Here is a 57,201-nt window from a genome sequence, read left to right on the forward strand (position 1 = left end):
AATCCATTGCATGGGGCCTAGCCCTATGATTCCTATGATCCCCAATGGCACCTATGATCCTTATTAATTCCTTACACCTCCAGCAGCATAGCACCATAGGAGTACCCCCCGCCAAAGACCGTGACCACAATGCGTTGGCCTTTCTGGAACGAATCCCAGCGTTCGGAGAGGGCAATGGCGCAGCCGGCACAACCCGTATTGCCCAGGTACTGAATGTTGGAAATCAGCTTTTCTTCCGGAAGGCCCAGCGTTTGCATCACGTTGCGGCTAATGCGCAGGTTGGCCTGGTGCGGCAGCACATAATCAACGTCAGCCACGGTGAGATTATGCCGTTCCAGAATCTGGAGGCTGGCTTTGGGCATGTAGATACAGGCATTCTGAAACACGTCGCGGCCATAGGGCATGATCACGCCCCGCACAAGCGGCTGCAATACCACCGCTTCGACAGCCTTGCCCGCATGGGCGGCTCCGCCCGTAAGCAGACCCGTAATGGTCATGTCGTTGTCTGACTGGCGTTCTTTCGTGATCAAAAGAGCCGCCGCCCCGTCGCCCCAGAGGTGACCCGATACGGTGTCATCTTCATTGTAGTAGGCCGTGTTGTGTTCGGTAACGACCACCAGTGCCCGAGAGGCTTTGTTTAGGGCAAAATAGCCTTCTACGATCTCAATAGCGTTGAGCAGCGACGAGCAGGCCGACGACACCGATACGGTGGGAATATCGGCAATGGCCAGGTGATGCTGCACCACGTGAGCCAGGGTAACAATGGTATCGTGGGGTGTATAAGTGGCTCCAACAATTAAGTCGACCGTCGATAAGTCGGCTTTGGCCATCAAACGGTTCACCACGGCTACAGACATGGTGCTGGTATTCTCGTCCGGGGCGGCCTTTCGGCGCTCACTAATTCCGGTCCGGGTGGTGATCCATTCGTCGGAAAGTCCGTTGAGTTGGGTAAAATGATCATTGCCAACTACTTGCTCAGGCAAATAGTGGCTAACTGCGTGAATAAACATGTGCCGGTTAACTTGGCGTCGAAGACAACAACTGAAATTAGGGGCGAAAGTTAAAACCTTCCAAGACGGTGTGGTACATTAACTAAGTATAATGCAACAACGAATAGGAATTATTTAACTGAGGATTAGGAAACTGCTCATCCATAACGATTCTGAGCAGGGGGGTGTTTATCGAATCAGCTTGGCATCGTCTTCGCCCCGGCCCACTTTCTCTTCTTCCTTGCCTATTTTACTCACTCGTCTGGGCAGCTGATCAGCCAGTTGTTGCAGGTTTTTAATGGGCGGGCGCGGTTTTTCGGCTTCACCCAATAAGAAACCATAGGGTTTCAGCGCGCTTACCGAATCAAAAATGACTTTGATAATGGCTGTCAGTGGCAGGGCCAGAATAAGGCCGGGCAGGCCCCAAAGGCTATCCCACAACAGCAGCGACACAATGGCGGCCAAGGGATTGATACTCACCTTCGACCCCACGATGTAGGGCGTGATAAAGTTGCCTTCCAGCGCTTGTACAAACAAAAACACCCCGATTACACCCAACGCTTTCAGCGGATTATCCTGTGTTACGAGCGTATAGGCGGCGGGCAGCAATGACCCCAGCGAGATGCCGAAGTAAGGAATCAGCACCAGACAGGCGCCAAAGAACCCGAAAAACACAGCATAGTCTACGCCCAGAATCATCAGGCCGACGGTCATGAGCGTACCAATCACCAAAATAACCAGCACCAGCCCTACCAGATAATCTTTCACCACGGAGTAGATCCGTTGCATCACGCCGTCTACTTTGGTGCGGTGTTGCTGACCAAAAACCTTGTAGAAAAATGACCGGAAAAAGTCGCGATAGAGCAGAAAGAAAAAGATAAACAGCAATACCAGCAGCACATCGGTCAGGGTACTGGTTGTGGCTAACAAGGTGGTTGTCAGCACCGTGCCGCCCGATTCCAAGATGGTGCTGACATACTTTTTAGCCTCGGTGACCTGCCGTTTACGGTCTATATTGAAATGGTCGTCGGCGTAGGTCTGGAGTTTAGACAATAGGTCATTGCCTTTCTTGATCACCTGCGGCAACACCTCGGCAAAGCTGCTGATCTGGGTAGTGAAGGCATATAATACGCCCACGATGACTGCAAGTGCCAGCACAAGGCAGACCAGAATAGCTAGTATTCGGGGAAAGCGCCACATCTCCAGCCGACGGCAGAGTGGGAAAAGCAACACCGAAAACAGAATGGCAAATACCAACGGAATCAGGAGCGACTGTAGCTCATAGAGGCCATAGACGATAATGACAATAGAAATTAAAACGGCCGCAAACCGCATATACAGCGGCTGTTGGACTTCGGTAGCGCGATTAATCATAAAAGCGGTAAGTCAGGAAAGTCGTAGGGTCAAGTCCTGTAAGTCCGGAATGCATTTAAAAAGACTTTCCCGACCTACAGGACTTAACCCTACGACTTTCCAGACTATTTTTAAGTATGTTTCCCTGGATCATCAACGTTTTAATTGGCATAAAGGTCGGATTTTGTTCGTGTGCGCCTGAAGTTCATCGGCTGGGTGTGGCGCGGGTGCGGTCGCAATACCGTGTGCAGCAGGTAGGTATGTTGCCGCCGGTCGTTAATGAAAGTTCTGGTCTTGCTCGCCGCAACGGTTTGCCAGGCAGTCCGGCCACATTCTGGACTATCAATGACGGCGGCGGACGGCCCACACTATACGGCATTAGCCTTACCGGTACGCTGATCGACTCGCTGCCAATACCCGGCGCACGAAACGTAGACTGGGAAGACCTGGCCCAGCAAGACAGCACCCGCCTTTTCATCGCCGACGTGGGTAACAACGCCAACACACGCCGGGATCTGGGGGTGTACTCACTGCCACCGTCTGCGGCTACCACCTTCTCCTTCTCCGACCAGACAGCTTTTCCGCCACAACAACGTAATTTCGATTGCGAGGCCGTTTTTTACGCGCGGGACAGCCTGTTTCTGCTGTCGAAAAACCGGTCGGGACACCTAGTGCGGCTGTATGGCATGCCCGCCCAACCCGGCAAGCAGGTGATAGCACCCCTGGATTCGGTCTACATAAAGTCGATGGTGACGGGGGCAGCCATCAGTCCTAATGGCCAAACGCTGGCGGTGTTGACCTACGGCAAAATCCTGTTTTTCGATCTTAGCGGCTCTGGTCCTATCCGGCTACGACGACCCACGGGTTGCCTGCGGGTGCCTCGCGCCCAGACCGAAGCCCTTGTCTACATCAACGACACAGACCTGCTGATGACCAACGAGTATGGCCGGATTTACAGGCTAAAAAGAAAGAAATAAGTCTCCATTTCGCCAGCCGTAATGGTGCCAAAACGACCACATACTGTTCGTTATCTTTGTGTTAAGAATGAAACAGTCGGGCTAACTTGCCCGCAACGCCGTCTACCTTTAGCGTTCAAGACATCTGTCGATAAGCCCCATGAGTACGGCAAAAGCCTCACCACAAGCCCACCGTGTATTGGTGGTCGATGACGATCCCGACATCCTCGAACTGCTCGAATACAATCTTCAGAAAGAAGGATACGATGTCAGAACAGCCCCCGATGGCCGGAAAGCACTGGAAATAGGCCGCGTTTTTCTGCCCGAGCTGGTTCTGCTCGACATTATGATGCCGCATGTGGATGGCATCGAAGCCGGGCGGCAACTCCGGGCCATGCCCGAACTCCGGCAGACGTACATTCTCTACCTCACGGCGCGCTCAGAAGAATACTCTGAAGTGGCTGCTTTCGAAGTGGGTGCCGACGATTACATCACCAAGCCCATTAAACCCAGGGCACTGATGAGCCGCATCAACGCCCTGTTTCGCCGCGAAGCCCAGAAAGCTGATACCGGCGACGTGATTCAGATTGCCGACCTCAGTATCAGCCGCCAGAATTATTCGGTCAACCAGGGCGATCAGACCATAATTTTGCCTAAAAAAGAGTTCGAACTCCTCTTCCATCTAGCCCAAACGCCCAATAAGGTGTTTAGCCGCGACGAGTTGCTTCAGAAGATATGGGGTGCCGATATTTATGTCCTCGAACGCACTGTCGACGTGCATATCCGCAAGCTCCGCGAAAAGATCGGCGAAGGCTATATTCGTACGCTTAAAGGCGTTGGGTATATGTTTGAGGTTAATTAGCGTATTTAATGAGTGAATGAGCGACGGTCCGACGTATCGGTGAGTGATTGAGTGAATAGTTTGGAGCGCTTCGCGCAGGTACTTTATATGCGCGAAGCGCTCCAAACTATTCACTCAATCACTCATTCGCTCATTCACTCATTCAAAAAAATGTCCCTCTCCCCCCGGTTCATTGCGCTGTTGCTGGCTTCGCTTATTGCTGGCCTTACCATGGTGTTTCTGGCGTTTGTGCCGGGCACTACGGGCAGCATGCTCTTTGTGGTGGGAGTGTCCTCATTTTTGCTGTCGTTCTTCCTGGTCCTCTACACCATCGACATTCTGGTGTATCGGGAAATCACGAAGCTCTACGAGGCCATCCGGAAGCTGAAAGTCCGCGACTTTTCTATCTCCCGAAAGTCGATTTTAAAGACGGGTAATCCCTTCAAAAAGCTGAACGACGAAATTTTCGTCTACGTAGCCCGGAAGCAGAAGGAGATCGACGAGCTAAAAAAAATGGAGCAGTTCCGCCGTGAGTTTCTCGCCGACGTATCGCACGAACTGAAAACACCCATTTTCGCGGCGCAGGGGTTTATCCACACCCTTATCGACGGAGCTGTAGATGACGAGTACGTCCGCGATAAGTTTCTGGCCAAAGCCGCCCGTAGTCTCGACGGCCTCGACGCACTTGTGCAGGACCTGGTGGCACTCTCGCAGCTGGAAACCGGCGAGTTACGCATGCACTTCGACCGGGTAGACATCCGGCATATTACCGACGAGATTTTCGAGCAACTGGAAAGCGTGGCGCAGGCCCGCAAAACCACGTTCCGGCTGAAAACACCGTTGACTGGACCGGTATGGGTACGTGCTGACAAGCAGCGTATTACGCAGGTAATGACCAACCTGATTCAGAACGCCGTGAAGTACGGTAATGACGGCGGCAAGGTGGTGGTAACGCTGGAAGATGAGGGCAAAAAACACCTGTTGGTAACCGTGAAAGACGACGGCCCCGGTATCCCACCCGAACACCTCAGCCGCATTTTCGAGCGGTTTTATCGGGTCGAAAAGAGCCGGTCTAAAGAGCAGGGGGGCACGGGCCTCGGCCTTGCCATTGTGAAGCACATCCTGAACGCTCACAAGTCAAAAATTACCGTACTGAGCCGCCTCGACAAAGGCACCGAATTTCGTTTCAAGCTAGACAAAGAATAGGGGATAGCTGGGTTGTAGGGGTAGTTGATTACCCTCGTTGTCTATTACATACAGCTTACCGCAACGGCCTACTGCCCACGTTTAGCCTTACCTTTGCGGTATGAAACTGAATTTTGCCGACCTCATCGTTTATGAGGACGATGACTATATACTCATCAATAAGCCCCCTTATGTGGCCTCGCTCGATGAGCGCACGCCCGACAAATCGGGGGTAAGCATCCTGCGGATGGCTAAGGCCTACAGCGATGATGCCCAACTGGCCCACCGGCTGGACAAAGAAACGTCGGGAATTCTGGCCATTGCCAAACACCCGGAGGCCTATCGGCATCTGGCCATGCAGTTTGAGCACCGCGAAGTGGTTAAACGTTACCACGCCATTACTAATGGGGTACATAATTTCGAAGGCATCTCGGTCTACCTGCCCATTGCGCCTGTGCGCGACGGCACGTCGGTGAAAATTGACCGGGAGAAGGGTAAAGTGGCTGAAACTATTTTCGACACCCTGCGCGCCTACCGCATCAACACGCTTGTGGAATGTAAGCCCATTACGGGCCGGATGCACCAGATTCGGGTGCATTTGCAGTGCCTGAAAGCCCCCATTGTCTCTGACCCAACCTACGGTGGCAAGCCCGTTTACCTGTCGCAGATTAAGCGCGATTTCAACCTGAAAAGCGACACCGAAGAACAGCCGCTCATTCAGCGCGTGGCCCTGCATGCTCATTCACTCACCTTTGCCAAACTCAACGGTGACGAAATGACCACCGAAGCCCCTTATCCCAAGGACTTCAGTGCCCTGGTGAAGCAGTTAGAAAAGAATCTTTAGCATCTGAATCCTCACTCTATGTTCCTCCACTCTGTCTATTTCTGGCTAAGCAACCCTGAGTCGACCGATGACCGGGCTGCGTTGCAAGCCGGTCTGGAATCATTGCGCGGCATTTCGGCTATCCAGACAGCCTATATCGGTACTCCCGCCGAAACGCGCCGCCCTGTTATCGACCACAGTTACGACCTGAGCCTGGTGTTGGCTTTTGCTGACAAAGCCGCCCACGATGTGTACCAGGACCACCCCGTACACCTGGAGTTTGTGGCCGAATGCAAGCACCTCTGGAGTCAGGTGAAAATTTATGATGTAGACGCAAAATAAGCATGACCCCATACGACATTGCCTTAACGTATTACAACGCCTTCAACCAGAAAGACTGGGCCACCATGCTGTCGCTGCTGAGCGACGACGTGCGCCATGACAGCAATCAGGGAGCCACACACGTTGGGAAGGATCACTTCACGCAGTTTCTTCAGCATATGGACGACTGCTACGACGAAACCCTGACCGATTTGGTAATCCTGACTGAACCCACAGGCACCCGGAACTCGCCTGAGCGGGTGGCCTGTGAGTTTGTGGTGAACGGGATCTATAAAAAAACCGATGGCGACCTGCCCGCCGCCCACGGTCAGACCTACGTGCTGCCGGCTGGATCGTTTCTCGACATCACCAACGGCCAAATCACGCGGGTGACGACCTACTATAACCTGCCGTTATGGGAGTCGTTGGTGAAGCAGTAAACCTATAAGGTTTCCAAAACCTTATAGGTTTAGTAACATCTTAACAGTCAGTGGGTAACCTCTCCTTCAAAACGTACCTCGGCCCTGATATTGCCACCGTTTTTGAACCGCTGGCCCATTTGCGCATTGCCGTTTTTCGCGACTTTCCGTACCTGTACGAAGGTTCAATAGCTTACGAGAAAACGTATCTGGAAACCTACGCAAAGGCATCAAAGGCGCTGCTGTTGGCTGTTTTTGATGGTGAAACTATGGTTGGTGGAACCACTTGCCTACCCCTTTGCGATGAAACCGACGAGGTGCAGGCCCCCTTTCGGCGGGCGGGCTACAACCTGGATGCTGTCTTCTATTTCGGCGAAAGTTTGTTGCTGCCCGCTTATCGGGGCATGGGCATTGGCCACCGCTTTTTCGATGTGCGCGAAGCCCATGCCCGGTCATTTGGCACCTACCGGCTTGCGTGTTTCTGCGCTGTTCAACGCCCCGCCAACCACCCCATGCGCCCCGCCCATTACCGTCCGCTCGATGCGTTCTGGCAGCAACGCGGCTACCAGCCCAATCCCGCTTTGCAGACTACCTTCTCCTGGCCCGACATTGGCGAAACGGTTGATACAGCCAAGCCCATGCAGTTTTGGGTGAAAGCGTTGTAAGTAGCCTACCTCCGCCGGAACATCACATAGCCGTTTTCTTCACGGTCCAGCACCAGGTTGGGGTTGGTGCGGTATTGGTCGGCCTCAGTGATTTTGGTGATAAAAAACGTGGGCCGGTCGACGGGGCCGTTCATCAGGAAGCCAGGCTGACGGGTACGTGGGTCTACAGGGGGCTGTTTGCGGAGGTAGAAAAGCTGGGCGTAGCTTTTGTAGCCAATAGGTTCGGCGTAGACGTGCTGACCCTGTTTTGTCTCATAAAAGCGTACTGCCGCCCCCTGCACGTATTCTTCAATGTTGGGCACGATCAGACTCAGATACAGCCACAGACAAACCGCCGTTGATCCAAAAAGTGCCCAAACTGGGCCGGGAAGCTCTGTTTCGTTCCATTGGTTTTTCTGCCGAACATGGCGGGCCAGCCGGGCAATGGCCGTGAGCAGCACCATCAGATAAACCGCGCCGATGATCCACTCCCAACCGCCCCACTGCACCGGAGCCTGGAGATTGGCCACTGCAAACCGGTCGTTAATGTAGGGAATCAGGGCCATTTTGTATTGCCCCACCACGGGCAGGGCCGTCAGCAGGACTCCCAGCAAGCCACCCACGAAAATCAGCCCTGCCGTAAGCCATCGGCTCCACTGCGCCCGGCCCGTAAGCAGGTCATGCAAATGTCGCGCAGCCAGGTATGATACCGGGAACCACGCCATGCTGGAGTAGTGCACAATCTTGGTTTTCACGATAGAAAACAGGATCATAACCACCCAAAACAGGGCCACCATCCAGAGTCGGAAATCGCGCGGGTCGGGTTGGGTGTAGAGGTAGCGGATGGCGAAAATGGATAAGGGAAAACAACCCAGCAGTACCACCACGAAATGGTAGTAGAACGGCTGCCCGTGGCCCGCGTCGGGGGTGCTGAACAGGCGGATCTGGTAGGTGATGAATTCCTTTAAAAACCAGGGTCCATTTTGGATTACTTCCAACCCAAACCAGGCCGAGGCCACGGCCAGCACTACCACAATAGCCAGGAGCGCATGGCCCAGCGTGAGCAAGGGCCGGAACCGCCGCACCAGTCGTGCCAAAACCCAGACTACCACAAACGTAAGCCCCGCCAGCAGGGCGCCCACCGGGCCTTTGGTGAGCACGGCCAATCCCACAAATAAGCCCGACAACGCGGCGTAGCGGGCCGCGCCAGCCTGCCCATAGCGCAGTACGGCCTCGTAGACGTAGCAGACGCCGAGGAAAATGAACAGGTTGAAGGTGGGGTCGATGATGCCGGTCTTAAAATACAGGTGCGGCGTGAGTGCACCCAGATACCCAATGGCCCACAAGAGGCCGAACTGAGGGCCGTGGAGGCGTTTTCCCACGAAAAAGAATGTCAGCAGCGTGGCAATGCCTATGAGCGCGTTGGGCAGTCGGGCGGCGTATTCACCTACGCCCAGCACCCGCATGGCCGTGACCTGAAGCCAGAAAAACAAAGGTGGCTTCTCCCAAAAAGGCTCGAAATTAATCTGCACACGGGCATAATTCCCCGTCACCAGCATCTCCCGCGCCGACTCGGCAAAGTTGATTTCGTCCCAGTCAAACAGGTGTACGCGACCCAGAAACGGCAGATAAAATACCGCGCCGAGCAGTAAAAGCAGGAGGGGATAATAGCGGGCAGATTGGGGCATCACGACTCTTTCAGCACATAAATATCTTTCGTGTTCCGGCCTAATCCGTTGTAATCCAGGCCATAGCCGACTACGAATTTGTTTTCGATGGAAAAACCGATGTACTCCAGGTGCATGGGTGTCTGGAGGGCGGCGGGCTTGAATAGTAGCGTGGCAATGGCGACCGAGGCCGGTTTTTGGGCCATCAGAAGGCGGTATACTTCTACGATGGTCAGGCCCGTGTCTACGATGTCTTCCACCACAATCAGGTCACGACCTTCCACCGCTTCGGTCAGGCCCAGAATCTGCTTCACCTGACCCGTAGAGGCCGTTTGTTCATACGAAGCCACCCGGATGAAGGTGATTTCGCAGTCGATGGTGAGGTTTTTGAGCAGGTCGGCGGTGAAGAGAACGGCTCCGTTCAGCACACCCACAATGAGCGGGCGGCGACCGGCATAATCGCGGTTAATCTGGTGGGCCAGTTCGGCGATTCGGTTTTGGAGCGTCTCATGGTCAATGAAGGGCACAAACGTTTTGTCGAGTACAGTCAGCATAGGATCAAAGGTAGGGCCTTTCTGATTTTTACGGGCTAAACAAACGGATACCCTGGCCGCAACGTTACTATGAAGACTTACTCACTATCCATTGTTCAGATGAAATCGTTGTTATTAGCCGTTTTGTGTACCTGTACCCTGCTGATGGCCCTGCCGGTGCAGGCGCAGCTTTATTCATCGGCAGATTTCGACAAGAAGTATGATGGCCTGCTGAAACACCCCGGCGTGCAGATCGAGTCGGCGGAGGCGATCAATTACATGTACAATTACAAGTTCGCGCTGGCCGACAAGGAGTTTCGCTGGTTGCGGCTACGGTACCCCAGCCACCCGATGCCCTACTTCCTGATGGGGATGGCCGAGTGGTGGAAAATGGTGCCCAACACCGACAATCCAGACTACGACGACCGTTGTCTGGCCCTGATGGACACCACGATCACGCTGGCTGAGAAACTGTATGACACGAGTGAAAATAAGCTGGAACCGGCTTTTTTCCTGGCGGGCGCTTATTCATACAAAGCGCGGATTTATTCGGAACGGAAGAAGTGGACAAAGGCCACCTTTGCCGGAAAAAACGCGCTTAAATATTTCGAGAAGTGCAAAGGCAACGGCGACCTGAACCCCGAGCTGATGTTTGGCGACGGACTGTATAACTATTACGCCAAGTGGATTCCCGAAAACTACCCCTTGCTGAAGCCCATTCTGATGTTTTTCCCAAAAGGCGACAAAGTATCAGGGATCAAGCAGCTGGAGAAAACGGCTAACAACGCGTTCTACACGCGGGTGGAGGCCCGGTATTTCCTGCTGCAGATTTACAGTATGGAAAACCAGTATGACAAGGCCTATGACATGGCCAAGTTCATGACCGAGCAGTATCCCGACAACCCGTTTTTCGAGCGTTATTATGCCCGGTCGGCGTTTGTGCGGGGGCGGCTAACGGAGGCCGAAACGCTGTCGAAAGATATACTGACGAAGATTGCCGCGGGGAAAGATGGCTACGAAGGCGTGAGCGGTCGTACGGCGGCTTACATTCTGGCCTATATCAACCAGAACTTCTATCACAACAACGCCGAGGCGAAGAAGTACTACCAGCAGTCGGTGGATTTTGCGTTGCAGACCAACGCCAAGAATGCGGGCTATTACTGGTCGTCGCTGCTGGGGCTTGGCCGCATTGCCGATGCCGAGAAAAACTACGATCAGGCCCGTGCCTACTACACCGAAGTAATGGACAACGCCGAACATAAATCGGCCCAGTACCAGGAGGCTAAGAAAGCCGTGAAAGAAGGCAAAGCAAGCCGACGGGAAGAGCGGAGGAAGCGAAAAGATTAATGTACAGTGCATAATGTACAATGAACAATGGGCTGACGCAAGCGCATTCGTGCGTCAGCCCATTGTTCATTGTACATTATGCACTGTACATTCCCTTCAAGGTATCGGCATCACTTTGCTTTCCTTGAACGTAGACAGAATCACCATGGTCTGGGTGCTGGCTACTTCTTCGATCTCGTTGATCGTTTCGAGCATCAGTTTCTGGTAGGCTGCAATGTCGTGCGAGATCACTTTCAGCAGAAAATCGCCGGAGCCGGTGATGTGGTGGCACTCAATAATTTCGGGAATTTCTTCCACGCGGGCTACGAACAGGTCGGTCACCATTTTTTTATGGCCTACCAGGTTAACCATGACAAAGGTGGTTACGCCGAGGCCTACTTTCTCACGGTCAAGCTGAGCGTGGTAGCTCTGAATAATACCCGACGTCTCTAGTTTTTTTACCCGTTCGAGGGTAGGGGCGGGCGAAAGTCCAATTTCTTTCGACAATTGAGCGTTGGTGATCTTGGCGTTGGATTGGAGTATATCTAAAACTTTACGGTCAATCTGGTCTAGTTTCATTCCGCATAGGGGGTTGTCTGTGGTGTTGCTCAGTACGACACGGCAAATTTACAGACTGGCGGCGTATTTGTTCTTAAAAAACGTTGTTTTAATGGGTTATTGTAAAATAATAATCTGGTATAAGCCTGTTTAGCCGCATAATATTGGGAGTAGAAATAGCCAAATTTTTCTACGAATTATCGCTTCGACAGCTTATTGCCCGTTATCGTCCGCTGACTTTTCGAGCGAAAGCGGGGTTCATCGCCTTCGGCCAGGATAGGTGATTTGGCCGCGTGTTTCGTTTTGCGCCCCTGTACCCGCTCCCGCCACATCCGGAACGACGAGGGCTTCATGTTCAGGCGCATAAGGGTAATTACCTGTTGCTCGGCCAGGCCGAATTGGGTTTCTATGGCTTCAAACGGCGTGCGGTCTTCCCAGGCCATTTCAATAATTCGATCCGTATCGGCAGCGGTCAATTGGGGTAAGTCGTTGGCTTTCATCTTGTGCGTATCTGGTTTACTATGTTCAGGCGGCTATGTTCAGACGGCTTCTCTGATTACCTCAATGGCCGTGTCTATCTCGCCTTCGGTGTTGTAGTAATGGGGCGACAGGCGCAAGGCCCAGGCCACACCTTTGCGCTCCCAGTCAATGAGGGCATAGTTGGTGAAACTCATCGAAAAGTTGATCTGGTACTGTTTCAAGGCCGTTTGCATCTTGTCTGGCTGCTGACCCGGACGTGTGAACAAAAGCAAACTGGCCAGGTGATTACCCTGGTCCAGCAAGCGCAGACCGGGTATACTGCTCAAACCCGTTTGCAGTCGGTTTCGGAGCATGGCGTTGCGTTCGGCAACGGCGGTCAGGTCAAGCGCATTGGCATAGCGGAGTGCTTCGGTCAGGCCCAGTTGCAGCGCCGGGGCCACTTCCCATTGCTCAAAACGCCGGGCGGTAGCTTGTGGCTCGTAGGCATCATCGGCAGTCCAGTCGGCACCGCGCATGTCGATAAACAGGGGTTCGAGACCCGCCTCAAGGGCACGGTCGCTGATGTAGAGCAGACCCGTACCACGTGGCCCCCGCAGAAATTTACGGCCCGTAGCACTTAGGAAATCGGCCCCGATGGCGGGGGCATCTACTGGCATCTGGCCAATGCTCTGGCAGGCGTCGACAATATACCAGGCTCCCACTTCCCGCGCCACGTTCCCAAACGCCTCCACCGGCTGAATTCGCCCCGAGTTGGTCGGTACATGGGTGATGGCAATCAATACGGGTCGCAGTTGCCGGGCCAATTCAATCAAGTGATCCACAATAACGCCGCCTTCAGGATGGTCGTTGGCCCGCACCACACGAATGCCAACCCGTTTTTGCAAGGACAAAAACGCGAACTGGTTCGAGATATAGTCGTCGTTGGTGGTCAGGATGACGTCGCCCGCCCGGAACGGAATGGCCGACAGTGCCCGCGCGTAGGCATCTGTCGCGTTGTAGGTAAAGGCAATATTGCGCGGCTGGGTGTGCAACAGCGTAGCGGCCTCTGTATAGAACCGGGCCAGCGGTTCGGCATAGCGGGCACCCGTTTCGTAGCCGCCGTGCCGGGCTTCTTCGGCGATATAATGTTGAATAGCTTCGCTCACCACCGTGGGCATTAGACCCGCACCAGCGTTGTTGAGGTGAATCAGTTGCGCCGTAGTGGGTGTGTCACGGCGGAGGTTGTCAATATCCATGCAGGCAGTTTGTCCAGAAAGAGACAGTAAGTCAACCCCCTTTTTCAACCATATGTTCGTACGCATCGCAGGCTACATCGCTTCGGCCTGCTCATCGCCAATCAGGGCCTATCTTTTGTAGAAAAGGACCATTTAGTCAAAGAACGCCTTCCAGTAAATACCTGAACGGCCTTTTTCAGGGTAAACAGTTTATAGAGTCAGTTCGGTACCTAACCCAGTTCTGGCTATGCGCTATAAACTACTACTCACCATGTCTCTCATCAGTACGGCAACGGTCGGCTGGAGCCAGGGCAACACAACGATACTTACGCAGCTTGGCAACTCCATGACAGCCAATGCCAGTCAGACAGGTACGGGGCTTACGGCCATCATCAGCCAGACGGCTTCCTCCCCCACGTTCAATACTGGTTTGGGGGCAACTATAACGCAAAATGGCACGGACCACAACGCTATTATCCGGCAGGATGACAACTCGGAAGGCAACGTAGCCAGGATCGTGCAGATGGGCAATGCACCCGGTAGCAACATGGCCACGATCAGCCAGAGCAGCAGGAGTGGTGGTACGGGAGCACGAGGCACAGACCCCGCCCGCCTGGGCGATAATCTGGGTAACTATGCCATCAGTAACCAGACGGGTGCGGGCAACCAGGTGAGCATTTCGCAGGATGGCACCAACACCATTCAGAACTACGCGTTTACCGAGCAGTTTGGCACAGGCAACGGTATGGGTAGTACCGGCCCCGTGCGCATCAACCAAAATTCCAGCAACGACAACCGAGCCGAAATTCGGCAGGGTACCGCTGCGGTTAATGTGTCGGGCAACGGGGCCGTTATCAATCAGCAGGGAACAAGCCATAGCGATAACCTGACCAACGACGCATTCATAACGCAGTTGAGCAACAACAACCAGGCAACCATCCTCCAAACTAACACGCTCATTGGCAGTGGCACGAACGTGCTGCGAAACAACGTGGCTTCTATTCAGCAGGAAGGGGCTGGTAATCACGTGGCTACCATTACCCAAAGTGCACGCTTTGCCGGTGATGCCATCTGGCCTTTCGCGGTAAGTCCCAACGCATTTGGCATGTCGAGCAGCACATCTACTGTTTCACAGACAGGCTTCGGCAACACAACCGACGTTATGCAGGCGGCTGATGCGTATGGGGTAACGGCTACAGTCACCCAGTCGGGCAGTGGGCAGGTGGCGCTGGCTAACCAGGTATATGGTTCCAGAAACAATGCCATCACCATCACGCAGGCGGGCAGCAACAACCATGCGCTGATCAACCAATACGGGTCCGACACCTACTTCAGCGATGGCAACAAAGCGACCATTGCGCAATATGGGGACACTCACCGCGCCCGTATCGACCAACTTTCGACCAACATCTACGCAACAGGCTACGGTGAAGCGACCATACGGCAAGGCACGGCAGGTACCACAAGCACTCAAAACTCAGCTACCATTACCCAGTTGCAGACCTGGAACGGCACGGCAACGGTTGGCCAGAACCTGCTGGTTAGCGGGGGAAACAACCTCGCCGTGGGTAATCAGACCTACTCGACAACCAATAAGCTGATAATCAGACAGGAAGGGTCATATAACGTGGCCATATTGACCCAACAGGGTGGCACGTTAAGCAGTGGCAACACAGGTACTGTAACGCAAACTGGCACTGGCAATGTGCTGCAAAACGGTGCGGGGGCTGCCGTTGATGGTTCCTTCGCTCAGCAAAACGGCACAGGCAATGTGCTGACCGTTACGCAGACTGGTAGCCCGTTATCAGGAATGGGTACTGTTAGCAACGTGGCCAATGTAAATCAGGTTGGTATTAACCAGACTGCCATCATTACGCAGTCAGCTAATTAGCCTGACTGTGTGGTAACGAAGTCAGTGCCGACAGAGTGAGCGCCTCCATTCACTACTCGCCAGGGCTTGGTTATGAAGCCTAAAGCTTAGTCGGTCATGAAACCGTAGGATTGTTCAATTCCTGAGCTAACGGTACAAAAACTTTAGTTATCCACACTTTTGGCCAAAACGACTGTGGATAACCTAAGTTATTGTGGATTACTTTTGTTGACCCCTCTAAACTAAAGCATTGCTTTAGGCAATTATGGGTAGTAGTCCAACCTTATCTCTTTCGTATGTCAAACGAAGCGGCCTTCTCCTTAGCCAATGCGCTGGTATTGCCACAGTGGTTACTCATGATGTTTGCCCCAAGCTGGCAGGTTACACAATGGCTAACGAAACTGCTGTTTATTCCGGCGTTGCTAGCCATCCTATACCTGTATTATCTGCTCACCAGCAGCGGCTCCGGCGGACTAGATTTCATGAGCTTCGCCACGTTAAAAGGAGTAATGACCCTTTTCGAAAAAGGTGGCGAACGCGTGATGTTGGCGGGCTGGATTCATTACCTTGCCTTCGACCTCGTAGCCGGTAGCTGGATTCTCCGCGACGGACAGCAGCGCGGCATTGCTCACGGCTGGCTCGTGCCCTGCCTGCTCTTCTGCTTCATGCTCGGCCCCACAGGCCTGTTGTTCTACGTAATTGTACGGGCGGTGCGGGGGTAACGTACCACGGACTTCAGTCCGTTATTGACCATAAGTACGGACTGAAATCCGTGGTACGCAAAAGGCCGCTTTCTCGTGAGAAAGCGGCCTTTACAAGAATATCAATTCGCTAAACTGCTACCCGGTCACCGGCATAGAGCAGTTCACGAACGGCTTCTGCAATGCCGTCGGGATCGAAGCCACACTCGCGGTGCAACTCGATCTGTTCGCCGTGTTCAATTACCGCGTCAGGGATGCCCAGGCGCTTAACACGAGCCAGATAGCCGTGGTCGGCCATGAATTCCAGCACCGCCGAGCCAAAACCACCCATGATGCAGCCATCTTCCACAGTCAGAATCCGGTCGAAACGGCGGAACACCTGGTGGAGCATGGCCTCATCGAGAGGTTTGGCAAACCGCATGTCAACATGGGCAGGGCGAATGCCTTCTTTTGCCAGAGCAGCCGAGGCCGTAACGGCGTAATTGCCAATGGCTCCGAGCGTTAGGATGGCTACGCCTTCGCCGTCCTGCACCATCCGGGCTTTGCCAACGGTCATTTCTTCCAGCGGTGTTTTCCAGTTAGGCATCACACCTTCGCCCCGTGGGTACCGAATCGTGAACGCCTGTTTGCCTTTCTGAATCGTTTCGGAAGCGGCCGTAAACATCATGTTGCGGAGTTCCTGCTCGTTCATGGGCGCGGCCACAATCATGTTCGGAATGCACCGCATGTAGGCAATATCATAGGCCCCGTGGTGCGTTGGCCCGTCGGCACCGGCAAAACCGGCCCGGTCGAGGCAGAAGATCACGGGCAGTTCCTGAATGCACACGTCGTGGATGACCTGGTCATAAGCCCGCTGCATGAAGGTGGAATAGATGTTGCAAAACACCACCTCACCCCGCGTAGCCATGCCCGCCGAAAACGTCACGGCATGTTGCTCGGCAATACCCACGTCGAACGCGCGCGTAGGCATGGCTTTCATCATGATGTTCATCGACGACCCCGACGGCATAGCGGGCGTAACCCCCACAATGCGCGGATTTTGCTCGGCCAGTTCAACCAGCGTATGACCAAAAACGTCCTGATACTTAGGTGGTTGGGGTGTGGTGAAGGTTTTCTTCTGAATCACGCCGGTGAGTTTGTCGAACAGACCGGGCGCGTGCCACTTTGTTTGATCTTTCTCAGCGGGGGCATAACCCTTGCCTTTCACCGTCAGCACATGCAGGATTTTGGGACCTGGAATCGTCTTTAAATCGGCCAGTACTTCCACCAGCCGGTCAACGTCGTGCCCGTCGATAGGACCGAAGTAGCGCAGATTCAGCGACTCGAAGAGGTTGCTCTGCGACAGCACCGATGATTTCACGGCCGTCTCCACTTTCGAAACAATCTCCTGCGCCGACTTGCCAAACGTGCTAAACTTACCCAGCAGGTTCCAGACCTCATCTTTTACCTTGTTATAGGTCGGCGAGGTAGTGATGTCGGTCAAGTATTCGCGGAGGGCACCTACGTTGGCGTCGATGCTCATGCAATTGTCGTTGAGCACGATCAGCATATTGGCATCGGTGGCCCCGGCATGATTCATGCCCTCAAACGCCAACCCGGCGGTCATGGCTCCATCGCCAATGACAGCGATGTGGTTACGGGTTGGATTTCCCTGCAACTGCGAGGCCACGGCCATTCCCAACGCTGCCGAAATCGAGGTCGACGAGTGGCCTACGCCAAAGGAATCGTAGATGCTTTCTTTCCGCTTCGGAAAGCCCGACAGGCCGCCGTAGAAGCGGTTTGTGTAGAATTTCTCGCGTCGTCCCGTCAGGATTTTATGGCCGTAAGCCTGATGGCCTACGTCCCAGATCAACTGATCGTCGGGAGTATTGAATACGTAATGAAGGGCAGTGGTTAGTTCAACTACGCCCAACCCGGCACCAAAATGGCCACCGTAGACCGATACCACGTCGATGATATACTGACGCAATTCGTCGCAAAGTTGGGGGAGGCTCTCCTTGGGCAGTTTACGCAGGTCGTCGGGGGTATTGACGGTTGCAAGGAGGTTGCCGGGGGTAATGAGCATGGTGACGGCGGTGATGTCTGCGTGAAGTGTTGACTATGGGAAGTTAACAAGCGGCAAAACAGAATGTTTGTACCTGACTTTGACACTATTGGACAGCCAACAGGAAAAGCCGACAAAGCTACGGCGCATTTAGGATAAATCGAATAAATAACGCTGTAACAGCCCGGTTTCATTGCACTCACTTACCCGTTGAAACCCATTTGCTGCTATGTACAGGTTGACATGGTACGGCGTAGTCGAAGGGCCCGATGCGTAGCCATACGCGTCAGCAACTTAGCAGACTATAATGTCAATAATTACATTGGTATAAACTAAACGAAAAAGGCCCGCCAGATTATCCAGCGGGCCTTTTTGCGTAAAAGCGTCTTACTGTTTCACCACTTTAAACACGCCCTGCATAAGGGCTGAGTGGCCGGGGAAAGTGCAGACAAACTGATAATCGCCGGGTTCGGTGGGGGCGGTGAAATAGATGCTCTCCGCCGATTCGGGCTGCATGATGTTGGTGTGAAACAACACGTCGGTTGAGGCAGGGATGTAATTCATTTTGGCGCCGTTCAGGTTCAGCTTCATGGCCGCGTTGCCAACGGAGTTGGCCGTGCCGGGCTTCACAATCACGCAGTTATGCAACATGTCGTCGTTGTTGTTGAACACGAATTTGATGCGGCTGCCCGCTTTCACCTCTACTTTCTCAGTATCGAATTTCAGGCCTGGTTTGGTGCCAATGCTAATCGTCTGGTCTGGGCCGTTGGTCCAGGTTGCGGGCATGTCCGTCACGCGCTTGGCACTGATGGAAGCCGCCGCTTTTTTACCCGGCACAATCGCTTTACCCTTTCCACTCTTCATCGCTACTTCCTTTCCGCCACTTGTCGCCATCATCGCACTGTGGTCATGGGCCATGCCCGTGCTGGCCGAGGCCATCTGGCGAGCCGGCAGGTTAGCTTTCTCGCCTGTTGCAATCGCGTTGAGGGTGTAATAGCCGGTGTTGTGCAGGAGCGATAAATTGCCCGCCGCTGATTTTACGCCCTCAGCTTTTACTTCATGGATGTACCCTTCGCGCAAACTTGTATCAGCCACGATGCGGGCACTGAGGCCATCGGAACTCAAAATAATACCCCGGATGGGCACCGTGCGGGCGTCTTCGATGGGGCTGCCATAGGTGCTATGATACTTATACGTGAAGCTGTTGAGGCTGTAACTGGCGGGGTCTTCACCTGTTTTCTTGTCTACAGGCATGGTAAACGTGACCAGAAAACCATCGGGTTTCGAGGTAATGGTCTTCATCTCGAACGGCATTTTACCCGTCCAGACCAGTCGTTGCAGCCCGTAGGGCGATTTTCCTGTTGAGGCCCAACCCCGGCTCGTCATGCCCACAAACATGGACCCATCCTGCCCCCAAAGCATCCGGATAATACCCGACTGGAACCCTTCACGGAACGGATAACAGGCCCCCTGCCACTTACCGGCCACTTTTTCGAGGCTCATGCGCATGACTTTGCTATGGCCCTGATCGCCCACAAACAGTTGCCCCGCAAACGGCCCGAACGCGCCGGCGGTGGTGTCTTCGCGAATGTCGGACGTGGAAATGCCCATGAGCGTGTGGGGAAACCAAACGGCGGGTACTTTCAGGTTCTTGACCGTTTTGGCTACCTCAAACATGGGTTTACCGGTGCTGGGTACGTCTTCTGGCTTCAGTGTCAGCGGCGATCCTTCTTCACCCGACCAGCGGAGACCTGCCGGGTTACCCGCGAAATCGCCTTTTTCGAGGTGCGTCACCCGGCCCGACCCAACCCAGTCGCCCTGATTTTCGCCGTAGAAAATACTACCGTCGCGCAGTACGCCGAAGCCCGCCGGTGAGCGCAGGCCCGTGGCCCAGGGGGTCATCTCACCCTTGTCGTTCAGCTTCAGCATCCACCCCCGCCACTTCGATTGGCTGGCACCCTTGCCGATCCAGTCGAGGTTGAGCGTGATCACCATATCGCCGTCGGGCAGGGTTACGGGGCCGTAGCTGTACTGGTGGTAGTTGCCAGACAGGGGCCACTTATAAAATGACCGATACTCATCAGCCACGTCGTCGCCGTCGGTGTCGATCAGGCGGGTTACTTCGCCGCGCTGGGTGGCAAAAATCTCGCCTTTGTAGGGTCCGGCGGTGCGGTAAAGCAACCCCAGTGGCTCGTGGAGGCCCGTGGCGAATCGCTTGAACGTGGGCTGGCGGCTCCCCTGCATGTATGCGTTGCTAACAAGCCAAACGTCGCCCCGGCGCGTACTCACGGCCAGCCGCCCGTCGGGTAGCGAGGTCATGCCCCCCACCTCCAGCATCACGTTTTCGGGAATGGGCACCGTCACCATCCGGTAATAATCTTCTTCACTGGCGGGCCGCTGCGCCATAGCGAAAGACGTAAAGAGTGAAAGAGCGAATGCGGCCGCTATGAATACTAATCGGTTGTTTTTCATTGTTTTATGTTGTTATCTACCCAATCCGTAACCCGTTGTCGGCGGGGCGGTTGGGGGTTAAAAGCGTAACGGTTCCGGCGGCATCGACACTGCCCAGTACAAGGCATTCGCTCATAAACGGGCCGATCTGCTTTGGCGGAAAATTAACCACGGCCACCACCTGCTGACCTACCAGCGTTTCGGGGGTGTATAAGGTAGTAACCTGCGCCGAGGTCCGTTTCGTACCAAGCTCAGGGCCAAAGTCGATGGTGAGTTTGTAGGCGGGTTTGCGGGCCTGCGGAAAAGGCTCAGCAGCCAGTACCGTCCCCACGCGCATGTCGACTTTCAGGAAATCGGGCCAGCTCAATGGTTCTGCGTCCATCTCAAAATTCAATCGAATACTGTACCGTGGCCTTGCCGCCGTTCATAGAAACGGGCATAATCAACTCCTGTTTGCCGCCGCTTTGCCGCACCGAAACCGACGCTTTAGAGTCAAACCGGACAAAATAGCTGCGGTCATCAACGGCATACAATCCTTTGCTTACTTCTTCCAATGACTTACCCGCCGCCAGTCGGCAATAGAGCTGGCCCGTTGGGGCTGCTCCGCCCAGCGTCAACGTCCGCGACAGGGCCGTGTCCGTTGGCCGTATCTGATCGCGGATGGTGGTGCCGTTCATGCTGTAGTCAATGGATGGTGAGCCGTCTTTGTCGAGACTGATGCCTTTGTACTGTAACACATTGTCACCCACGCTGTCGGGCCAGGCGGCGGTGGCGTTCGGCAAAACGGCCAGCGCAGTACGCGGAGCCGGATAGATGGTAGTGCCGTTTGGTTTCAGTAGTTGTGGTTCGCCCCGCTCATACCACAGCTCAGTGGCATCGGCAAAATCACCCTTCCAGGCCATCAGAAGGGCCATCTGATCTAAATCGACTGAATAATGCATGCCTGTCCGGCTTCCCACCGACAGGGCATGTGTGCGCTTGGTGATCTCGCCGGGCATGTGAATAAACGACCGGATCAACGTGGGTTTGGCGTCGGGTTCGATCAGCACCTGACCTACGGGCGCAAATTCTGGTAATGACCCGTCGGCCTGTAGAGCCTGTGGCCGGGTACCAGCCTGACTTACATATAAGCCCAGACCGGGCCGGGGCCATGACCGCGAAAACATCACCTGCACATCGTGCGTGCCGGCGGTTAGGGGTATCGTGCTCGTTTCGGGCGTACCCAGGTAGCGGCGGTCCATGGCTACCAGTTGTTTGCCGTCAATCCATAGGCCCCCAAAACCACCCATGTGCATGTCGAACTGGTAATCACCGGTGGTAGGTACGTTCAGTTTCCCGTCGAAGGTCAGGGTGAAATTGCCTGATTGCCCATAGGCCACATCATAGCTCAGGCGACTCACCGTATCTGTCTTGATGGGTGTCTTGCTGGCCAGGCCTTCGCGGGTTTCAATGGCCTCTTTATACAGCTTGTAGGTCAGCGGCCCCGCCCAACTCGCTACGTTCCGGTTTGCCAGCGCACGCACACCCACGTTTCTAATGGCTACGGAGCCATTTTTGGCCATCAGTTGCACGGCCTGCCCTGTTCCTGAGGGCATTGGCAGCGTTTGGCCTTCGTTGATGGTAATGCCGTTCAGTACGTACTTTACCAGTGAGGCTGGTTTTTTCTGCGCACCAGCCTGATAGGTTAATGCCGCTGTTTGCCAGAGACCGGCCGCTTTCGCCGCGTGGTTTTTGGTCAGATCGATGGCGTAGCCGTTGGGAAGCGTAAGCATGACCGTGCCGCCCGCCGTGGTCAGCCAGTCGAACTGAAGCATGAAATCGCCGGGTTGCGACGTAAGGGTCAGCGGACTATTGCCCGAAATGAGCACGCCCGTTCCTGATTTAGACTTGATCGTGGCCTTGTCGACACTGGCAATCCCGCCTGACTGCTGCCAGTTAGAGGCGGTCAGTGTGGCCAAATCAATACGCGGAAGGTCGTTTTGGGCCAGCAGCGGGGAGGTAAAGGCCATCAGCGCAGCAGCCAGTGCCAATGACCGGTATTTATGAAAATGCATAGGTTCTGTTTTAGTCAGCAAGCTATTGAGCTAAAAGCAGTAACCTGTGTTTTTCTCTGTGCTAACGTGGAAAATAGTGGTAACTACTTCGCCTCGTTTCGCTCGTCAATGTCTTTAGCCACTTCCCCGACTTCGTCTAAATCCAACCCTACTGTTTCGGGTTCAGAAGCAGTTTCGGTACCGTCGGGGCCTGCGCCGGTGCTGGTGGTGCCGCCCAGCGTATTGCTGTCGATGTCGGCAGATTTTTCGGGATTGGTTTGTGGGGTCATAATGTTGCTGGTTTTTCTGGACAGGATTGGCAAGATTTCAGGCGCAATTCCCTTTGACTTTTGTGTGTACGGGTTAACTTCCTGGTTCAACGAATGGTTATTGCTCTGTTAACAAGCCAACATTCTTCTGATGAAAACTGCTCTTCTGCTCCTTTCGCTGGCAGCCCTGAATCTGACCGCCGGGGCTGCCCCCGCCCCCGGTAAGCCAGGTAAAAAGGCCCCCACCTCCCGCCCGGTCATCGTACCTGACCCCAACAATGGTGGCCTGAAACTAACGCCCGGCTTTTCGGCGCTTGTCTTCGCCGATAACCTTGGAAAAGCCCGCCACGCGGCTGTAGACCCCGTTACGGGTACCGTCTTTGTCCGCCTGGAAAAGCTCAAAGACGGCAACGGTACCGTTGAACTGATGGATACCAACGGCGATGGCCGCGCCGACCAGACCGTCATGTTCGGTAACTACGCAGGCACTGGTGCTGCCGTCGTGAACGGTTATCTCTACGCCTCATCCGACACGTCGGTGTATCGTTACAAGCTCACCAACGGCAAGGTTTTGGCCGAGACCACGCCCGAACCTATTGTGGTGGGCCTGACCCTGCAACGCCAGCACGCCAGCAAATCATTGACCGTCTCGCCCGACGGGCGGCTGTTTGTAAACTTTGGTGCGCCCTCGAATGCGTGTCAGGAAAAAGACCGCCAGCCCGGCTCGAAGGGACAAACACCCTGTCCGCTATTGGAAAACTACGCCGGTATCTGGGTGTTCGACGCCAATAAGCCAAACCAGCGCCAAAGTGATGGCAAGCGCTACGCCACGGGTATCCGCAACGCCGTGGCCCTCGACTGGAACACGGCTTCCAACACGCTCTATGCCCTGCAACATGGCCGCGACAACCTCAACAACTGGGGTGGTGCTTTCACCGACGAGGTCAGCGCCGAACTGCCGTCTGAAGAGTTTTTGATGGTGAAGGAAGGGGCTGATTTTGGCTGGCCCTACTGCTACAATGACCATTACCAGAAAAAGAAACTGCTGGCCCCCGAATATGGCGGTGATGGTAAAAAAGAAGATCAGTGCGCCGGTAAAGAGAAGCCCATTATGGCGTTTCCGGGCCACTGGGCACCCAACGATTTGCTTTTCTATACTGGTAACCAATTCCCGGCCCGCTACAAAAACGGTGCGTTTGTGTGTTTCCACGGCTCCTGGAACCGCGCTCCGCTGAAACAGGGTGGCTATTTTGTGGCCTTCATTCCGTTTGGAAAAGACGGTCGTCCGTCGGGTAATTATGAGGTCTTTGCCGAGAACTTTGCGGGAGTACCAGAGCAGGGTAAGCCCGGCCAAAACAGCAATGCCGGTAAGCTAGACCTGGCTAGCCCCGGCGACGCCCTGCACCGCCCAATGGGTCTGGCGCAAGGCCCCGATGGTTCGCTCTACATCACCGATTCGGTGAAAGGTACCGTGTGGCGCGTGATGGCTTCGACGAAGAAGTAAGGTTTAAGAGATAAAATAGATTAGCTGATGAGCAACCATCTTTTATCTTGTCTCTTGCTTCTTACCTCTCGCCTCTATTCCAACGAAAAAGCCCCGGCCAAATCTGGTCGGGGCTTTTTTTGCGATTGATATAGGATAAACGACCCTGCCTGTGTTTTAGTTTGCTGTCTGAAAAATAGTGGCGTAGTTTTTCAAAATACCTTCGCATTCACGCCAAAGTGCCATTTCTAGTCCCAATCGTGGCAAAAAGGGGATCCGACCAGCGCGGGTTAGGGCTGCGATCTTCGGTGTGGATATCCGTAAACAGTCCTGTTTCGCGGTAGTACGTTTCCACCAGTTTTGCGTGGCCGGCATCATCCAGTGACTGCCAGACCGCTACGGCTTTAGTAGGAAACATTCGGTTAGAAAAGACCGTAATAAACGGCGCCCCTGGTTTGAGCACCCGCGCTACCTCTCGGAAAACGACCACAGGATTGGTTAGATATTGCACCGAAACGGTGATTATACAGCCGTCAAATTCGGCATCGGCGTAGGGCAAAGTGGGATTCTGGTTGAGGTTCTGCACCACGTAGTCGGTAAGCTGCGGGTTCTGCTGCAACTCGACCTCATTCATGCCCAGACCTGCTACCCGGCTATACATTACGTCGGTTGCGGTCCCGCCTTTGGGCAGGTGCGACCGCCAGCTACTCATCAAATCCAGAATAGCGCCGTTTTGGGGCAGTTTTTCACGAAAAAGGGCCGTAGTCGCCGCAATGGCGGGTTCATCAATATGCACCACCAGCCGGGGCGACTGGTAAAAATCGCCGTCATCGGTCTCGTCATACCGACGGAAGTAAGTTGGGGAGAGCATCATGCCCCGATAACTGCCTGTTTAGCGATTGTGTTGAGCTGTGGTAGCTGCCCATCATAACAAAACAGAATACTAACACAGCGCCATCTCCTTCGTAGCTTTGCTCACTGCAACGTAGCGCTTATGATTACCGAAACCACTTCCCATTACGACCATCTGGAGCAGATGTCGGTCCACGACCTGCTGGTGAACATCAATAAAGAAGACAAAACCGTGCCGCTGGCCGTAGAAAGGGCTATTCCGCAGTTGGAGGCCCTTGCCACGCAGGTAACGGCCCGGATGCGCGAGGGCGGTCGGTTATTTTACATTGGCGCGGGTACCAGTGGTCGGCTTGGCGTGGTCGATGCCTCGGAGTGCCCGCCCACGTATGGCGTGCCACATGACCTGGTGGTGGGCATCATTGCCGGGGGTGACGGGGCCATTCGGAAGGCCGTGGAATTTGCCGAAGATGACCCCAATCAGGCCTGGAAAGACCTTGGTGCCTACAAGATAGAACCCATTGACACCGTGGTGGGTATTGCCGCGTCGGGCCGGACTCCCTACGTCATTGGCGGGCTGCAACAGGCGCGGGCGGCGGGTTGCCTCACGGGCTGTATTGTCTGCAACCCTGGCTCAGCGGTAGCAGCAGCGGCCCAATTTCCGGTGGAAGTGGTGACAGGACCGGAGTTCGTAACGGGTAGCACGCGCATGAAGGCGGGTACGGCGCAGAAGCTGGCCCTCAATATGTTATCGACCACGGTGATGATTCAGCTGGGCCGGGTGCGGGGCAACAAAATGGTCGATATGCAACTCTCGAACATCAAACTGCAACAGCGCGCGGCCCGCATGGTTATGGACGAAACGGGCGTGTCGGAAACCGAAGCACAGGACCTGCTAGCCCGCTTTGGCAACGTCCGGGGGGCAATTGATAATTATAAAAAATAGGTTTTTACCTGTCCGAGGGCTATGCCCCCGGCAGGTGCTGCTACTACTCTTTGAGTAACCGAGGGCTATGCCCCCGGCAAGTGATGCCACCCCGTTGGGGTTAGTAGGCACGTAGTTGTTTGTCTGCGAAAGCATCACCCCAACGGGGTGACATCACCTGCCGGGGGCATAGCCCTCGGCTACTCAAAGAGTAGTAGCAGCACCTGCCGAGAGTTATGCTCCCAGATACAAACAATTTTTTCCATGAAAGCCCTTCAACTCACTGCCCTGCACCAGCCGTTAGCGCTGGTTGATGTACCAGATCTGACACCCAGCGCGGGTGAGGTGGTCGTTGCCATTAAAGCGGCGGCGCTCAACCACCGCGACGTGTTTGTTCAGCAGGGGCTATACCCCGGCATTGCCTTGCCCGTCATTCCCGGCTCAGACGGGGCTGGGGTTGTATCGGCGGTGGGTGAGGGTGTCGATCCGGCCTGGATCGGGCGCGAAGTAGTCATCAACCCGGCCCTGAACTGGGGACCAAATCCAGCCTACTATACCCCACAGTTCAAGATTCTGGGTATGCCCGACAACGGTACGTTTGCCGAAAAAGTGGTTATTCCAGTCACGAATGTTTACCCAAAGCCTGCGCACCTGTCGTTTGAACAGGCTGCCGCTGTGCCCCTGGCTGGCCTAACGGCCTGGCGGGCGTTGATAACGCGGGCAGCCTTGTCGACTACATCCCAAACGCCTGATCGTGTGTTGATTACAGGGGTAGGAGGCGGCGTAGCCTTGTTCGCCTTGCAGTTTGCGGTGGCGGCCGGGGCCGAGGTTTGGGTCACGTCGGGGTCACCCGAAAAGCTGGACAAAGCAATGGCACTCGGTGCCAAAGGAGGCGTCAGCTACAAAGAACCCGACTGGCACAAGACGCTGCTTTCAAAAGCCACGCAGGGTAACGCGGCCCTGGCCAAAGCGGGCTATTTCGATGTCATCATTGACAGTGCCGCCGGGCCTGATTTTGCCCGGCTGACGCAGGTGGCTGCGCCGGGTGGTCGGATTGCGTTTTTCGGCGGCACCACTGGCAAGATTACCGACGTGCAACCGTCGGTGGTTTTCTTCAAGCACCTGTCCATTTTCGGTAGCACCATGGGTAGCGATGCCGAGTTCGCGGCCATGCTTCAGTTCGTGTCAACTCATCAACTGGTGCCGGTCATTGATTCGGTCCGGCCACTGGCCGAGGGGCAAGCCGCTTATGACCGTATGAACGCGGGTCAGCAACTGGGCAAGCTGGTGCTGACGGTGGAATAGGGCATGATTGGGCTGTCTCCAAACCTGACTTTCCCGACAAGTTGCCCCGCTTGCAGGGCCAACAACTTGTCGGGTGAAATCCGGTTTGGGGGTACGGTTACGCTGGTCGAAACCACTTGTGCGGCGTGTGATACGGCCTATTGTCAAACGCTACCAACGGGTCAGTTTAACCGATTTCCAGTTGCCATATCAGCTGATAAACAGCATGTTACTGTGGCTGAACGCGGTCGGTGGCTGGTGGATCTGGTAAAGCGAAACATGATCAGGGCTGATGCTGGCAGCGTCAACGGCTATGCACTGCCTTCTCGGTCTGGTGCGCTGGCTAACCCCTTGGCTGTTAACCCTGGTCCCGTTCTACTCCTGTGCCTTGACCCCTGCTACGGTCATGCGCTGATGATGCTCTTCAATGCCCAGCGGCATCATGAACAGCATCCCGACCTGCCTATTATTGTGGTTGTGCCCCGGGCAATTGCCTGGCTTGTGCCCGATTACGTAGCCGAAACGTGGGTGATCGATTTACCCCTTTCCGCGCTGGAAACGCCGGTTGCAGGCTTCGATGCCTTCGTGAAAACGCAGCTACTTGCCCGGTTTTCAACTGTTTGGCTGAGTCAGGCCCGCATTCACTTCGATCACCGCACCACCCGTTTTGCCGACTTCACACGCACTCAAAAATTCGACCTGCGCCAGTTCGACACGTCGTTAACCGAGTCGATCCCAAAGCTGACGTTTGTGTTGCGCGAAGACCGGCTGTGGCTGCGGCACGGCTGGGAACGGCTGCTGCACAAGAGCCTGATCAGGCTCGGTTTGGGCGAAAAAACGCGTCGATTCTGGGCGCGCTGGCAGGCGGTACGATACCGGAAATTGGCCCACTATATTCATCAGCAACTGCCCTTCGTCAGCCTGGTGGCGGTGGGCATTACAGGTAGTGATCAGTACCCTATCGACCTGGGTTATGCCGTTGAGGATCACCGCAAAACGACCCCGATTTCGCCCGAACAAGAACGCGCTTGGTGTGCACAATATGCTCGTAGTCAACTAGTTATTGGTGTACACGGTTCAGGTATGTTGCTGCCCACGGCCCTGGCAGCTGGCTTCATAAACCTGCTCCCCCCCGACAAGCTGGCTCATTATGCCGAAGACATTCTGCTGGCCCACGACAACCCCATTCACCAGACCCTGCTGGGTCGTTTTCTGCCTACCAGTGCGTCGCCTCGGCAGGTGGCTGATCTGGTCGTTTCCATGCTCACCGAGTTCCCCGTCTGGCTGGCCGAAGAACGGGAGCGCAACGATGGGCTGTAGAGACGAGGCACTGACTGTTACTTACCGCCAAACGTGTAGCCGACGGCAATGTTGACAATCAGGGGGGTGTTGGCAATGCCAATGTTGGGTACGTCTAGCTGTTCGGTCCTGCCCGTTGCTTTATTCGTATAGCTGAATGTGTCGTTAGCCTGGCTACTGCTCACATTCTGCCACCACCGGATACTGCTGCTGGTAGTGATCCCCTGCAAAACCGGCGATGTGCTGTTTTTGAAAGGCATATACCGGTAGTAGGCACCAATACCCAGTGTGATTGTTCGGAAGGCCGCGACCCGGTTGGCCAGTGACTGCTCGGCGTTGTCGGCGTAGACTTCCCAACTATGCAGTTTTGGTTCGAAGCGAACGTCGAAAAAGGAGGTGAACCGGTAGCCTATGCCAAAGCCGGTGGTATAGGGCAGATGCAGCGCCAGCCGGTTGTCTTTGAAGGCCCCCGCCACCGGCAAATCGAGCGAAAAGCCGTGCGAATAATCGAAGCTCATGCGCTTCGTGAAATAGTTGACTTCCACATTACCGCCCCCCAGTACAAGCGGCTGCTGAAGGCCAAATAGCAGGCTAAACCGGTTGCTGTAGAGCAGGTCAGGTTGCATCGAAGGCTGGGCAATGGCAGTAGTTACAGCGGCCAGAGTGCAGATCGTGAGTGTAATCAGCTTGGTTTTCATGGTGCTGGCTGGTAGTTAGAATTGGAAACCTACAATCAGACTAGCCTGCGGAAACGTGTCGGATTCGCCGCCCCGTGGTCCAATATTCGACGAGATGCTGCTGATAACGCCAGCCTGCGGCAGCAGATACAAGCCTGAGCGGCCCTTGCCCGCCAGCGAGAACAGGTAGCCCGCGTTGGCTTCCCAAAACCAGGAAAGGTGGTTGTAGTCCTTACCGTCGAAGCGGTTTTTGGTACCTTCCGAAAACCCGATATTGGTTTTTCCTTCCAGGTGCAGCCCCCGCCACACAAACTGACGATACCCCACCATGAGCATGTACTCATTTATTTTTTCGACAATATCATGCCTCACATTAGGGCGGATGTAAACCCCAACCAGAAGGTCGCCCCGGTTGGTGCCGGTGAGGCTGGTAATGGTGCGTGTAGCCTGTAACCGAATAATGCCAACGTTGGGCAGAAAGGGTTGAACCAGTTCGGTTTCGATACCCCATTTGGGCGACATGGTCTGCGCAAAGCCTGGCAGCATGCTAAACATGAACCAGCAGGTGGCAACAATTAAGATGGTCTTTTTCACGACTTTATGCTGTTTAGTGATAGCACAAAGGTGAGCTTCGCCGCTGCCCCGAATGATTGATTTCGGTTAAGAAATCACCGGGTTGCCATGCGCTTTCGTATTCGGCTCAGGCTTTCTGGTTTTATGCCTAGGAACGAGGCGATATGGTACTGAGGTACCCGCTGAAACAGGTCAGGGCGGGCCCGAATCAATTGCTGGTAGCGGACCTCCGGCGATTGATTCGTCAGCAGTGTATTGCGGGCGCTCAGGCTAAGAAAGGCCCTTTCGGCTGAAATACGGCCTATTCGTTCAAAAACCGGATGCTGCTGGTAGAGTTGCTCCAGGTCGGTTCGGCTGAATTGAACAAGCGCGCAGTCTTCCAGTGCCTGCACGTTCTCCAGGGTGGGCTGGCCCGTCAAAAAGCTTAGGTAGTCGGTGTACAGGGCGTTCTCGAAGAAAAACTGGATCGTTTTTTCTTCACCATCGACGGTATGAAACAGGCGTAACGAACCTGAGTAAATGAACGTGACCATGCGGCAAATGTCTCCCTGCCGCATCAGCCATTCTTTTTTTCGAAGTCGCCTGGTTGTGGTAATGGCAACAAACGCCTGCTCTTCGGTTTCGGTGAGCGAAGCGATGGTGTTGAGTTGCTGAAGTAAACGGTCGGTCATACCCGTAAGATAAGGGTTCGTTCTTGATTAAGTTTACCCCATGGATGCACAAAACGACCACACCGACGACCTGGCGCGGATTGCTCTTCAGGAAGACCGGCTACAATTCGATACGTTTACCCCCGAAACCGCCTGGCAACTGGGCATGCGGCTGAAAGAAGCCGTCGAAGCAAGCGGAAAGGCTGCGGCCATCGATATTCAGCTAACGGGGCAACCCTTGTTTTTCTTCGCCATGCCCGGCACCACCCCCGACAATGTCGACTGGATACGGCGGAAGCGCAACGTAGTGCATCGGTATCACCGCAGTTCCTACGCCATTGGGCTGGAGCTAAAACAAACCCAAACTACGCTACACGACCGGCCGTGGCTCAACGTGCAGGACCATGCGGCGGCGGGGGGCTGTTTTCCCATCCGGCTGCGGGGCACGGGCTTCATTGGCACCATCACCATATCGGGCTTACCCCAGCGCGAAGATCACAGCATTGTGGTGGCCGTTCTGGCCGATTGGTTTGGGTTGCCCCTCGACAATTTGGCTTTAAACAAGTAATGATAGATATACCAGTGCCGCCAATGACTGATAAGCAATTCACTCTCTACGCCATTCCAAATTGTGATACCGTGAAAAAAGCCCGCCTGTGGCTGGCCAATCATGGCGTTGATTATCAATTCAATGACTATAAAAAGCAGGGCATTAGCCGGGAAAAGATCGAGCAATGGCTGTCGCAAAAGCCGTGGGAAGAGCTAGTCAACCGAGCCGGAACAACCTGGAAAAAACTACCCGACGCCGATAAGCCCACTAACGCTGAAGAAGCCATCGCGCTGATGCTCGAAAAACCCTCTGTGATTCGCAGACCCCTAATTGAAGCCAATGGAGAAATTGTGCTGTTGGGATTTAATGCCGAGCAATACGAGGCTGCGTTTTAGGTTGTTTTCTGCTTCGCGCGGGACGCCTAGTCGAAGGGCGACCCGCGCGAAGCAGAAAACAACATGATCGCTCACTTCGACCGAATGGCATCGACAGGGTTCATGCGGGCGGCGAGGGCAGCGGGTATGATGCCGAAGATAGTGCCGATAATGACCGACACCAGCGTGCCCAGCAGGATATTGCCCGGCGTAAGCACGATGTCGAGGCTACCTAACTGCATGAATGACAGCAGGTAGACGAGCAGAATACCCACCAACCCACCCACCACAGCCAGCAAAACAGCCTCGAACAGAAACTGGAGCAGGATTACGTAGTTTTTAGCCCCCAGCGATTTCTGAATGCCAATGATGTTGGTTCGCTCTTTCACCGACACAAACATAATATTGGCAATGCCAAAGCCGCCCACCAGCATGGAAAAGCCACCGATGATCCAGCCGGCAAAGGTGAGCACACTGAAAATACCACTGATAAACCCCACCACGGCTTCGGGGCGGTTGATGGCAAAACTGTCTTCCTGCGTGGGGCGCAGGCTCCGGCGGGCACGGAGCAATCCTTTGATCTCACCCTCCAGATTGGTTAAACCAGGGTCTGATTCATAACCTTTTACGCAGATCGTCAGGTTGGGGCGGCTCGATGAAAACAACTTGGCGAAGCTGTTGTAAGGAATAATGCAGCGCAGGTCGGGGTTGCCGCCAATTTCCAGAAAACCGGCTCCCTTTTTCTCCCCTACGCCAATGACCGAAAACTTCAGCCCGGCAATCTGAATCGTTTGCCCAATAGGCGACTGGTTAGGAAACAGCTTGTCGGCTACTTCCCAGCCAATCAGGGTCACGTTGCGGGCGGCTTCCATTTCCTGCGGCGTAAAATACCGCCCCTGCGCAATGGGCACGTCCGACACTTCTTTGTAATCATACGACACCCCCGACAGCCGCGCACTGACGCTATTGTTGCCGTTTTTCATCGTCACGCCCCCACGCCCGCTCATGGCTACTACGGCTTTGGCGTTTTCGAGACGCTCAGACAGCAGTCGGTATTCGTTATACTTAGGTTCGGGCCGCTGAAAATATTTCCACCAGGGGTAATCGTCGGTAAATGAAAACGGCCATTTCTGAATGTAGACCACGTTGGTACCCAGCGACCCCAACGATTCCTTGATGCTCCGCTGCATGGAATCGACAATGGTGAACACAGCGATGATGGCGAAAATACCAATCGTAACGCCCAGCAACGACAGCGTGGTGCGCAACAGATTGGAGCGCAAAGCCTGCCAGGCAAAGCGGAAACTCTCCAGAACTTGGCGGAAGATTATGAGCACAGGATCAGACGATATAGCCTTAAAACTAACGCCCGTGAAACACCGGACCAATGGGTTTCGGAAGAAACAAACAATAGGCCCGATGCCCGGTCTGATTCTGGGGTTAGACGGTAACGGGCAACGAGCTAAACACCTCTTACCGATTGACTGTCTCCACTACTGGCGCCACTACCTGAGCGGTGACAGAGGCCTGGCCCCGGTTATCGGGCAGGGGCTGGCCCTCCACGATCTGGTCGCGGATAAGAAACAGCGGGCGGCCTTTGGCCTGGAAAAACGTGCGCAACACATATTCACCAATGATGCCCAGCGCAATGAGCTGCACCCCGCTGAAGAGCGTCAGCAACAGAATCATGGCCGTAAAGCCCTGCGGCACATCGTTGTAGAAAAACTTGCGGTAGAGGTTATAGAGCAGGTAGATAAAGGCCAGCCCCAACGTACCCACGCCCAGCCGGGTGATGAATTTGATGGGATATTCGCTGAAGTTGAAAATACCGTTGTAGGCCAGGTTAAGCAGCATCTTGAACGAATACTTGGCCTCGCCTGCCATCCGTTCGTCGCGCTCGTAGGGCAGGCCTATTTGACGGAAGCCGATCCAGCTACGCATGCCGCGCAGGTAGCGGCTTTCTTCGGGCATCCGGTTCATCACATCAACCACGCGGCGACTCAGCAGGGCAAAATCACCACTGTCGAGGGGGATCTGGATGGACGAAATAGAGGCCAGAAACCGGTAGAACAGGTAGTATGCCGACCGTTTCAAGACGCCTTCTTTGCGCTTCTGCCGAATGGCATACACCACATCGAAGCCTTCTTTCAGCTTGGCGTAAAATTGGGTGAGCAACTCGGGTGGATCCTGCAAATCACCGTCGATAACCATAATCGCTTCGGTGCCCCGCGCCACGGCCAACCCTGCCGTGAGGGCCGTTTGGTGGCCGTAGTTGCGCGATAGAAACAAGGCATGATACCGTGAATCGGCGAGGGCTAGGTCGCTCATGAACCGGGGCGTTTGGTCGCGGCTGCCGTCGTCAATCAGCACCACTTCAATGCGCTCCGGTGAACGATCCATCAGGTCGTTAAGCCGCTTCACCAGGTGCGGAAACGTGGCCTGTTCATTATAAAGAGGTACGACAAAGGAAATCTGAGGCAGCATTGGGGGTTACGTTTCGCTATCGGTCAGGTAACCCCTTCGAGAGGGCGATGCAGCAGCGACAGCTTTTTCATTAAATCAGTCGCAAAAATAGCCACTCCACCACGGACCACCACTATTTTTAGCCTTACCGGCCTGACACACTACTGTATGGACTTATGCAAAAGCAGTAGTTTAGGGGAAAAACCGGCTCATTTGCTCTATGCGTATTGCCCAAATTCCTGCTTATCTCACGCTGTTTGGTTTGCCCGTTGTAGTGGGGATGGCGTGTAAATCTACCCAACCCACCACGTCGTCTACCGCCGCTACGCCTGCCATTCAAGCTGGGCAGGGCGTGTATCAGTACCGCGAAGAAGACCCTACAGTCAAACCTTTCTTCTCCGATAGACAAGGAGTTACGGGGCGCAACGGTATGGTGGCATCGGCGCATCCGGAGGCCTCTGCCGTGGGGCTGAACGTCCTGAAAGCGGGTGGCAACGCCGTCGACGCTGCCGTGGCTACTCAGTTTGCGTTGGCGGTAGTCTATCCCGGCGCGGGTAACATTGGGGGTGGAGGCTATTTTGTATACCGCGACAAAAATGGGCAGGCCCACACGCTCGATTACCGCGAAAAAGCACCCGCCGGGGCCTCAGCCGATATGTATCTGGATTCGGCCAAGAACGTGCGAAAAGGGGGGCTGAGCATCAGCGGGCATCTGGCCAGTGGTGTGCCCGGTGCTGTCGATGGCATGGTGCAGGCTCACCAGAAATACGGCAAGCTGACCTGGGCGCAGGTGGTGCAACCCGCTATCGATCTGGCTGAGCGGGGCTTTTCGCTCACCGAACGCGACGCCACGGGCCTGAACCGCATCAAAACCGACCTGCAAACCTACAATCCGGGCAAAACGTACTTTATGCGGGCCGATGGGCGGGCGTGGCAAAAAGGCGATACGCTCACGCAGGCTGATCTGGGTAAAACCCTCCGTCGTATTCAGTCGCAGGGCCGGGCGGGCTTTTACGAAGGCGAAACCGCCAAACTGCTCGCTGCCGAAATGCAGCGCGGAAACCCCACCACTGGCCCGGGCCTCATCACCGAAGCTGACCTGGCCGCCTACCATGCCGTATGGCGCGACCCCGTCCGGGCGGCCTACAAAAACTACACCATCCTGACCATGCCGCCCACCTCAAGCGGGGGCGTAGTGCTGGTGCAACTCATGCGGCTGGTGGAACAGTATCCCCTGCGCCGCTGGGGATGGAACCGCGACAGCACCGTGCAGGTAATGGTAGAAGCCGAACGCCGTGTTTATGCCGACCGGGCCAAATTCCTCGGCGACCCCGATTTTGTGAAAGTGCCCACTACCCAACTCATGGACCCTGGTTACCTGCGTCAGCGCTGGAGCAGCTTCAGTTTTGCCAAAGCAACCTCCAGCAGTGCCGTCAGCGGTGGGGCCATTCCGGGTTATGAAAGCCTGGAAACGACCCACTTTTCGGTGGTCGACAAAGACGGTAACGCCGTGAGTATCACCACGACCCTCAACGGTGGCTACGGTAGCCGCGTGGTGGTTGGTGGGGCCGGGTTTCTCATGAACAACGAGATGGACGACTTCAGCATCAAGCCCGGCACGCCCAATATGTACGGGCTGGTAGGCAATCAGGCCAACGCCATCGCCCCCGGCAAACGGATGTTGTCGAGCATGACGCCCACCATCCTGGAGCGCGACGGTAAGCTGTTTATGGTGGTGGGCACACCGGGCGGCTCAACCATTATGACGTCGGTTTTCCAGACAATTTTGAACGTAGTGGAACACGGCATGACCATGCAGCAGGCTGTGAACGCCTTGAAGTTTCACCATCAGTGGCTACCCGACAAAGTCATTTTCGAGAACGGTGCTTTCTCTGATGCCACCCAGCAGACCCTAAGCCAGAAGGGATACAACCTCGAACGCCTCACTAACACCCTTGGCCGCATGGACTGCGTGCTCGTCCGCCCCGACGGCAGCTACGAAGGTGCCTCCGACCCAAGGGCTGACAACACGGCACGGGGATATTGAGGTTTAGCGTTCAAGGTTCAATGTTTAACGTCTAAAGTTGGCTGACGCAGGCGTATTGCTCTTGCGTCAGCCAACTTTAGACGTTAAACATTTAACCTTGAACGCTAAACCTCAATATCCCCCGTTTATGGGACGCGTCTGCGTTGATCGAGAAAGACCTTTGGTGCTCACTTAACTGGCACACCGCCACTATCTGCACCATGAAATTGCCTTCTTTCTCTCAATCGGCTACCGGTTTGTTGCTGGTTTCGCTGCTCGTGCTTGCCTCGTCGTGCAAGAATTCATCGGCTGTCGATCCTACCAAGGGCTTTTCGGCCAAAATCCAGTCTATCATTTCTCAGGCGGATATCGACGCCCTGCGGGCTAAGGGTATGGTGATCAACGAAGGCACACAGCCGCCCAATATCGAGGGCATTTTTGCCTCGTCGCCACACCGGCTGGTGGCTCCTTATGGTCCACAGGATACTTACGCAGTTGGTTATGACTTTGCCGACTTGGTTATGCGGTTTTCGGGGCAAAGCTCAACGGATCAAACGGCACTGGTCGAAATCAAAAATGCCGGCTCGACGGGAAGCGGACAGGGTGGTTTTTTGGCTGGTAACGGGCAAAAATTCACGTTTTTCGCGGAGGTGAACCTCGTATCAGGTACCGCCACAGCTAAGCAGGTTCGCATTTTTACGGGCGAAATCACTGCCGACGGCATCAAAGATTTTTACACTACACTGCTGGTAAAAAGCAAAGTAGACCCTAACGACGAACTCATTCCGGTAGGTAGTGCCCGCATCTTGAAAGACGGCGACGGTATGGCCAGTAAGCGTAGTTCGTTCCGCCGCAGCGCCGAGGCATTGGCAGCGGCCGAGGAAGGGAGGAGGTGAGTTTAAGGTTTAATGTCCAACGTCTAAAGTTGGCTGGCACGAGCGTACTTCTGCGCCAGCCAACTTTAGACGTTGGACATTAAACCTTGAACATTAAACTCTATTTTTGCGGCCAAATAAAAGTTAGGATACGCATCAATGACGACGAACCGCACGTTCACCATGATTAAGCCCGACGCTGTTGCCGAGGGGCATACCGGAGCCATTACCAAGATGATAGAAGAAGCGGGTTTCCGCATCGTGGCTATCAAAAAGACCCTGCTGACGCCCGAACGCGCCGGCGAATTCTACGCCGTTCACAGCGAACGCCCGTTCTACAATGACCTCCGCAACTACATGTCGTCGGGAGCCATTGTCCCCATGATTCTGGAGAAAGAGAATGCCGTAGCTGATTTCCGTACGCTGATCGGGGCGACAAACCCCGCCCAGGCTGCTGATGGCACAATCCGTAAGCTGTTTGCCAAATCCATCGAAGCCAACGCCATCCACGGCTCGGACTCTGACGAAAACGCTCAGATCGAAGGCAGCTTCTTCTTCGCCGGAACGGAGCAGTTTTAATGTACAATGAATAATGTATAATGTATAATGGGCTGACGCGCAATACGCTCGCGTCAGCCCATTATACATTATACATTATTCATTGTACATTGTACATTATACATTAACTTTTCGTAATACTTACACCCCTCGCGCAGGGCACACTCGGGGCATTTTGGGGCGCGGGCGGTGCAGACATAGCGGCCATGCAGGATAAGCCAATGGTGCGCTTTTGGCACGTATTGTTTCGGGATATGGGCCATCAAGGCCCGTTCCACCGCCAGTGGTGTAGTGGCCGTAAGGGGAGCCAGCCCCAGCCGGTGCGACACCCGGAATACGTGAGTATCGACGGCCATCGTAGGCTGATTGAAAATAATCGACAAAATAACGTGGGCCGTTTTGCGCCCCACGCCCGGCAGTCGCTGCAACTCCTCGACCGTGCCAGGCACTTCACCCCCAAAATCGCTCATCAGGAGCCGCGCCATGCCCGCCAGGTGCTTTGCCTTGTTGTTGGGGTACGACACTGACCGGATATACGTAAAAATCTCGTCGGGTGAGGCCGCGGCGAGGGATTCTGGTTCGGGAAAACGGGCAAAGAGCGCGGGCGTTATCTGATTGATGCGCTTGTCGGTACACTGCGCCGACAGGATGACGGCCACTAGTAACTCGTATGGATTACCAAAGTGTAGCTCGGTTACGGGATCGGGGAAATTGGTCGTGAAGTAATCGATAAATCGACGAAATCGTTCTTTTTTCAACATTGCCACAAACTACTTGGGTATTTAATAGGGGGATATTCCTAAACAAATTATGAATCGCATGGCTTTACAACGGTAATCAGCTAAGTAGGTTCGGATAGTATCGTCGTGATCACCATGAAACCAGTAGGAAACCAGGCCGCATACGTGCTCGTAGATGACGATGAAGATGACCGGTATCTGATGCGGTTGGCCATTCAGCGGTTGGGTCGTGAATTGCCCTTGCATGAGTTTGTCAATGGCAAGGAACTCCTCGACTACATGACCGAAGATACGAACGAAAAGGGGGCGCACGGCGTGTATTGGCTCATTGTGCTCGATATCAACATGCCCATTCTCGATGGCCGTGAAACGCTCATCCGGTTGCGCGAAAACCCCCGCTGGCGCGACGTACCCGTACTGATGTTATCGACGTCCGACGATCCCCGGCAAATTGCCGAGCTGTTGCAGGCAGGAGCCAACGCCTACTATACCAAGCCGAGTACGTTTGATGAGTACGAAAAACTCTTCAGGACCACGTTTGATTCGTGGCTGTTTCCAAAGGCAATGGACTAATAGACAGCCGGAAAACGGTTTGGTTCGGCCTCATTCATGAGCGCGTAAACCGCATCAAATACATCGTCGGGGCTGGGTTTCGAGAAATAATCGCCGTCGGAGCCGTACGGTGGGCGGTGGGCTTTAGCCGTCAGCGTGCGCGGTGCCGAGTCGAGATAGGCGTAGCCGTTTTGTTCTTCCAGCACTTGCTGCATCATATAGGCCGTGGCCCCACCCGGAAAATCTTCGTCGGCAAACACCACCCGGTTTGTCTTCCTGATGGAGTCAACAATGCGGCCGGTAATATCAAACGGGAGCAGGGTTTGCACATCAATCACTTCCACGCTGACACCTACTTCGGCCAGTAATGAGGCTCCTTCCAGCACAATGCGGCACATAGAGCCATAGGTGACCACCGTAACGTCGGTGCCTTCCTGCAACACCTCAGGTATACCCAGTGGCAGGCAAAAATCGGCGAGGTTGTCGGGCAGGCGTTCTTTCAGACGATAGCCGTTCAGGCATTCAACCAGCAGAGCCGGATCGTCGGATTTGATAAGCGTATTGTAGAAACCGGCTGCCTGCACCATGTTGCGCGGCACCAGCACATGAATGCCCCGCAGGCTGTTGAGCATAGCGCCCATGGGCGAACCTGAGTGCCAGATACCCTCGAGTCGGTGCCCGCGGGTACGCACAATAACCGGCGCTTTTTGGCCGCCTTTGGTGCGGTAGTGCAGCGTAGCCAGGTCGTCGGTGAGGGTGGCGAGGGCGTAGAAGATGTAATCGAAGTACTGAATCTCCACAATAGGCCGCAGACCACGCATGGCCAGGCCGATGCCCTGTCCAATGATGGTGGTTTCGCGGATGCCCGTGTCGGTGATGCGCAGATGACCATATTTCTCCTGCAAGCCGGCAAAACCCTGGTTCACATCACCAATATGGCCCACGTCTTCGCCAATGGCCACTACCAGCGGATTACGGCCAAAAAGCCCGTCGAAATAACGCTGCATCACCAGGTATCCGTCCAGCATCGGGCTTTCGTCAGAGTAAACGGCTTCGACCGGCTCCACGCGCATTGGCGACTCGTCAGACTGGCTGTAGAGGTGTGAGCTAAACCGGTCGGCGTTTTCGATGTTGTTCCGTTCGAGCCAGCTAATCAGGGCTTGCCGTTGTTCAATGGGCTGAGTGCGAAGCAGGCGTAGCGCTTTGCGCACAGCCGTAACGGCATCGCGACGTAGGGGTGACGTCTCTTTTTGCAGGTCGGCACCAAGGGTCAGCAAAGCACTGGCCGTAGTTGCATTAGTAGTTGCGAGGCCGTTGGCTGCTTGTTCCAGCAGACGAACAGCCTCCTGATGATCGGGCAAGATTGAGCCTATGAAGGCCTTCCAGGCGGTGTTGCGAGCATCGCGGGCTACGTCTTTGGCCTCCTTTTCAATAACGGCTAACTCCGCCTCGGATGCGTAGCTGTTGGCCAAAATCCAGTTGCGGAACTGCACATTGCAGTCGTGGGCGCGTTCCCAGTCCAGTCGTTCGGTGGGTTTATACCGTTCATGCGAACCAGAGCTAGAGTGGCCCTGCGGCTGCGTTAATTCCTGCACATGTACCAGCACAGGCACGTGTTCAGTACGGCAGATATGGGCGGCTTTTTCGTAGGTCTCAAGCAGTTTGGCGTAATCCCAGCCGTTGACGGTAAAAATGGCAAAACCTTTGTCAGCATGCCCGTCGGTGCCGCCGTCGCGCTGAAAACCGGCCATCACTTTCGAGATGTTGCCTTTGGTAGTCTGCAATTCCACGGGCACCGAAATGCCGTAGCCATCATCCCAGACCGACACCAGCAACGGTACCTGAAGCACGCCGGCGGCGTTCATGGTTTCCCAGAACATACCCTGCGAGGTCGACGCGTCGCCAATGGTGGCGAAGGTCACTTCATTGCCTCCATGCGAGAACTGGGTTATTCCGGCCAGACCGGGGTTGTCGCGGTATAGTTTCGAGGCGTAGGCCAAACCCACCGAGCGCGGCATCTGGCCAGCGGTAGGGGCAATGTCGCAAACAGAATTATAAAAGTCGGTTTGTGCTTTCCAGTGACCCTGCTCGTCGAGCCATCGGGTGGCAAAGTGCCCGTTCATCGACCGGCCTGCCGTGTTTGGGTCATAGGCAAGGTCAGTGTGGGCGTATAGCTGGGCGAAAAATTCGGTCCATTGAAGCTCGCCAAGGGCCGCCACGAAAGTCTGATCGCGGTAATAACCCGACCGAAAGTCACCTTTTTGAAAAGCACGGGCAGCGGCCAGCTGGGCTAGTTCTTTACCGTCGCCGAAGATGCCGAATTTGGCTCTTCCGCCCATCACGTCTTTGCGTCCCAGCAAACTGGCCTGACGGCTTTCGCAAGCTAACCGGTAATCGGCCAGAACATGCTCACGGCTCAGAAAATCGGTTGAATCAATGGGTTGGTTAACGATCACGACAATGAGATGGGTTAACGAATCAACGTATGAATGATGAAGTCAGTCGGTTCAGACTGGTAAATGGACTGGATAGAAAAAGGGGTAAAAAATTATCGCGTCCTATTAAACCTTTGGCTTTTGCCCGCTTCTAATGGCTACGCGATAGGGAAATGCCCGCCGACCATAAAAGTACGGCAAAGCGTTTCAGCTATCAAGAAAACGAAATTTCAGAATTCTTTGTTGACCGAGTGCCTTCCAAAGAGTCTTTGGCAAAGCGTTTGTGGTATCTTTGTTTTAGAGTCTGAACCAATCTGACAACCAAACCAATATCTGTTTTACGCAATGAAAACCGCATTATCACTTTTTGTAGCTTTTTTTGCCTTTGTCACAGTAAGCTTCGCTCAGAACGGCGTTGCCGCCTTCTCGAAAGAGACGCATGACTTTGGTAAGATTGAGCAGGGCAAACCCGTAACGTACGTATTCGCCTTTAAAAACACGGGTACTGAGCCTGTTGTTATCACCGATGCGCAGGCCTCTTGTGGTTGTACAAAACCAACGTGGTCGAAAGAGCCCGTAGCACCAGGTCAGACAGGTCAGATCTCGGCTACCTTCAACGCCGCTGGCATGGGCCCATTCACCAAAACGGTGACCGTAACCAGCAATGCCAAGACCTCAATGGTGTACCTGACGCTGAAGGGTGAAGTGGTGTCGAAAGAAGCCGCAGAAGCTGCCGCACAAGCCGGCAACGGAGCAAAGAAGAAGGGAACAAAATAAGGGTCGATAGTTGATGACTGTCAGTCGACTCCATTCTTTAAAAATCCTTTACTGAAGGGTTAATTGATCAAGTAGTGCCCGAAAAGCACCCGGTAGTGTACCGGGTGCTTTTTTGTGCTGTCAGGCCCCACAGCCGGTGCCATAGACCCACATCCACTCTTGTAGATTTGCTTTCAGCGGGCCTGCTTTCGGGTCATCTTTGTCCCGTACTCGTCTAACCGGAGTACCGACAAACACCATGTTTCTAGTCTTTTTAGGTATCGTAGCCCTGGTTACTGGCTTCGCTATTAACACGCCGTCGCTGGCGTTTTCGCGTTTTTCGCGTCCTGTTAAAGTCGTAGGCGTTGTATTGATCGCACTAGGTCTTATGTCGGCTTGTATTCGTCAGGTCGACGCGGGCAAAGTGGGCATCGGGTCATTGTTTGGGCAGGTCTCTGACAAAACCTACACCCCTGGTCTCAACTTCGTAAACCCGCTTACCACCATCACCGAGTTCGACGTGCAGACGCAGAACTATACCATGTCGGCCGATACGGACGAAGGAGAAAAGAAAGGCGATGACGCCATCCGGGTACTCACCGCCGATGGCCTTGAAGTGGTGGTTGACCTTACCGTACTCTACCGCGTGATTCCTTCCGAAGCACCACGTATTTTTCGGCAGCTTGGTACCGATTACAGCGACAAGATCGTGCGGCCCGTCACGCGTACCCGTATTCGTGATAATGCCGTTTATTACGACGCCGTGGCCCTTTTCTCAACCAAGCGTGATGAATTCCAGAATCGGATTTACAAGAGCATCGAGGCTGACTTCAAAGGCCGTGGGCTGTTGTTGGAGCAATTGCTGATCCGAAAAATCAACCTGCCCAATTCTGTGAAATCAACGATTGAGTCGAAAATCAGCGCCGAACAAGAGGCTCAGAAGATGCAGTTTGTGCTGCAGAAAGAGCGCCAGGAAGCCGAGCGGAAACGCGTGGAAGCCCAGGGCATTGCCGACTATCAGCGCATTGTTGCCACTGGCCTCACCGACAAGCAGTTGCAATACGAACAGATCAAAGCCCAGCGTGAGTTGGCTGCCTCGCCCAACACCAAAATTGTGGTTATGGGCGGCGGGCGTGCGGGTTCTCAGTTGTTGCTAAATGCCAATTAATTGTAGAAAGTTAGGTACTAAAAAAACGCCCCCAGTGATGTGCTGGAGGCGTTTTTTGTTTTGACAACTAGAAATATTACCGCTTCTTTCTCTTCTTGTTGCGGCTGCTACTGCTGCGGGTCGCGTACTTTTTGTCTAGTTGCGTCAGGTCAGCATTAAGCGCCGCCGCCGTTACCACTTCGCGCTCGCCAATGGGTGTGAGCACGTCAAATGATTCGGGGATGACGCCCTGCTTATTAAGCGCCACGATCTCCAGTACGCGTTTGATGGGCAGCGGGTGCCAGGTGCTCTCCGAACTGTAGCCAAACCACATGATCTTGCGGAAAATGTCGGTCTTCTGCAAAAACGCGCGTCCCTTCTGGGTTTCCAGCGGCTTTTCCACCGTCGGAATATCGCGAAGAGCATCGACGTAGGTGTCTAGCTCGTAATTCAGGCAGCATTTCAGCCGTCCGCACTGGCCCGATAGCTTAGCCGGATTCAGCGACAGGTTCTGGTACCGCGCCGCCGACGTGGTAATGTTTTTGAAGTCGGTGAGCCAGGTAGAGCAGCACAGTTCACGGCCACACGAGCCAAGGCCCCCCAGCCGCCCTGCTTCCTGCCGCAGACTGATTTGGCGCATCTCTACCCGTACTTTAAACTCGCCCGCCAGCATCTTGATCAACTCCCGAAAATCGACGCGATCCTCCGACGAATAGTAGAACGTAGCCTTCGTGTTGTCGGACTGAAACTCCACATCCGAGAGTTTCATCTGCAACTTCAGTTCGCGCACTATCTCACGGGCGCGGTACAAACTGGGTAAGTCGCGCAGGATAGCCTGCTCGTGCTTTTCCAGGTCACGGGCCGTAGCCACGCGCTGAATCACTTTGGTATCGTCATTAACAGTAACGTGTTTGCGTTTCAGTTGCAGCCGCACCAGGTCGCCCTGCATCGAAACGGCCCCCAGATGGTAACCTGAGGCCATTTCGCAGGCCACAAAGTCGCCGGTGGTGAGGTCGAGATTATGCACGTTGCGGAAATATTCTTTCCGGCCACCCTTGAATTTCACTTCCACCACGGCAATACCGCTTGGTGTCATACTCAGACTGCCGGGCGTCATGTCGCTCAGCCAGTCGAATGAATTTAATTTATTGCAGCCTCCCGACGAGCAGCCCCCGCTTGAACAACCCGCTGTTTTGGTAGCCACCTCGGCCCCCGCATCTGTGGTTATTTTCGCTTTGGAGCCACACCCGCCCACTGCGCAGGATTGACATCCCATAGTTAATGTACAATGTATAATGAACAATGTACAATGCTTTTGCTGATCAACATACTCGACTCAATGTATAGTCATTGTACATTGTTCATTATACATTGTACATTATTAATCCTGGTACCGGATCAGATCCAGTCCTATATCTTTTCGGAAATACTTTCCGTCAAACTGCACCATCCGGGCCGCTTCCTGCGATTTTCGGATGGCGTTTTCGAGCGAGTTTGCCATAGCCGTGATGGCCAGCACCCGCCCTCCGTTGGTCACTACAGCACCGTTTTGGTCTGCAGTGCCCGCGTGAAAAGCTGTTACTTCGTCCAGCCGGTCGAGGTCAGTGATGGAGTGGCCTTTTTCGTAAGCATCGGGGTAACCACCCGCTACCAGCACCGTTGTCACCGCCGTTTGGGCCGACACCTGCATCGTGACTTTATCCAGTTCCCCGTCGGCAGCGGCCACCAGCAACTCGACCAGATCGGTCTGAATGCGCGGCAACACCACCTCCGTTTCAGGATCACCCATGCGGGCGTTGTATTCAATCACAACCGGTTCACTTTTCACATTCATCAGGCCAATAAAAATAAAGCCTTTATACACGATTCCCTCCTGCTGAAGACCCGCCAGCGTGGGTTTCACAACGCGCTCTTCTACTTTCCGCAGAAAGGCATCTGTGGCAAATACCACCGGCGACACCGCCCCCATACCGCCCGTGTTGGGTCCGGTATCACCTTCGCCAATGCGCTTGTAGTCTTTGGCTTCGGGCAGGATTTTGTAGTTGACGCCGTCTGTCAGCACAAATACCGACAGTTCGATACCCCGCAGAAACTGCTCGATCACCACGCGGTGACCTGCCCGCCCAAACTGCCCGCCCAGCATGTCGGTAAGGACTTTTTTGGCCTCATTAGCAGTCTCGGCAATAATCACGCCTTTTCCTGCCGCCAGCCCATCGGCCTTGAGCACAACAGGCAGCGAATGGGTGTCCAGATAGGCCATGCCCTCGGCCACGGTTTCGCTCGTAAACGTCTGCGAAGCCGCCGTTGGAATACCGTGGGCGTTCATAAATTGCTTCGAGAAATCTTTACTACCCTCCAACTGGGCACCTGCCGCGTCTGGACCAACAATGCGCAGGTGAGCCAAATCAGGTTCTTTGCGCAAAAAATCAACCACGCCCTTAACCAATGGCTCTTCCGGCCCTACCAGCACTAGCTCAACCTGATGGGTACGAATGGCCGCAGCAATGGCCGGGAAATCGGTAAAGGCAATGGGCAAGTTAGTAGCCACCTGGGCCGTTCCCGTATTGCCGGGTGCTGCAAAGAGGTGATCGCACAACGGACTCTGGGCCAGCTTCCACGCAAACGCGTGTTCCCGCCCCCCTGAGCCAAGTATAAGTATATTCATACAAAATGATGAATGATGAGTGATGAATGATGAATGAGATCAGCTCTGGCTAATTCATCGTTCATCATTCATCACTCATCATTTAGTTAGCTACTTCCGAGAGGAATTTGATGCGCATGAGGCGCAACTCCTGCTCGGTGAAATCATCACCCTGGAACTGATCCATGGCAATGGCAATATTGTCGGTTTCGGCCCGCATGAAATACTCGAAAATTTCGTCCTGCCGGTCTTCGTCAATAATCTGGTCGATGTAGTAATCCAGGTTCAGGCGGGTTCCCGAATAGCAAATGTGCTCTACTTCTTCTACTAAATCGACCAGGCTCATGCCTTTCGACTCGGCAATTTCGTCGAGATCTACTTTCCGGTCAATCTGCTGAATGATGAAAATCTTGATTTTCGACTTGTTCACCATCGACTTCACGACCACATCTTTGGCCGTTTCGATCTCATTTTCAGCCACATACTTCGCGATGAGGTCGATGAAGGGCTTGCCAAACTTCTGGACCTTACCCATGCCTACACCGTTGATCTGGGCCATCTCCTCGCGCGTGACGGGGTAGGTAGTCGCCATCTCTTCCATTGACGGGTCCTGGAAAATAACGTAGGGCGGCAGGTTTTTTTCTTTGGCTACCTTCTTGCGCAGGGCTTTCAGCAGGCCCAGCAATTCCTCGTCATAGGCGTCGCCACCGTTGCTATTGTTGGCGGCTTCGGCGGCGTCATCATTGGCATCGGTAATTTGCTGTTCGTAGTCATGATCCTGCGACAGCATGACCGGATAGGGGTCTTCAATGTAGTTGAGGCCCTTTTGCGTCAGCTTCAGAACGCCATAGTTCTCGACGTCTTTTTCCAGAAAACCGTAGATCGTGATTTGCTTGATGAGCGAACACCAGACATTGCAATCTTCACTGAATGACTTGCCCTGGCCGTAGGTAGCCAGTTTGTTGTGTTCGTAGCTGGTAACGTACTGGTTATCAGTAGCAGTAAGTACATCGGCAAGGTGGCTTACGTCGAAGCGCTGATCGGTCTGGAGCACTGTTTGCAGGGCCAGAATAATCTCGTGCTGGGCCTTGAACTTGGGCGTGGGCTTCAGGCAGTTGTCGCAGAAGCCGCAGTCTTTGTCCAGGTAATCGCCGAAATAACCCAGCAACTGCCGCCGCCGACATACGCCGAGGTTGGCATACGACACCATTTCCGACAGCAGGTGCTTGGCGTTGTCGCGCTCGGTAACGGGCTTGTCTTTGTTGAATTTCTCCAGCTTCAGAATGTCGTCGTAGCTGTAGAACATAATGCAGTTGCCTTCGAGCCCGTCGCGGCCGGCGCGGCCCGTTTCCTGGTAATACCCTTCCAGCGATTTGGGCGCGTCGTAGTGAATGACAAACCGCACGTCGGGCTTGTCGATGCCCATACCGAAGGCGATGGTGGCGCAGACCACGTCGACATCTTCGTTCAAAAACGCGTCCTGGTTGTTCATCCGCGTTTGTGGGTCCAGACCAGCGTGGTAGGGGAGGGCCTTTACGTCGTTGACGCGCAGCAATTCGGCGATGTCTTCGGCGGTTTTGCGGCTCAGGCAATACACAATACCCGACTTGCCTTTGTGCTGCTTGATGTATTTGATCAGGCCTTTTTTGGCATCAACTTTCGGCTTTATCTCGTAATACAGGTTTTTCCGGTTGAACGACGTTTTGTATACGTCGGCATCTTCCATGTTCAGGTTTTTCTGAATATCCTGTTGCACTTTGGGCGTAGCCGTGGCCGTGAGGGCAATAACGGGCAGGCCCATGCGTCCCGAATGGTGGCCGATATTGTCGACAATGCCCCGGATCTTGCGGTATTCGGGCCGGAAGTCGTGACCCCACTCCGAAATACAGTGTGCTTCGTCGATGGCCACAAAGGAGATAACGGCCTTTTTAAGAAAGTCGAGGTTGTCTTCTTTGGTGAGCGATTCGGGCGCAATGTAAAGCAGTTTCAGCGTGCCGTTGAGGGTGTCTTTCTTCACCTTCGTAATTTCTGCTTTCGACAGCGTCGAGTTCAGAAACTGCGCATTAATGCCAAACGCGTTGAGTTGGTCGACCTGATTTTTCATCAGGGCAATCAGGGGCGAGATCACAATAGCGGTCCCCTCCGAGGCAATGGCCGGGAGTTGATAGCACAGTGATTTTCCCGCCCCGGTGGGCATAATGACGAACGTATTTTTGCCCGTCAGGATGTTGTGAATAATAGCCTCCTGCTCACCCCGGAACTGGCTGAAGCCGAAAATTTCTTTCAACCGTTCTTTCAGGGTGAGTTGAACGGTCTGGTCAAGCTGCATCATGGTACGCTACTACGGAAGGTGGTTGGAGCTTAGGGTCTATCGTATCTTTACACAAAGGAATGGCCTTGCAGACGTTCATTTAGACGAAAGCCAGAAGAAGTAGGCTTTGTCGATGGTTTATCGGCACGAGCTTAGCGAATTTACAACCCATTGCTGGTACTAAGCAGTTAATAGACGTTGAATCTAACAAAAAATATGCAGTCTATGACGAAGTCTACAACGAACCCCGTGGCGAAGTCGTCGCTGGTGGCAGTAGCCCGTCAGGTGCTGCTGGCCGAAGCCGATGCCATCCGCGCTGCTGTTGAAGGTGTGGGAGAGGGGTTCGACCGTTGCGCTGCCGCCATTCTGGATTTGCCCGGTCGGGTGGTAATTACGGGTGTTGGCAAAAGCGCCCTGATCGGCCAGAAAATTGTAGCTACGCTCAACTCCACCGGTACCCCTGCGCTGTTTATGCATGCTGCCGACGCCATCCACGGTGATCTGGGCATGGTACAGGCCGACGATATGGTACTGGCCATTTCTAAAAGTGGCAACACGCCCGAAATAAAGGTGCTGGTGCCGCTCATTCACCGCACGGGTGCCAAATTGATTGCGCTGGTGAGCGAAGCCGGGTCGTATCTGGCCAGGCAGGCCGACTACGTACTGCTGGCCCCTGCCCCCCACGAAGCCGACCCCCTCAACCTGGCTCCTACCACCAGCACCACCGTAGCCCTGGCTATGGGCGATGCCCTGGCCATTGCATTGCTTACGGCACGGGGCTTCACCCGACAGGACTTCGCGCGCAACCATCCCGGCGGCAGCCTCGGCAAAAAATTGTACTTGAAAATAGCGGATCTGTATCCCAATAACGGTTGCCCCTGCGTTGGGGCAGAAGCCAGCATTCACGACACCATGCTCACGATGTCGGCGGGGCGGCTGGGCGCGGCAGGTGTAGTCGACGCATCGGGCAGCCTGCTGGGTGTCATCACCGACGGCGATGTGCGCCGTATGGTCAGCCGGCACGATGACTACCGCCACCTCTGCGCCCGCGACATCATGACGCCCAACCCTATCTACGTCTCGCCCGACGACTACGCTGTGGCGGCCCTGGAAGTTATGCAAACCCGCAACATCACGCAGGTGCTGGTAGCCGAAAACGGCAACCTGGTCGGGTTTGTCCACCTGCATGATCTGTTGCGGGAAGGGCTGGTCTAACCACTCATCAATCTAGATGGCACTCAAACAAGAAAATGCTGTATTATTACACCGAAACAAGTGTAACATAACTCCTATTATGAAACGATTACTAGTCGCCGCTGCGTTGCTGACTACCACCGGCGTGTTTGCCCAAACAACTACTCCCGCCGCAAATGAGCCCGCAGGCCTGGCAACGGCGTTTATGAAAGCCATGGAGGCCGAAGATGCCTCGGCTATTGCCGCCATCACCACTGACGATTTCACCATTGTGAGCTTCGACGGCCAAACCGCCGACCGGGATCTGCTGGGACAGGGTCTTAGTGGTGGTTTTTTGAACCTCGAAACCGCTACCGCCACTAACCTGCGCACCCGCAACTACGGCACTACTGCCCTTGTTCTGGGCGATTCGAAATTCAAAGGGTCACTCCAGGGCACCAATTTTAACACCAACCTGGTTTTCACAATCACCTGTGTAAAAGCGGGTGATAAATGGAAAGTCGCCGCCGCCCAGCTTTCGGGGGGAGCAGCGCAATGAATTGATTTACGAATTACGACTTACGATGTACGATTTGTTGCTGACGCATGAGTACGCTTACTCTAGCCTGCTCATGCGTCAGCAACAAATCGTACATCGTAAGTCGTAATTCGTAAATCAATTCACTCCTTCCACCGCCACTCATTCGCGATTTGGAGGGGGGTGCGCAGGCCCTGAGCGATCAGGTACGTGCGCGTGGTGGCGTCGTCGAAGCGGCGGGCGGGAATCTGCTCGGCGTCGGCGAGGGCGTAGAGAACCATGGCGCTGTAGCGGACTGTGTTGGTGAGGTGCTCTTTGTTCACCAGGTTCAGGCGGTCGCAGTTAGCGTGGTAGCAGTCGAGGGTTTCGCGGGGGAGGTTACCGTTCATGCCAATGACGGGCACTCCTTCAATCATAAACGGTTGATGGTCAGAGTGTAGACCCGCCTGATTGCTCAGCGTGTTGGCAAAATCCGGGCTTGTCAGGCGCATCACTTCACCGACTTCTTTGAGCAACGGCAGCATATCGTCGCGGCCAAAGGCGTTGATACCCATCGGGTTATTGGTCATGTCGAGGTTCATCATATACCGAACCTGATCCAGCTTGCCCGCCTTTTTGTAGGCATCGACCATCGCTCGTGAACCGAGTAGCCCCTGTTCTTCGCCCATAAACAGCACAAACTCAACCGTGCGGCGGGGCTTCAGCTTCAGGGCTTTGAACGTACGGGCAATGTCCATCACTGAAAACGAACCGATGCCGTTGTCGATGGCCCCCGTAGCCAGGTCCCACGAGTCGAGGTGACCGCCGATGACTACCTTTTCGCTGGCAAGTTTCGAGCCGGGCAGCGTAGCCACTACGTTGCGGGCTTTGATCTTACGGCTCGTATTGGTCATGTCGATCACCGCATGGAGCCGCTCTTTGGTTTCGTCGTTCATCCACTGCCGCAGGGCCGTGCCGCTTTCGTAGGAAATGCACACCGACGGAATTGGAATCAGCTTACCCGTCACCGAGGCCGTGCCCGTGAGTAGCACATTGCCCGGCACGAGGTTCACCATAATCACCCCCGCTGCCCCGTATTGAATAGCCAGGGCTGTTTTCTCGGAGCGGTGCAGGTTTCGGGCGCCTTTGGTGGGGGCCGCCAAACCGATGTTAACCAGCGCGATCTTGCCCGGAATCTTGTCTTTCATCGCCGCAAAATCGCCTTCGAGTCCGTTGCCGATGTCCACAATTTCGCCTTTCACGTGCGCTTCAACGGGTGAGTGCGCCAAAGCCACCACTTTTACGTCCCGAAAATTGTCGGACTTGTTGGGCACGATGCTTAGCGAACAGGTGTCGCGTGCCCAGGCTTCTACCTCAAACGTTTCGTAGCGTACGTCTTTGAACCCGTAGCTACGGAGCAGGTCGTAGGCGTAGGTTTCGGCACGCGCTCCGTTGGCGCTGCCCGTAAGGCGATGGCCAATGCGGTTGGTGGCGTCGGCGAGGGTTTCATAAGCCCGGCTGTGCTGGCTGACTTCTTCGTTGATAGTACCGAAAACCTTTTCGAGCGACGGTCGCAGAGGCGAAACGGGTAGGAAGGCCACCGAGCCAATGGCCATGGTGGTGATAATCAGGAGGGTAAAGCGTTGCCTCATGGAGACAGTATCAGGTTGTTTGGTAGGAAAGATACGCAAAAAAGAGACAGGCTTTTGCTGTTGAGCAGGGCAAAAAACGGGCTTTTTCGAGCCTCAGACAGGGTCGGCGTATGTACGAACAAAGGCGAAAGGGGGTTTGTTCTCCTTGTGGATATGGGTTATCCGCGGGCCATTTTTCCTCACCTTTGCACAGATGAAAGCATTCGATATTCCTGAGTATTACCGTAGTACAATCATTTCGCCGTTGAAAGAATACCGGCGTAAACGTGACAAACTCAAGCGCGATTTCAGCCCAACTGTGCTTGACTTTGGTTCGGTTAAATTTTTGATTGCCAGACACTTCGGTTTCTGTTACGGCGTTGAAAATGCTATTGAGATCGCTTATAAAGCCATTGCCGAGAACCCCGGTAAGCGCATCTTTCTGCTGAGCGAAATGATTCACAACCCCGACGTGAATACTGATTTGCTGAGTCGGGGGGTGCGGTTTTTGCACGATACAGCGGGCAAACAACTCATTCCATTCGCTGAGCTTACCCCCGCCGACGTCATTATTATTCCGGCCTTTGGCACTACGCTCGAAATACAGCGCGAGTTAGCTGACATTGGCCTGGATGTGGCGACTTACAATACGACCTGCCCGTTTGTGGAAAAGGTCTGGAACAAGGCCAATCAGATTGGGCAGAAGACCTACACGATCATTGTGCACGGCAAGCCCAGCCACGAAGAAACCCGCGCCACGTTTTCGCACAGTAAAGAAGCAGGGCCAACGGTGGTGGTACGCGACATGGCGCAGGCCCAGCGGCTGGCCCTCTACATCACCGGCCAGCGCACCGCCGACGAATTTTACGCCGAATTTGCCGGGCAGTATTCCGACGGTTTCGATCCCGTACATGATCTGCAACGGATCGGCGTAGTGAACCAGACAACCATGTTGGCGTCTGATACCCAGGGTATTGCCGATTTTTTGAAGCATACCATGATCCAGCATTACCACCTGGTTGAGGGTACGCCAGGTGTAGAAGACCGCTTTGCCAACACCCGTGATACGCTTTGCTACGCCACCAACGACAACCAGGATGCGACCTATGCCTTGCTTAGCCACCCGGCCGATTTGGCTATAGTAGCCGGCGGCTACAACTCGTCGAACACGTCGCACATTGTAGAGCTTTGCGCCGAAAAACTGCCGACCTATTTCATTGAAACAGAACAGAAAATCCTGTCTGACACGCTGATTCGCCATTTCGACCTGGCCACGAAGGAAGAAGTCGTGACTGAAAACTACCTGTCTATCTCTCGCCCTGCCACCATCCTGCTCACCTGCGGCGCATCCTGCCCCGACGCGGTCGTGGAAGGTATTCTGATGAAAATGGTGGGCTACTTCCCCGACGCAAAACCCGTATCGGAAGTGATGGCCGACTTCAGTGCCTAATTCATACTGCCCCGATACACGACTGTGCTGCCGGGGCTTTCGTTATGAAGGCGGTCTACCGACGTGATCACGTAGGTGTAGGCCTTCTTAGGGTCGGCGGTTTTGTCGATCAGGCGCGTGCCCGTGTCTGGAAGCCAGGTTGTGATGATCCGGCGCGGGTCGGTAGTGCGGGGGAGGCGGCTACCGTCTGTGCGGTAGACCACGTAATAGCGCACTTTGTCAAGCTCCGTAGGCTGGTCGGGTTCCTGCCAGAATAGTTCGATGCCATCCGTAACGGGGGCCGCTTTGAGGTCGCGCGGCTGGCCGGGGGGCGTAGCATCGAGCCAGGGCATGGTGGGCACCAGCGCGGGGTATTTGTAGAAGCCCGTGCGGAGCGAGTCGCGGCTTCTGCCGAGGTTGTCGCGCAGCGATTTAGCACTGAAAAAGACACTGCCCGTTACGTCCGCATACTGCCGGTTATGCCGCATCTGGTCGGCCATTTGCGAGGGTTGCGCCCAGCCCGAATCGGTACGGGTGTTGCGCCCCAGCCGGTAGGCCCCCTGCCCAATGTAGAGGTGGCGGTTGCCCCGGTTCTTCACCCACCAGTCGACCAGCGTTTTGTAATTGGCCCGGTCAAAGCGGGTGGAGAAATAAATCTGCGGCACCATATAGTCTACCCAGTCTTCTTTGGCCCACTTACGAATGTCGGCATAGAGGTCGTAGTATGCCTGCCCACCGTAGGTAAGCGAGCCTTCAGGGTCGTTTTTCTGGTTTTTCCAGATACCAAACGGACTTACCCCAAACTTCACCCAGGGTTTTACGGCGTGAATAGAATCGCCGATTTGCCGGATGAGCTTGTCGATGTTCTGCCGCCGCCAGTCGTCTTTTTTCAGGCCGTCGGTATTATATGTCTGGTAGGTCGTTTCGTCGGCAAAACCTTGTCCAGTCACGGCGTAGGGGTAGAAGTAATCGTCGAAATGAATACCATCGACATCATAATTCCGCACAATATTGGCCACGGTGCCCGCCACATAAGCCCGCACGTCGGGCAGGCCGAGGTTGAAGAGTTTGCGGCCGCCGTATTCTACCATCCAGTTAGGACGTTGATAGGAAATGTTGGTGGGGGCCACGCTGGCGTTTTTGCTGAACGTGGCCCGGTCGAGGTTCAGCCACGCGTGAAACTCCAGGTTGCGGGCGCGCGATTCGCGAATCATGAACTCGAGCGGGTCATAAAACGGGTCAGGAGCAAGGCCCTGCTGTCCTGTGAGCCACTCAGACCAGGGTTCGGCGCTTTTGGCATAGAAGGCATCGGCAGCGGCCCGAATCTGTACCACTACGGCGTTGAGGCCCGTTTGCTGGCTCATATCGAGCAATTCCGTAAACTCGCGTTGCTGGTCGGCGGCGGGTAATCCTTTCTTGCTGGGCCAGTCAATATTGTCGACGGTGGCAATCCAGACAGCCCGAAACTCACGTTTGGGAGAAGTGGCCATCCCGCCATCTACGGGTGGTTCGAGCAGGAGTGTATCAGGAATGGGGCGGGGAACAAGCTTGGTAGGCGTGGGTATGGCGGCTACGGTAGTTCGGGCCGGAGGTGTAGGAGCAGGGGTGGGCGCAGGCGTGGTGACTACCACCCGCGCCGAGTCACCCTGCTGAGGGTTTCGGTGGCAGCGGGTTAACCCAACAGCCAGCAGCGATAAAACGCTGAGAGTAACAATAGGACGCATAAACCAGGTAAGCGAGGTCGTGAATGACCCGCAAATATAGGACAGTCTACCGGCTTTGGGGTTTAATCGAGCGCCAGGAAGTGCAATAGGATTTTGGGCAGGACCAGCGAATTTTCAGCGCTCAAAGCCTTTTTCTTATTTCTTCCCTTCGGCGCGGCAACGGTCGCTGCAGTAGATGACGTTGTCCCAGTCGCGTTCCCACTTTTTGCGCCAGGCAAAGGGGCGGTGACAAACGGGGCATACTTTAGTCGGTAACTCCGACTTTTTGCGCATTTTCATGAGTAAGGAGACGATAAAAAATGCCCTGCCGGTGTCTGCAGGGCATTTTCAACTGGGTAAAGACTGATACTAGTTCAACACGTTTTTCAGGTCTTTTGTCTCGTCGGTGCGTTTTTCGTAGGCTGCGTTCACGGCGGCGGCATACTTTTTCACGGCATCGTTGGTTGCGTCGTCTTTAAGGTCGTCGGCCGTGTTGGCGGCTTTCTTCACCACCTTGTTTAGCTCGTCCAGATACTTCAGATCGAAGGCGGTGCCGGGCTTCTCTTTTTTCAGTTCTGTCACCCGGTCCTGTCCCTCGTTGGAAAGGCTGGCGGGGAGATCAATTTTGAGCGTCTTAGCCAGATTGGTAAGCTCGCGGTCATGTGTGTCGCCCTCCCGAAGCACCCGCTGTGCGTAATCTTTCACTGATGGATTAACGGCCCGGCGAGTAGCTTCTTCGCTAAGCTGACGCACGGTCATGTTCATACTGGCCAGGCTAACCATCTTGTCGGCCATTTTCACGGCATCGTCTTTGGCCTCATTGCTGATAGCCGACGCCTGTCCTTCAATCCGGGCTTTGTTGGCCTCTTCGGCCTTGTCGGTACTGTCTTTTGAGCATCCCGCCGACACGAGCGTCAGAATGCAAATGGCCAGCAATACCAACGTAATAGTTGTTATGCCGACTACACCGAACTGGTTAGCTGATTTGTTCACGATTTTACAACATCTGAGTAATTTACTACAAACGTCGTGCCTACTCTACTTGTTTGACGGACAAATCAATTAGACGGCTGTAGTAATATCAACCAAGCTTCATATATATGGTTGCTAATCAATAGTTTGTGTGCTTCGTGGTGTAGTACGTCGGGTAGGTATTGGCAACCATTGCGGGCTTCCACACGCAGGTTGCGAAGGGTATCGCTCTGGGCGAAGGCCTGTATTTCTTCTCGGGTAGGCAGGGTTTGTACACTGCCTAGTTTACCTAAATCATTGCCTGTCAGAATCTTGCTCTGACGTAGGTCAGCAGGCAGGGCGTCATAGCCGATACCCATCCGCGGGCGGCCCACCTCAAACAGCGCGTCACCATTAGCCCGCACGTACCAATCGGCCCCCAGGCGGCCTACGAGGTCTATCTTGCGGGGGTCGACCAACCCATTTTCACCAAAAATAGCCTCGTCGAAATGGCCCACGAGCACTTCGGCCAGCACCACAGTACCCGCGCCGGGGTGAGTGCCGGTGGGAATAATCTGCCGCACCACGCACTCAAACGCCGCCGGCGACTCGGCCACGCGCGGGGGACGTACCTGATCGGATTTCACTTCGGTAAAACCTGCTTTCTGAAACTCGTTCACGTGCCTGTCGAACTCGGCGCTGGCCAGCGACATCTGCTCGACCATCTGGTGATTGACGATGTTGATTACCACTTCCGGTACTTCTTCAATATTGAGCAGGGTATGCTTTTTATGCCCATGCCGGTTCAGGTTGGGTGAAAACAGCAGCATGGGCGGGTTAGAGCCGATGACGTTGAAAAAGCTAAACGGGCTAAGGTTCACATGCCCTTCGATGCTGATAGTCGACGCGAAGGCAATAGGCCGCGGCCCAACAGTGCCAATCAGATACCGATAAAACTCGAGTTGAGGAAGGCTATTGGCAGGTACAGTTTTCATGAATGTTACGCACTGAAATTCTGGTAGATAGAATCCATGATGCGGGTGAAGTGCTGGTAATCTTCGTCGCTGAGTTCGCCCCAGCCCTGCCGCCTGATGTCAACTACCATGGGCAGGAGTTGGGCGTAAATCAACTCGCCGTCGGGGGTGAGGAAGATAAGGAACTTACGGCGGTCATCGTCGGCGAGGCGGCGTTCGGCGAGGCCTTTTTTGGTCAAAATGTCAATGATCCGCGTTACGGTGGGGGCGTCTTTGGTAGTGAGTTCGCCCAACTGATTCTGGCTGATACCGGGGTTGCGGTGGAGGTGGTCGATGAGCACCCACTGATCGACGGTGAGATCGGAACCCGCTTCGTTGAAGCGTTTCTGCAGCGCGTACCGGATGCGCTTAATGGCAGTGTCGATCTTGAAAAAGTACGCGCGCTCGTCGGACGGGTGGGTCATTACAGTGTGCAGTAAAGGGCAGTGAACAGGATGCTGTGGTGCCGTTCCTGGTGCAAGTTACTGAACACGCTGCCCGATTTGCAATGGTAGGGGTATAGCGCAGGCCGGGTCGGTACGCCGTGCAGCTCCCGACTCCCGGCTGAAGCCCGCACTACAGCTAGGCAACAGATAACAAGCGCTCTAACTGCTGCTCAATTTCGGGAACCGATTCGTAGAGTTGTTCGTAGGAGTCGATGACGAAATACTGCTCCTGAAAACGGTCGATAACGTAAGGCGTTTGGAGCAGCGTGGCTACGTCATAGTTGGTGCGGCGGGGAATATCGCTTTCCAGAGCATAGATCGTCTCGCCGGGCGAGGAGAGGATGCCCCCGCCATAAATACGCAGTTCTGAGCGTCCAGACGGCCCTTTTTCGCGAATCAGACCAAATTCTACGGTATACCAATACAACCGGGCAATCATCTCGATGGCTTCTTCGTGGTCAACATGGTTGAGCGCCATGCGGCTCAGCGC

55 protein-coding genes (1 of these 55 only partly in view) are annotated in these 57,201 nt (G+C 54.5%); 25 read left to right on the forward strand and 30 right to left on the reverse strand.

Annotation, left to right across the window (positions count from 1 at the left end; all coding sequences use genetic code 11):
- Nucleotides 1-71 precede the first annotated feature (71 nt).
- The gene (locus J2I47_RS11080; protein WP_207364652.1) at nt 72-1,010 is read right to left on the reverse strand and encodes a 3-oxoacyl-ACP synthase III family protein; all 939 of its coding nucleotides are present in this window, start codon (nt 1,008-1,010) and stop codon (nt 72-74) included.
- Nucleotides 1,011-1,178: 168 nt separating this feature from the next.
- Nucleotides 1,179-2,363: an AI-2E family transporter gene (locus J2I47_RS11085; RefSeq protein WP_207364653.1), complete on the reverse strand. Its 1,185-nt coding sequence runs from the start codon at nt 2,361-2,363 to the stop codon at nt 1,179-1,181.
- Between the two features lie 116 nt (nt 2,364-2,479).
- Here J2I47_RS11085 and J2I47_RS11090 point away from each other — a divergent pair, with 116 nt between their 5' ends.
- From J2I47_RS11090 to J2I47_RS11120, 7 genes are all read left to right on the forward strand, one after another.
- Nucleotides 2,480-3,319: a hypothetical protein gene (locus tag J2I47_RS11090; RefSeq protein WP_207364654.1), complete on the forward strand. Its 840-nt coding sequence runs from the start codon at nt 2,480-2,482 to the stop codon at nt 3,317-3,319.
- Between the two features lie 139 nt (nt 3,320-3,458).
- Nucleotides 3,459-4,160 carry a response regulator transcription factor gene (locus J2I47_RS11095; protein WP_207364655.1) on the forward strand — a complete coding sequence of 234 codons (702 nt, stop codon included), beginning with the start codon at nt 3,459-3,461 and terminating at the stop codon, nt 4,158-4,160.
- Nucleotides 4,161-4,310: 150 nt separating this feature from the next.
- The gene (locus J2I47_RS11100) at nt 4,311-5,345 is read left to right on the forward strand and encodes a sensor histidine kinase (protein WP_207364656.1); all 1,035 of its coding nucleotides are present in this window, start codon (nt 4,311-4,313) and stop codon (nt 5,343-5,345) included.
- Nucleotides 5,346-5,445: 100 nt separating this feature from the next.
- On the forward strand, nt 5,446-6,168 hold the full coding sequence (locus tag J2I47_RS11105; RefSeq protein WP_207364657.1) for an RluA family pseudouridine synthase: 723 nt from the start codon (nt 5,446-5,448) through the stop codon (nt 6,166-6,168).
- 18 nt (nt 6,169-6,186) lie between these two features.
- Entirely contained in the window at nt 6,187-6,489 is a 303-nt protein-coding gene (locus J2I47_RS11110) for a Dabb family protein (RefSeq protein WP_207364658.1), read from the forward strand.
- Between the two features lie 2 nt (nt 6,490-6,491).
- Complete coding sequence (locus J2I47_RS11115; RefSeq protein ID WP_207364659.1) at nt 6,492-6,908, forward strand: ketosteroid isomerase-related protein; 417 nt, start codon at nt 6,492-6,494, stop codon at nt 6,906-6,908.
- 50 nt (nt 6,909-6,958) lie between these two features.
- Nucleotides 6,959-7,552, forward strand: coding sequence for a GNAT family N-acetyltransferase (locus tag J2I47_RS11120; RefSeq protein ID WP_207364660.1), 594 nt, complete (start codon nt 6,959-6,961; stop codon nt 7,550-7,552).
- 5 nt (nt 7,553-7,557) lie between these two features.
- Here the strand turns inward: J2I47_RS11120 and J2I47_RS11125 are convergent, their stop codons facing one another.
- Entirely contained in the window at nt 7,558-9,219 is a 1,662-nt protein-coding gene (locus J2I47_RS11125) for an ArnT family glycosyltransferase (protein WP_207364661.1), read from the reverse strand.
- On the reverse strand, nt 9,219-9,752 hold the full coding sequence (hpt, locus tag J2I47_RS11130) for a hypoxanthine phosphoribosyltransferase (protein WP_207364662.1): 534 nt from the start codon (nt 9,750-9,752) through the stop codon (nt 9,219-9,221). Before hpt ends, J2I47_RS11125 begins: the two co-directional genes overlap by 1 nt.
- A 99-nt stretch (nt 9,753-9,851) precedes the next feature.
- Between hpt and J2I47_RS11135 the strand changes: the two genes are divergently transcribed.
- A complete protein-coding gene (locus tag J2I47_RS11135) occupies nt 9,852-11,078 on the forward strand; it encodes a tetratricopeptide repeat protein (RefSeq protein WP_207364936.1) in 1,227 nt (408 codons plus the stop codon).
- Between the two features lie 96 nt (nt 11,079-11,174).
- Here J2I47_RS11135 and J2I47_RS11140 read toward each other — a convergent pair whose 3' ends face one another.
- The 3 genes from J2I47_RS11140 to J2I47_RS11150 all read right to left on the reverse strand — a co-directional run bounded on the left by J2I47_RS11140 (nt 11,175) and on the right by J2I47_RS11150 (nt 13,330).
- Complete coding sequence (locus tag J2I47_RS11140; RefSeq protein ID WP_207335104.1) at nt 11,175-11,636, reverse strand: Lrp/AsnC family transcriptional regulator; 462 nt, start codon at nt 11,634-11,636, stop codon at nt 11,175-11,177.
- Nucleotides 11,637-11,812: 176 nt separating this feature from the next.
- Nucleotides 11,813-12,115, reverse strand: a complete 303-nt coding sequence (locus tag J2I47_RS11145) for a TIGR03643 family protein (protein WP_207364663.1) — start codon at nt 12,113-12,115, stop codon at nt 11,813-11,815.
- 39 nt (nt 12,116-12,154) lie between these two features.
- Nucleotides 12,155-13,330, reverse strand: a complete 1,176-nt coding sequence (locus J2I47_RS11150; protein WP_207364664.1) for an aminotransferase class V-fold PLP-dependent enzyme — start codon at nt 13,328-13,330, stop codon at nt 12,155-12,157.
- Between the two features lie 250 nt (nt 13,331-13,580).
- On the opposite strand from J2I47_RS11150, the gene J2I47_RS11155 reads away from it, so the two are divergent.
- Together J2I47_RS11155 and J2I47_RS11160 are read left to right on the forward strand one after the other, a co-directional pair.
- Nucleotides 13,581-15,200: a beta strand repeat-containing protein gene (locus tag J2I47_RS11155; RefSeq protein WP_207364665.1), complete on the forward strand. Its 1,620-nt coding sequence runs from the start codon at nt 13,581-13,583 to the stop codon at nt 15,198-15,200.
- A gap of 275 nt (nt 15,201-15,475) precedes the next feature.
- The gene (locus J2I47_RS11160; protein ID WP_207364666.1) at nt 15,476-15,901 is read left to right on the forward strand and encodes an ABA4-like family protein; all 426 of its coding nucleotides are present in this window, start codon (nt 15,476-15,478) and stop codon (nt 15,899-15,901) included.
- A gap of 109 nt (nt 15,902-16,010) precedes the next feature.
- On the opposite strand, the gene dxs is transcribed toward J2I47_RS11160, so the two are convergent.
- From dxs to J2I47_RS11185, 5 genes are all read right to left on the reverse strand, one after another.
- Complete coding sequence (dxs, locus tag J2I47_RS11165) at nt 16,011-17,945, reverse strand: 1-deoxy-D-xylulose-5-phosphate synthase (RefSeq protein ID WP_207364667.1); 1,935 nt, start codon at nt 17,943-17,945, stop codon at nt 16,011-16,013.
- Between the two features lie 366 nt (nt 17,946-18,311).
- Nucleotides 18,312-20,330 (reverse strand): plastocyanin/azurin family copper-binding protein, encoded by a 2,019-nt coding sequence (locus tag J2I47_RS11170; RefSeq protein WP_229374524.1) that lies wholly within the window; start codon nt 20,328-20,330, stop codon nt 18,312-18,314.
- A gap of 82 nt (nt 20,331-20,412) precedes the next feature.
- Nucleotides 20,413-20,757 (reverse strand): tRNA-binding protein, encoded by a 345-nt coding sequence (locus J2I47_RS11175; protein WP_207364669.1) that lies wholly within the window; start codon nt 20,755-20,757, stop codon nt 20,413-20,415.
- Between the two features lies 1 nt (nt 20,758).
- Nucleotides 20,759-22,429 carry a PA14 domain-containing protein gene (locus J2I47_RS11180; RefSeq protein ID WP_229374526.1) on the reverse strand — a complete coding sequence of 557 codons (1,671 nt, stop codon included), beginning with the start codon at nt 22,427-22,429 and terminating at the stop codon, nt 20,759-20,761.
- Between the two features lie 83 nt (nt 22,430-22,512).
- Nucleotides 22,513-22,698, reverse strand: a complete 186-nt coding sequence (locus tag J2I47_RS11185) for a hypothetical protein (RefSeq protein WP_207364670.1) — start codon at nt 22,696-22,698, stop codon at nt 22,513-22,515.
- A gap of 130 nt (nt 22,699-22,828) precedes the next feature.
- Here J2I47_RS11185 and J2I47_RS11190 point away from each other — a divergent pair, with 130 nt between their 5' ends.
- Nucleotides 22,829-24,181, forward strand: a complete 1,353-nt coding sequence (locus J2I47_RS11190; RefSeq protein WP_207364671.1) for a PQQ-dependent sugar dehydrogenase — start codon at nt 22,829-22,831, stop codon at nt 24,179-24,181.
- Between the two features lie 208 nt (nt 24,182-24,389).
- Here the strand turns inward: J2I47_RS11190 and J2I47_RS11195 are convergent, their stop codons facing one another.
- The gene (locus tag J2I47_RS11195) at nt 24,390-25,034 is read right to left on the reverse strand and encodes a class I SAM-dependent methyltransferase (protein ID WP_207364672.1); all 645 of its coding nucleotides are present in this window, start codon (nt 25,032-25,034) and stop codon (nt 24,390-24,392) included.
- Between the two features lie 120 nt (nt 25,035-25,154).
- On the opposite strand from J2I47_RS11195, the gene murQ reads away from it, so the two are divergent.
- The 3 genes from murQ to J2I47_RS11210 all read left to right on the forward strand — a co-directional run bounded on the left by murQ (nt 25,155) and on the right by J2I47_RS11210 (nt 28,538).
- Nucleotides 25,155-25,955, forward strand: coding sequence for an N-acetylmuramic acid 6-phosphate etherase (gene murQ / locus J2I47_RS11200; protein ID WP_207364673.1), 801 nt, complete (start codon nt 25,155-25,157; stop codon nt 25,953-25,955).
- 243 nt (nt 25,956-26,198) lie between these two features.
- Nucleotides 26,199-27,239 (forward strand): zinc-binding dehydrogenase, encoded by a 1,041-nt coding sequence (locus tag J2I47_RS11205; protein WP_207364674.1) that lies wholly within the window; start codon nt 26,199-26,201, stop codon nt 27,237-27,239.
- A 213-nt stretch (nt 27,240-27,452) separates the two neighbouring features.
- Entirely contained in the window at nt 27,453-28,538 is a 1,086-nt protein-coding gene (locus tag J2I47_RS11210; RefSeq protein ID WP_207364675.1) for a hypothetical protein, read from the forward strand.
- A 17-nt stretch (nt 28,539-28,555) separates the two neighbouring features.
- On the opposite strand, the gene J2I47_RS11215 is transcribed toward J2I47_RS11210, so the two are convergent.
- The 3 genes from J2I47_RS11215 to J2I47_RS11225 form a co-directional block, all read right to left on the reverse strand.
- A complete protein-coding gene (locus J2I47_RS11215; RefSeq protein WP_207364676.1) occupies nt 28,556-29,215 on the reverse strand; it encodes a hypothetical protein in 660 nt (219 codons plus the stop codon).
- Between the two features lie 15 nt (nt 29,216-29,230).
- On the reverse strand, nt 29,231-29,788 hold the full coding sequence (locus tag J2I47_RS11220) for a hypothetical protein (RefSeq protein WP_207364677.1): 558 nt from the start codon (nt 29,786-29,788) through the stop codon (nt 29,231-29,233).
- A 74-nt stretch (nt 29,789-29,862) separates the two neighbouring features.
- A complete protein-coding gene (locus J2I47_RS11225; protein ID WP_207364678.1) occupies nt 29,863-30,438 on the reverse strand; it encodes a Crp/Fnr family transcriptional regulator in 576 nt (191 codons plus the stop codon).
- A gap of 40 nt (nt 30,439-30,478) precedes the next feature.
- Here J2I47_RS11225 and J2I47_RS11230 point away from each other — a divergent pair, with 40 nt between their 5' ends.
- Complete coding sequence (locus tag J2I47_RS11230) at nt 30,479-30,985, forward strand: heme-degrading domain-containing protein (RefSeq protein WP_207364679.1); 507 nt, start codon at nt 30,479-30,481, stop codon at nt 30,983-30,985.
- 23 nt (nt 30,986-31,008) lie between these two features.
- On the forward strand, nt 31,009-31,362 hold the full coding sequence (locus J2I47_RS11235) for an ArsC family reductase (RefSeq protein ID WP_207364680.1): 354 nt from the start codon (nt 31,009-31,011) through the stop codon (nt 31,360-31,362).
- Between the two features lie 71 nt (nt 31,363-31,433).
- Here the strand turns inward: J2I47_RS11235 and J2I47_RS11240 are convergent, their stop codons facing one another.
- Complete coding sequence (locus tag J2I47_RS11240; RefSeq protein WP_207364681.1) at nt 31,434-32,678, reverse strand: ABC transporter permease; 1,245 nt, start codon at nt 32,676-32,678, stop codon at nt 31,434-31,436.
- Nucleotides 32,679-32,814: 136 nt separating this feature from the next.
- Nucleotides 32,815-33,825, reverse strand: coding sequence for a glycosyltransferase family 2 protein (locus J2I47_RS11245; protein ID WP_207364682.1), 1,011 nt, complete (start codon nt 33,823-33,825; stop codon nt 32,815-32,817).
- A 259-nt stretch (nt 33,826-34,084) separates the two neighbouring features.
- Here J2I47_RS11245 and ggt point away from each other — a divergent pair, with 259 nt between their 5' ends.
- The 3 genes from ggt to J2I47_RS11260 all read left to right on the forward strand — a co-directional run bounded on the left by ggt (nt 34,085) and on the right by J2I47_RS11260 (nt 37,284).
- Complete coding sequence (ggt, locus tag J2I47_RS11250; RefSeq protein ID WP_374759906.1) at nt 34,085-35,851, forward strand: gamma-glutamyltransferase; 1,767 nt, start codon at nt 34,085-34,087, stop codon at nt 35,849-35,851.
- Between the two features lie 200 nt (nt 35,852-36,051).
- Nucleotides 36,052-36,726, forward strand: coding sequence for a hypothetical protein (locus J2I47_RS11255; protein ID WP_207364684.1), 675 nt, complete (start codon nt 36,052-36,054; stop codon nt 36,724-36,726).
- 138 nt (nt 36,727-36,864) lie between these two features.
- Nucleotides 36,865-37,284 (forward strand): nucleoside-diphosphate kinase, encoded by a 420-nt coding sequence (locus tag J2I47_RS11260; protein ID WP_207364685.1) that lies wholly within the window; start codon nt 36,865-36,867, stop codon nt 37,282-37,284.
- A 68-nt stretch (nt 37,285-37,352) separates the two neighbouring features.
- On the opposite strand, the gene nth is transcribed toward J2I47_RS11260, so the two are convergent.
- Entirely contained in the window at nt 37,353-38,024 is a 672-nt protein-coding gene (gene nth, locus J2I47_RS11265) for an endonuclease III (RefSeq protein WP_207364938.1), read from the reverse strand.
- A 114-nt stretch (nt 38,025-38,138) separates the two neighbouring features.
- Between nth and J2I47_RS11270 the strand changes: the two genes are divergently transcribed.
- Nucleotides 38,139-38,576 (forward strand): response regulator, encoded by a 438-nt coding sequence (locus J2I47_RS11270; protein WP_207364686.1) that lies wholly within the window; start codon nt 38,139-38,141, stop codon nt 38,574-38,576.
- On the opposite strand, the gene J2I47_RS11275 is transcribed toward J2I47_RS11270, so the two are convergent.
- Nucleotides 38,573-40,894: an alpha-ketoacid dehydrogenase subunit alpha/beta gene (locus J2I47_RS11275; RefSeq protein WP_229374555.1), complete on the reverse strand. Its 2,322-nt coding sequence runs from the start codon at nt 40,892-40,894 to the stop codon at nt 38,573-38,575. The two genes, J2I47_RS11270 and J2I47_RS11275, sit on opposite strands and share 4 nt — an antisense overlap.
- 441 nt (nt 40,895-41,335) lie before the next feature.
- On the opposite strand from J2I47_RS11275, the gene J2I47_RS11280 reads away from it, so the two are divergent.
- Nucleotides 41,336-41,767, forward strand: coding sequence for a DUF1573 domain-containing protein (locus J2I47_RS11280; protein WP_207364688.1), 432 nt, complete (start codon nt 41,336-41,338; stop codon nt 41,765-41,767).
- 238 nt (nt 41,768-42,005) lie between these two features.
- Nucleotides 42,006-42,914 (forward strand): prohibitin family protein, encoded by a 909-nt coding sequence (locus J2I47_RS11285; RefSeq protein ID WP_207364689.1) that lies wholly within the window; start codon nt 42,006-42,008, stop codon nt 42,912-42,914.
- A gap of 76 nt (nt 42,915-42,990) precedes the next feature.
- Here J2I47_RS11285 and J2I47_RS11290 read toward each other — a convergent pair whose 3' ends face one another.
- The 3 genes from J2I47_RS11290 to recQ form a co-directional block, all read right to left on the reverse strand.
- A complete protein-coding gene (locus tag J2I47_RS11290; RefSeq protein ID WP_207364690.1) occupies nt 42,991-44,169 on the reverse strand; it encodes a PSP1 domain-containing protein in 1,179 nt (392 codons plus the stop codon).
- A 105-nt stretch (nt 44,170-44,274) separates the two neighbouring features.
- A complete protein-coding gene (purD, locus tag J2I47_RS11295; protein ID WP_207364691.1) occupies nt 44,275-45,558 on the reverse strand; it encodes a phosphoribosylamine--glycine ligase in 1,284 nt (427 codons plus the stop codon).
- Between the two features lie 82 nt (nt 45,559-45,640).
- On the reverse strand, nt 45,641-47,869 hold the full coding sequence (gene recQ / locus J2I47_RS11300) for a DNA helicase RecQ (RefSeq protein WP_207364692.1): 2,229 nt from the start codon (nt 47,867-47,869) through the stop codon (nt 45,641-45,643).
- Nucleotides 47,870-48,073: 204 nt separating this feature from the next.
- Here recQ and J2I47_RS11305 point away from each other — a divergent pair, with 204 nt between their 5' ends.
- Together J2I47_RS11305 and J2I47_RS11310 are read left to right on the forward strand one after the other, a co-directional pair.
- A complete protein-coding gene (locus J2I47_RS11305; protein ID WP_207364693.1) occupies nt 48,074-49,063 on the forward strand; it encodes a KpsF/GutQ family sugar-phosphate isomerase in 990 nt (329 codons plus the stop codon).
- Nucleotides 49,064-49,142: 79 nt separating this feature from the next.
- Nucleotides 49,143-49,580, forward strand: coding sequence for a nuclear transport factor 2 family protein (locus J2I47_RS11310; protein WP_207364694.1), 438 nt, complete (start codon nt 49,143-49,145; stop codon nt 49,578-49,580).
- 122 nt (nt 49,581-49,702) lie between these two features.
- Here J2I47_RS11310 and J2I47_RS11315 read toward each other — a convergent pair whose 3' ends face one another.
- Complete coding sequence (locus tag J2I47_RS11315) at nt 49,703-51,190, reverse strand: M20/M25/M40 family metallo-hydrolase (protein WP_207364695.1); 1,488 nt, start codon at nt 51,188-51,190, stop codon at nt 49,703-49,705.
- Between the two features lie 193 nt (nt 51,191-51,383).
- On the opposite strand from J2I47_RS11315, the gene J2I47_RS11320 reads away from it, so the two are divergent.
- Complete coding sequence (locus tag J2I47_RS11320) at nt 51,384-52,619, forward strand: 4-hydroxy-3-methylbut-2-enyl diphosphate reductase (RefSeq protein WP_207364696.1); 1,236 nt, start codon at nt 51,384-51,386, stop codon at nt 52,617-52,619.
- Here the strand turns inward: J2I47_RS11320 and J2I47_RS11325 are convergent.
- From J2I47_RS11325 to phhA, 6 genes are all read right to left on the reverse strand, one after another.
- Nucleotides 52,616-54,322: a glycoside hydrolase family 10-like protein gene (locus tag J2I47_RS11325; RefSeq protein WP_207364697.1), complete on the reverse strand. Its 1,707-nt coding sequence runs from the start codon at nt 54,320-54,322 to the stop codon at nt 52,616-52,618. The genes J2I47_RS11320 and J2I47_RS11325 overlap by 4 nt on opposite strands.
- A gap of 135 nt (nt 54,323-54,457) precedes the next feature.
- On the reverse strand, nt 54,458-54,601 hold the full coding sequence (locus tag J2I47_RS11330) for a DUF2256 domain-containing protein (RefSeq protein ID WP_207364698.1): 144 nt from the start codon (nt 54,599-54,601) through the stop codon (nt 54,458-54,460).
- A gap of 69 nt (nt 54,602-54,670) precedes the next feature.
- The gene (locus J2I47_RS26555) at nt 54,671-55,294 is read right to left on the reverse strand and encodes a DUF4142 domain-containing protein (protein ID WP_207364699.1); all 624 of its coding nucleotides are present in this window, start codon (nt 55,292-55,294) and stop codon (nt 54,671-54,673) included.
- A 65-nt stretch (nt 55,295-55,359) separates the two neighbouring features.
- The gene (locus tag J2I47_RS11340; protein ID WP_207364700.1) at nt 55,360-56,247 is read right to left on the reverse strand and encodes a flavin reductase family protein; all 888 of its coding nucleotides are present in this window, start codon (nt 56,245-56,247) and stop codon (nt 55,360-55,362) included.
- Nucleotides 56,248-56,252: 5 nt separating this feature from the next.
- Nucleotides 56,253-56,690, reverse strand: a complete 438-nt coding sequence (locus tag J2I47_RS11345; RefSeq protein ID WP_207364701.1) for a MarR family winged helix-turn-helix transcriptional regulator — start codon at nt 56,688-56,690, stop codon at nt 56,253-56,255.
- 157 nt (nt 56,691-56,847) lie between these two features.
- Nucleotides 56,848-57,201 carry the 3' portion of a phenylalanine 4-monooxygenase gene (gene phhA, locus J2I47_RS11350; protein ID WP_310587664.1) on the reverse strand. It continues 402 nt past the right edge of the window, so the window shows 354 of its 756 coding nt (coding positions 403-756); its start codon lies off the right edge, out of view; it ends in the stop codon at nt 56,848-56,850.

Origin of the sequence: Fibrella rubiginis, from assembly GCF_017353185.1 — a bacterium.
In the GTDB taxonomy this organism is placed as follows: Bacteria; Bacteroidota; Bacteroidia; order Cytophagales; family Spirosomataceae; genus Fibrella; species Fibrella rubiginis.

Bases quoted from the DNA above. Each gene is read 5' to 3' on its own strand.
- J2I47_RS11105 (WP_207364657.1), top strand. From the start codon at position 5,446: ATGAAACTGAATTTTGCCGACCTCATCGTTTATGAGGACGATGACTAT.
- J2I47_RS11255 (WP_207364684.1), top strand. From the start codon at position 36,052: ATGAAATTGCCTTCTTTCTCTCAATCGGCTACCGGTTTGTTGCTGGTT.
- J2I47_RS11100 (WP_207364656.1), top strand. From the start codon at position 4,311: ATGTCCCTCTCCCCCCGGTTCATTGCGCTGTTGCTGGCTTCGCTTATT.
- J2I47_RS11310 (WP_207364694.1), top strand. From the start codon at position 49,143: ATGAAACGATTACTAGTCGCCGCTGCGTTGCTGACTACCACCGGCGTG.
- J2I47_RS11115 (WP_207364659.1), top strand. From the start codon at position 6,492: ATGACCCCATACGACATTGCCTTAACGTATTACAACGCCTTCAACCAG.
- J2I47_RS11270 (WP_207364686.1), top strand. From the start codon at position 38,139: ATGAAACCAGTAGGAAACCAGGCCGCATACGTGCTCGTAGATGACGAT.
- J2I47_RS11340 (WP_207364700.1), bottom strand. From the start codon at position 56,247: ATGAAAACTGTACCTGCCAATAGCCTTCCTCAACTCGAGTTTTATCGG.
- J2I47_RS11145 (WP_207364663.1), bottom strand. From the start codon at position 12,115: ATGAAAGCCAACGACTTACCCCAATTGACCGCTGCCGATACGGATCGA.
- J2I47_RS11135 (WP_207364936.1), top strand. From the start codon at position 9,852: ATGAAATCGTTGTTATTAGCCGTTTTGTGTACCTGTACCCTGCTGATG.
- J2I47_RS11185 (WP_207364670.1), bottom strand. From the start codon at position 22,698: ATGACCCCACAAACCAATCCCGAAAAATCTGCCGACATCGACAGCAAT.
- J2I47_RS11080 (WP_207364652.1), bottom strand. From the start codon at position 1,010: ATGTTTATTCACGCAGTTAGCCACTATTTGCCTGAGCAAGTAGTTGGC.
- nth (WP_207364938.1), bottom strand. From the start codon at position 38,024: ATGTTGAAAAAAGAACGATTTCGTCGATTTATCGATTACTTCACGACC.
- J2I47_RS11305 (WP_207364693.1), top strand. From the start codon at position 48,074: ATGACGAAGTCTACAACGAACCCCGTGGCGAAGTCGTCGCTGGTGGCA.
- J2I47_RS11225 (WP_207364678.1), bottom strand. From the start codon at position 30,438: ATGACCGACCGTTTACTTCAGCAACTCAACACCATCGCTTCGCTCACC.
- ggt (WP_374759906.1), top strand. From the start codon at position 34,085: ATGGCGTGTAAATCTACCCAACCCACCACGTCGTCTACCGCCGCTACG.
- J2I47_RS11160 (WP_207364666.1), top strand. From the start codon at position 15,476: ATGTCAAACGAAGCGGCCTTCTCCTTAGCCAATGCGCTGGTATTGCCA.
- J2I47_RS11095 (WP_207364655.1), top strand. From the start codon at position 3,459: ATGAGTACGGCAAAAGCCTCACCACAAGCCCACCGTGTATTGGTGGTC.
- J2I47_RS11110 (WP_207364658.1), top strand. From the start codon at position 6,187: ATGTTCCTCCACTCTGTCTATTTCTGGCTAAGCAACCCTGAGTCGACC.
- J2I47_RS11260 (WP_207364685.1), top strand. From the start codon at position 36,865: ATGACGACGAACCGCACGTTCACCATGATTAAGCCCGACGCTGTTGCC.
- recQ (WP_207364692.1), bottom strand. From the start codon at position 47,869: ATGATGCAGCTTGACCAGACCGTTCAACTCACCCTGAAAGAACGGTTG.
- J2I47_RS11275 (WP_229374555.1), bottom strand. From the start codon at position 40,894: ATGGGCGGAAGAGCCAAATTCGGCATCTTCGGCGACGGTAAAGAACTA.
- J2I47_RS11150 (WP_207364664.1), bottom strand. From the start codon at position 13,330: ATGGATATTGACAACCTCCGCCGTGACACACCCACTACGGCGCAACTG.
- J2I47_RS11215 (WP_207364676.1), bottom strand. From the start codon at position 29,215: ATGAAAACCAAGCTGATTACACTCACGATCTGCACTCTGGCCGCTGTA.
- J2I47_RS11205 (WP_207364674.1), top strand. From the start codon at position 26,199: ATGAAAGCCCTTCAACTCACTGCCCTGCACCAGCCGTTAGCGCTGGTT.
- J2I47_RS11085 (WP_207364653.1), bottom strand. From the start codon at position 2,363: ATGATTAATCGCGCTACCGAAGTCCAACAGCCGCTGTATATGCGGTTT.
- J2I47_RS11195 (WP_207364672.1), bottom strand. From the start codon at position 25,034: ATGATGCTCTCCCCAACTTACTTCCGTCGGTATGACGAGACCGATGAC.
- J2I47_RS11190 (WP_207364671.1), top strand. From the start codon at position 22,829: ATGAAAACTGCTCTTCTGCTCCTTTCGCTGGCAGCCCTGAATCTGACC.
- J2I47_RS11345 (WP_207364701.1), bottom strand. From the start codon at position 56,690: ATGACCCACCCGTCCGACGAGCGCGCGTACTTTTTCAAGATCGACACT.
- J2I47_RS11235 (WP_207364680.1), top strand. From the start codon at position 31,009: ATGACTGATAAGCAATTCACTCTCTACGCCATTCCAAATTGTGATACC.
- J2I47_RS11290 (WP_207364690.1), bottom strand. From the start codon at position 44,169: ATGGGATGTCAATCCTGCGCAGTGGGCGGGTGTGGCTCCAAAGCGAAA.
- J2I47_RS11155 (WP_207364665.1), top strand. From the start codon at position 13,581: ATGTCTCTCATCAGTACGGCAACGGTCGGCTGGAGCCAGGGCAACACA.
- purD (WP_207364691.1), bottom strand. From the start codon at position 45,558: ATGAATATACTTATACTTGGCTCAGGGGGGCGGGAACACGCGTTTGCG.
- hpt (WP_207364662.1), bottom strand. From the start codon at position 9,752: ATGCTGACTGTACTCGACAAAACGTTTGTGCCCTTCATTGACCATGAG.
- J2I47_RS11170 (WP_229374524.1), bottom strand. From the start codon at position 20,330: ATGGCGCAGCGGCCCGCCAGTGAAGAAGATTATTACCGGATGGTGACG.
- J2I47_RS11285 (WP_207364689.1), top strand. From the start codon at position 42,006: ATGTTTCTAGTCTTTTTAGGTATCGTAGCCCTGGTTACTGGCTTCGCT.
- J2I47_RS11330 (WP_207364698.1), bottom strand. From the start codon at position 54,601: ATGAAAATGCGCAAAAAGTCGGAGTTACCGACTAAAGTATGCCCCGTT.
- J2I47_RS11175 (WP_207364669.1), bottom strand. From the start codon at position 20,757: ATGGACGCAGAACCATTGAGCTGGCCCGATTTCCTGAAAGTCGACATG.
- J2I47_RS11325 (WP_207364697.1), bottom strand. From the start codon at position 54,322: ATGCGTCCTATTGTTACTCTCAGCGTTTTATCGCTGCTGGCTGTTGGG.
- murQ (WP_207364673.1), top strand. From the start codon at position 25,155: ATGATTACCGAAACCACTTCCCATTACGACCATCTGGAGCAGATGTCG.
- J2I47_RS11315 (WP_207364695.1), bottom strand. From the start codon at position 51,190: ATGAGGCAACGCTTTACCCTCCTGATTATCACCACCATGGCCATTGGC.
- dxs (WP_207364667.1), bottom strand. From the start codon at position 17,945: ATGCTCATTACCCCCGGCAACCTCCTTGCAACCGTCAATACCCCCGAC.
- J2I47_RS11140 (WP_207335104.1), bottom strand. From the start codon at position 11,636: ATGAAACTAGACCAGATTGACCGTAAAGTTTTAGATATACTCCAATCC.
- J2I47_RS11245 (WP_207364682.1), bottom strand. From the start codon at position 33,825: ATGCTGCCTCAGATTTCCTTTGTCGTACCTCTTTATAATGAACAGGCC.
- J2I47_RS11230 (WP_207364679.1), top strand. From the start codon at position 30,479: ATGGATGCACAAAACGACCACACCGACGACCTGGCGCGGATTGCTCTT.
- J2I47_RS11180 (WP_229374526.1), bottom strand. From the start codon at position 22,429: ATGCATTTTCATAAATACCGGTCATTGGCACTGGCTGCTGCGCTGATG.
- J2I47_RS11280 (WP_207364688.1), top strand. From the start codon at position 41,336: ATGAAAACCGCATTATCACTTTTTGTAGCTTTTTTTGCCTTTGTCACA.
- J2I47_RS11125 (WP_207364661.1), bottom strand. From the start codon at position 9,219: ATGCCCCAATCTGCCCGCTATTATCCCCTCCTGCTTTTACTGCTCGGC.
- J2I47_RS11090 (WP_207364654.1), top strand. From the start codon at position 2,480: ATGTTTCCCTGGATCATCAACGTTTTAATTGGCATAAAGGTCGGATTT.
- J2I47_RS11320 (WP_207364696.1), top strand. From the start codon at position 51,384: ATGAAAGCATTCGATATTCCTGAGTATTACCGTAGTACAATCATTTCG.